Here is a 57,671-nt window from a genome sequence, read left to right as displayed (position 1 = left end):
GGTATGTTTCAAATACTTGAGATTGACTGCTGCATCTGCCACCCCTTTTTCAGTAAAGTTAATCGGTTTTCTGTAATGCTGGGTCGCAAAGAAGAAACGCAAGACCTGCCCGTCTACTGTTTCAAGGGCATCGTGAACAGTTATGAAATTCCCCAAGGACTTCGACATCTTGACATTATCAATATTGACAAAACCATTGTGCATCCAGTAGTTGGCAAAAGTTTGACCTGTTTTTGCCTCTGACTGGGCAATTTCATTGGTATGGTGAGGGAATTCTAAATCCGCACCACCTCCATGAATATCAATGGTATTACCTAAGATTTCTGTCGCCATGACAGAACACTCAATATGCCAACCCGGACGTCCCGGTCCCCAAGGACTTGGCCAGAAAATTTCACCTGCTTTAGCTGATTTCCAAAGGGCAAAATCAATAGGATTTTCCTTGCGCTCCACCTCCTCATCTGTCCGACCGCTAGCTCCTAAAACCAGGTCTTCCAAGGTCTTGTTGGCCAAGGTCGCATAGTTCTCTGATTTCTCTACTCGGAAATAGACATCCCCTGCTACTTCATAGGCATAGTCTTTTGCAAGCAATTCTTCAATAAAGGCTACAATTTCGTCCATAAAGTGCATGACCCGAGGGTGCTTGGTTGCAGGTTTGACACCTAGTTGCGCTACATCTGTCATAAAGGCTGCGATGTACTTTTCAGCAATGACTTGCGGAGAAACGCCCTCTTCCTTGGCGCGGTTGATAATCTTATCATCCACATCTGTGAAGTTTGAAATATAGGTCACCTCAAATCCACGGTACTCAAAATAGCGCCGAATGGTATCAAAAGCCACAGTTGAACGTGCATTTCCGACATGGATATAATTATAGACAGTCGGTCCACAGACATACATCTTAACCTTTCCAGCTTCCAAAGGGACAAACTCGCGAAGGCTCCGCGTCATGGTATCGTAAATCGTAATCATACTAATGGTAGAATGTGAACAAGCATACGCTTATCACACCCTTTCCTTTCTAATGGAATTCATCTCGAGAACAAGGCAAAAATCGTGATTTCAAAGAAATTGATGTTACAGCTCCACTCCCGCAAGGTTGAAGAAAGTTGTAGGAGGTTTCTATATCAACGTTTTACAAGTTCAACAATTCTCACTTTTGAATGGCTAAGCTCGTTGACAACCTACTTTTCCTCATTTTTGATTTCTCAGATTGAGCCAGCATAATCCACCCACTAGCTCATGTTACTCATAGCTACAACTTGGCAGAATAATAACTTGCTTCCCTTGCCTCTTGTAAAGGACGAATGACCTGTTCATCTTTTATTCCATGAATGCGGACGATTTTAGCAGGCATGCCAACAACCGTCACATCTGCTGGCACATCGGATAGGACAACAGCGGCTGCCCCAACCTTAGCATTTTCACCAATTTCAACCGGACCAATCACTTGGGAATGGGCAGAAATAAGCGCTCCTTTTCGAACGGTCGGATGCCGTTTGCCGCAATCTTTTCCCGTTCCACCAAGGGTCACCCCATGGTAAAGCATGACACCTGACTCAATCTCAGCTGTTTCCCCAATCACCAATCCTGCTCCATGGTCAATAAAGACACCACTTGCAATCTTAGCACCTGGATGAATTTCAATCTGGGTCCAAAAACGCCAAAATTGACTGTGCATGCGAGCTAGCAATTTAAAGCCATGTTGCCATAAAAAATGAGACAATCTGTGAGCAGCCAAGGCTTTCACCCCTGGATAGGCCAAAATAACCTCCAACGTTGAGCGTGCCGCGGGATCTTTTTCCTTTACAATCTCAATGGTCTCTTTCCACCAACCCATTTCTTCTCCTTTATTGTGGATAAGGCTGGGCAATGAGTGCTCAGCCTAACAATGTATAGTCATTTCCGTTCATCTTTTATTACTTTGTTAACGCGCTTTGCCGTACTCCAGTACAGCCTACAGCTCCTTGCCTAGTACTCTAAAAGACTATATCTGTCGCAGTAGAAATAAGGAAATGAGGATAATCGAGACCCTGTCTATCAATTTCTGCCTCACGTTCTTATTTTTCAACCTTGTGAAACTTAAATTCACCAAAGTTTTCGGTGCCTTTCTTTTCTTTCGAGTGAGCTGGTTGATGTGATTTTTCTCTTGGTTCACCTTGCTCTACTTTTTCAGGACGAGGCAAAAGAACTTTCATAGAGGCATCCACACGACCTTTTTCGTCAATTTTGATAACTTTGACATCAACCTCATCACCGATTTGTACTAAATCTTCTACTCGATTAACGCGAGTCCAAGCCATTTCAGACACATGGACAAGGGCATCTGTCTTATCAAAAAGATTGACAAAGGCACCAAATTTCTCAATGCGGACAACTTTCGCACGATAGACTTCATCAACCTTTGCTTCTCGTACTAGACCTGCAATGATTTCTTTAGCATGGTTAATCGCCTCACGATCGCTTGAGTAAATAGCCACGTTGCCTTCTTCGTCAATATCAATCTTGACACCTGTTTCTGCGATAATCTTATCGATGGTTTCACCACCCTTACCGATGACAATCTTAATCTTATCAACATCAATCTTGATAGTGTCAATCTTCGGTGCAGTCGGTGCCAAATCTGGACGAACAGCTGGAATCGCTTCTTCAATCACATCCAAGATTTCAAAGCGGGCTTTCTTAGCTTGAGCAAGCGCTTCTTGCAGGATTTCTGCCGTAATTCCCTCAATCTTGATATCCATTTGAAGGGCTGTAATGCCGTCACGCGTTCCTGCCACCTTGAAGTCCATATCACCAAAATGGTCTTCAAGCCCTTGTATATCGGTCAAAACAGTGTAATTCGTCCCGTCCGAAATCAAGCCCATAGCAATTCCTGCTACTGGTGCCTTAATTGGCACACCGCCAGCCATAAGGGCAAGGGTGCCCGCACAGATGGAAGCCTGTGAAGAAGAGCCATTTGACTCAAGCACTTCTGCAACCAAGCGAATCGCATATGGGAACTCTTCAATACTTGGCAATACTTGAAGAAGAGCGCGTTCGCCAAGGGCACCGTGACCAATTTCACGACGACCCGGAGCACCGTAGCGCCCTGTTTCTCCTACTGAATATTGAGGGAAATTATAATGGTGCAAGAAGCGTTTTTTGTATTCAGGATCCAATCCATCGACAATTTGCGTCTCACCCATTGGCGCCAAGGTCAAGACAGACAAGGCCTGAGTTTGTCCACGAGTAAAGAGACCTGAACCATGCACACGCGGTAAAAAATCTACAGCAGCTTCTAGCGCGCGAATTTCATCCACACGGCGACCGTCAGGACGAATCTTATCTTCAGTAATTAAACGGCGCACTTCTGCGTGCTCCATTTGCTCCAAAATCTCTGCCACATCGCGCATGATACGCTCAAACTCTTCATGGTCTGCATATTTTTCTTCATAGGTAGCCGTTACCCGTTCTTTGACAGCATTGGTTGCAGCTTCACGTGCTAATTTTTCTTCCACCTGAACCGCTTTTTGCAAGTCACTGTTATAAGTTGCAATGATTTCAGCCTGTAAGTCTTCATCCACATGTAGTAATTCAACTTCTGCTTTCTCCTTACCGACTTGTGCCACAATTTCTTCTTGAAAGGCAATCAATTCCTTAACAGCTTCGTGACCTTTGAGTAGAGCTTCAAGCATGATTTCTTCTGACAATTCTTTTGCCCCAGACTCTACCATGTTAATCGCATCTTTAGTTCCTGCCACTGTCAATTCAAGCAAGGATTGCTCAGCCTGTTCTTTCGTTGGATTGATAATCAATTCACCATCTACGTAGCCCACTTGAACACCAGCGATCGGACCGTTGAATGGAATATCTGAGATAGATAGAGCAAGCGAGCTACCAAACATGGCTGCCATCGGTGCGCTTGCGTTTTCATCGTAGGACAAAACAGTGTTAATGACTTGTACTTCATTGCGGAAACCCTCTGCAAACATCGGACGAATCGGACGATCAATCAAACGGGCTGTCAAGGTTGCATCGGTCGACGGACGACCCTCACGCTTGTTAAAGCCACCCGGGAATTTCCCAGCCGCATACATCTTTTCTTCATAGTTAACCTGAAGAGGGAAAAAATCTCCTGTCGCCATTTTTTTGGACATGACGGCTGCAGTCAGAACCGTACTTTCTCCATAGCGGACAACAACGCTTCCGTTTGCTTGCTTTGCAATCTGACCAACCTCGACTACCAGAGGACGATTCGCAAAAGTCATTTCAAATGTTTGTTTTACCATTTACATCTCCTAAATTTAGATAAAATATTCTCCAGAACGTCAAAAGTAGACAAACAAAGCCAGTTCTTTTCAGTTCAAAGAGGATGACGTGTTTTCTACAAAGGTCAATCTAGGAAGCATCTTAGACTCAACTTTGCACAAAACCACGTATCTTGTTTATTTTATCATATTTTAGCTGAAAAACAACCGGAGGAAAAACGAATTTGAAAAGAAAAACTGAAACCAGTCGCATAATTCCAGGAAAGCACCTAAAATTAAAAAAAGAGGAACAAAAAGTTCCTCCTTTTCCGGTTTTCGCCAGATTAACGACGAAGTCCTAATGAATGGATCAATTCGCGGTAACGGTTAACATCTGTCTTACGCAAGTAAGCCAACAAGTTACGACGACGACCGATTTTTTTCATCAACCCACGGTATGTTGCGTGGTCTTTTTTGTGTTGTTTGATGTGGTCATTCAAATGATTAATTTCCCAAGTAAGCACTGCTACTTGTACTTCAACTGAACCCGTATCACCTTCATGACGAGCATATTGTGCCATGATTTCATTTTTTTTCTCTTTTGAGATTGCCATGAGTATTTCTCCTTTGTATTTAAGCCAAATCCGAGTAACAGGTTGGCAACCTGTGACCAAGAAAGGCTAATTCTTGTCCTTAGGACTCCATTATTCTATCAATCTTTTCTCTCTTTGTCAACTATTTCTGCGCTTCACCTGGCAACACTAAATTCAGAATAATTCCCACAATCGCACTGAGGGCAGTTCCTGAAAGCGTGATTGTGCCAATATTCAAGACAGCACCGCCAAGCCCCAAAACTAACATAGAACTTGCAATGATAAGGTTACGAACTTGTCCAAAATCCACACGGCTTTCAATCAACACTTTCAAACCATTGCTTGCAATAACACCGTAAAGCAAAATGGACATTCCACCTAGGACAGCACTTGGAATAGTCGAGATAAGCGCTGTAAACTTCCCAAGAACGCTAAACGCAATCGCAATAAAAGCTGCATTTCGGATAACCGATACCGAAGCAATGCGGGTCATCCCGATAACCCCTGTATTTTCTCCGTAGGTTGTATTGGCAGGACCGCCGATGAAGGCAGATACTGCAGTTGCTACCCCGTCCCCAATCAAGGTACGATTCAAGCCTGGATTTTTTAAGAATGGACGACCGCAAATCTGACTCAAGACAGTATGATCACCGATATGCTCTGCTACCGTTACAACTGCAATCGGTAAAATTGCAAGCATTTCAGGTCCAAAATAGATGGTGTATTGTTCAAAAACACCTGACTTAAATGGCAAGTAAAAGCGTGGCAATTCAAGCCAAGGAGCCTCTATAACTGGCGCAAAGTCAACCAAGCCAAGCGCTAAAGCAACCATGTAACCTCCGATAATAGCAATCAGAAATGGCACAATTCTCACGAAGCCTTTTCCTGTTGTATTGACAAAGGCTGCAATCAAAAATGTAGCAATAGCCGCAACCACATTGCGCCAGTCACCGTCTGTAACAAATCCAGCATTGGTTACAGCTGAATGAGCTAAACCAAGCCCGATAACAATAATCATTGGACCTATGACAATCGGTGGCAACAGGGTATCAATCCACTTGGTGCCAATCACCTTAACCAAGCCCGCAATCAAAACATAGATTAAACCAACAAAGAGCACCCCAGTTTGGGCAGCAGATACATCTCCATTCATTTCTTTTATAGCCAGTGCCATGGCAGAAATGTAAGCAAATGAAGACCCTAGATAAACAGGCACCTTGAACTGAGTCGCAACTTGGTAAATTAAGGTTCCCACACCTGAAGCAAAGAGAGCAACAGATACGGGCATTCCCAGAAGTAAAGGCACCAAGATAGTAGCACCAAACATGGCAAATACGTGCTGGAAACTCAGCAAAATACCTTGCCAAAATGACGGCTTTTCATCGACATCAAGCAGCAAATGAACTGATTCTTTCATAGTCCTCCTTTTGGGCACACAAAAAGGCCCGCGTAACTTTTATTAGTCATAGGCCTTTGTTATACACTTCTAGTAATAATCTGTAGTTGTCTTTCTCACCTCACGGGATGAGTTTAAAAACCTATGCTTGTACTAGTCTATCACAAAATGTTTTATTTGGCTAGTTCTTTTATTCAACGATCAAGGACATACATACGAAAGTTTTTTAGAGTAAGTCCTACGTTTTTGAATTCCAACATTCCTTATACTCGTCAAAAATCAAAATCTGACGTCGTTAACTCATCTTGCTGAACTTCAGTTCTACCTACGATTTCATTGCCTAGTCAAATTTTGATTTTTATAGAGTATTCATTTCTAAAAAGCAGGAATAGTAAATCTGGTTTTTCCATAGAATACTTCTTCCAAACCATTTAGGTCATAAATAAGGGTTCGGAAATCTTAGATACTTGGCAATGTCGTACCATTATTACGACTCTCCAAAAATCTATAAAAATGTGTGACTGCTATTTTGAAAACATCTTCCCTACTCGTCTTTTTCTATCTGTACTAGCAATCTGTTCTGGTTGTAGTGATTAAGAAAATATAAACTGCTATAGATTATAGAAAATAACAAACTAGAAGAGATAAAAAATATCACAACAACTGCCAAAAAATGTCTATCTAGCAAGCCCTGATAGTGACTACCATAGGTCAAATAGTTATTCCAGCTACCAATCACTGTCACAAGGAGAGTACCTACAATCCCTGACAGCCAATTATTGATTCCACGACTAAGATCCAGCCCTTTCATCATATAGCGAATGATTATATACAGTAAAGCTAGTATGCCTGTGATAATCTCAAAACTATAACTCTCAAAAGTTTGGTGTAAAATCCCTGACTTCACCAAAGCTGATACTGGTAGTAAAATAAGCAGAAACATTCCAATCTCAGCCATAATCCGATTTTCAAGGTCAATCACACGTTCATCTACAACTATTTTCTTAACTTTCATCTAAAGGTGCCTCCCAAAATAATTGATCTAATGTTTTCCCCAAGCGATGACAAATTGCTAAACAAAGGCTGATACTAGGGTTGTATTTACCAGCCTCAATCAAGCCAATGGTCTGCCGTGTCACACCAATTTCGTCTGCTAACTGACCTTGGGTCAAATCATGTTCTACACGCGCCATTTTTAACCGAAGATTTTTCATATTCCCCCTTTCCCCCCTTTTCGTTGTTATACATTATATTATACACTATATTTTGAAAAAAGCAATATATATTTTGCATTTTGTCTATAAAATATTCTTCATTACATTTTCTGATGTCCTCACATCTTCGTTGAACTCAAACTAGAAGCTCGGAAAATAGGGACGAAGCCGTTGTAAATTTATTTACTTACGGATACGGCTCCCTTTAGGGGGACGAAGCCGTTGTAAATTTATTTACTTACGGATACGGCTCCCTTTAGGGGGACCAAGCCGTTGTAAATTTATTTACTTACGGATACGGCTCCCTTTAGGGGGACCAAGCCGTTGTAAATTTATTTACTTACGGATACGGCTCCCTTTAGGGGGACCAAGCCGTTGTAAATTTATTTACTTACGGATACGGCTCCCTTTAGGGGGACCAAGCCGTTGTAAATTTATTTACTTACGGATACGGCTCCCTTTAGGGGGACCAAGCCGTTGTAAATTTATTTACTTACGGATATGGCTCCCTTTAGGGGGACCAAGCCGTTGTAAAATGTGTTTACTCCAAAGGTATACTATACCCTTTGGAGGCAGGAAATAGATGTTTTTTGCTTCGCTTTTTTTACGCCCTTATATCTTGTAACTGAATGCGGGCTAAAACTCTCTGACAAAAAGAACAATCTCATCGGTTGCAAGCCAACCTGCTTCGCTTTTTTTACGCCCTTGTATCTTAGAGTTCTACACCAAATGTAGCTAATTCATTCAATTCATGTGAATGTAATCTGCGGTAAGCTCCTAAATCGAGTGTTTCATCTAGAACCAAGGGACCCATACTGATACGTTGTAAATCCGTCACCTGTTTACCACAGGCTGCCACCATGCGTTTGACTTGGTGGAATTTCCCCTCTACGATACGAATCTGTACACGTGAGGTCTGGGCTAGGTCATCTACTTCTACAATTTCCAAATCAGCCGGCTGGCAAGTAATATCTTTCAGTTCGATTCCTCTAGTAAAATAACGGACATCTTCTCCAGTCATGATCCCCGCTACCTCAGCCCGATAAACCTTATCGACATGTTTTTTAGGCGATAGCATTTCATGGGCCAAGGCTCCATTATTGGTCAAGAGCAGGAGCCCATGTGTGTCCATGTCTAACCTCCCAACAGGAAAAACTTCTTTTTGTCTCGCAGTATCATCCAACAAATCCAAAACTGTCCGATGTTTGCTATCTTCTGTCGCTGAAATCACCCCTTTGGGTTTATTTAAAAGATAGTAGACAAATTTCTCATAGGTCAGCACCTTTCCCTGATAGGCAATTTTGTCTTTCTTTTCATCAATATGAACCTTGGTGGATTTTTCCACTAATTGATTGACTGTCACTTTGCCTAATTTGAGAATTTTCTTGACTTCTGTCCGTGATCCTAAGCCACACTCGACCAAAAATTTATCCAAACGCATCTGATATCCTCCGATTGATTGTCCTAAAGATAGGTGGGAGAAAGTCTAGAAAGACTAGGCAATGATCCTGCACGACAAAGAGCGACATCCCTCCCAGGCTCCCACCATCCAGCCTCCTATCACCAACACCTAGTTTTCATTCAACAAGCGGTGGCGGGGAATTCCGCACTAAGGTTCGTAAACCAAGAAGAACTGTGTAAAATCGACACTTCTACCTGCTCCTAAACATTCTCCAACATAGACAGGACGAACGGAGACTGAAAAGTAGCGCATGCCATTTTTCTAGAGAGATGTTCACGGTCTTTTCTCCGTATCTTTCCTTACCTCAACAAATACTCACAATATGATCATTTGATTTTCATTCCTATCATCAGTATAGCAAATTCTCCCTCATCTTGCACCTCTCCTTTTCTTCTGCTTCTTTTCGTGCTATACTAGTCCTTAGAAATTAGAAGGAGAATTTTATGTCTGTAATTGAACGTTTAACAAAAGCCAGCCACTTGATTGATATGAACGATATTATTCGTGAAGGACATCCAACCCTACGCAAGGTCGCTGAAGAGGTGCAATTTCCACTATCTGATGAGGATATTATCTTGGGAGAAAAGATGCTCCAATTCCTCAGACATTCACAAGACCCTGTTATGGCGGAGAAAATGAAGCTTCGTGGGGGAGTAGGTCTTGCCGCACCACAAATTGACATTTCAAAACGCATCATCGCAGTCCTTGTGCCTAATCCAGAGGACCACGATAGCACTCTTCAAGAGGTCATGTACAACCCTAAAATCGTTTCTCACTCCATTCAAGAAGCGGCTATAGGGGGAGGAGAAGGCTGCTTGTCCGTCGACCGCGAAGTCCCTGGCTACGTCGTTCGTCATGCCCGCATAACAGTGGAGTATTTTGACAAGACAGGAGAAAAACACCGGATCAAACTCAAAAGCTTTAATGCTATTGTCGTCCAACACGAGATTGACCATATCAACGGCATCATGTTCTACGACCGCATCAACCCAGAACACCCATTTGCCATCAAAGAAGGCATGCTGATTCTTGACTAATCCCCACCGAAATCAATAATAGACCAGTTAAATATCGCTTGCAACGATGTAAGTCGCTGCAAGCGATATGTACTTACAGATTGGACTACCCTTAAGGGAGAAAACTATGTTTACTTACCATTCCTTATAAGACAAGGTAAGTGTTTCTACTTGAACCGATGATAGATATGCTCTTCTTTAGGTCGAGATTGCTGCAGCTTACAGGCTCGTGCAACAGTCTATAAGCTCAGAATGGCGAGTATGAGAACTGTTCATTTCACACCCTCAACGAAGATAAAAAAATCCCAGACTAATACCTCTAGTCTGGGATTTTTCTTAACTTCCCCGATCCCAAAAAATGGCTAGGAGAATGATTGCTCCTAAAACGGAGGGAACAATAGCTGTATCTGCAATTCGGGGTCCCCAATTACCAAAAAGAAGTTGGCCGACCCAGGCACCTGCAAGTCCCAATAATATCTTACCAATACAGCCCATTTTTTCACCACGATTGGTAATGGTTGCAGCAATAATAGCTACAAGCAAGCCGACGATTAAACTTCCAATCATATTTTCTAACCTCCTATTACTTCCTACAATCAAAATCTGACGAGGCACAAAACCGAAAGTAAACCTCTTTTTTTAGCAAGGTGAAAGGTTGATGTGTCACAAGCATTAAATCGCCCACTCACCATCACGGAAGATTGGTATAGCTGTTCCATCTTCACGAATACCGTCAATATTCATTTTATTTGATCCAATCATGAAGTCCACGTGAACATCTGAACGGTTAAGACCAGCTGCTTTCAACTCATCATTGGTCATATCAACACCACCTTCAATACTAAAGGCATAAGCTGAACCGATTGCTAAGTGGTTTGAAGCATTTTCATCAAAGAGAGTATTGAAGAACGTCACACCTGATTGAGAGATTGGACTTTGATCTGGCACGAGAGCAACCTCACCAAGACCGCGTGCTCCCGCATTGTCAAAGACCAATTTTTTCATAACCTCATCCCCTTTTTCGGCGGTAATATCGACAATTTCACCGTCTTTGAACGTTACTTTAATGCCCTCAATGATATTTCCATTATAGCTGAGTGGTTTCGTTGACGTTACATAACCGTCTGCTACACGGTAGTCAGGTGCCGTAAAGACTTCTTCTGTTGGCATATTGGCAATAAAGTGTTCTCCTTGAGCATTGATAGAACCTGCCGCTTCCCATAAGTGATCCTTAGGCATGCCAAGAACCAAGTCCGTACCTGGTGCGGTATAGTGAAGTTTGACAAATTGCTCCTTATTCAAAATAGCAGCTTTAGCAATGAGACGCTCTTCATGCTCTTTCCAAGCAGCCACGGGATCATCAGCATAGACACGGCACGTTTTAAAAATTTGATCCCAAAGTAAATCAACTGCTTCTTCATCACTTGCTGCATCTGGGAAAACCTTTTTGGCCCATTCTAGTCCTGCTGCTGCACCCAATGTCCAACTAATTTTATTGGCTTGCGTTGCTTGACGCATTGGGTTTAGAGCAATACTTGTTGCGCGTGTAGCACGAGAAAGTTTTTCTGGGTCAATGCCATCCAAGGCACCTGGATCATCAGATAGAACTACCAAACGGCTAGCTTTATGGTCCAAGATATAGTTCATTTCTGCAATCCGTTGCTCAGAAATGGTTTCCAGACGCTCAATCGGTACATTCAGGTAACGCTCGCGCAAAATCACATCATCTTGCCAGTTCACAAGCACTTCTACTGCCCCTCTTGCATAAGCTTCTTTAACGATTAAGCGAGCCAATTCAGCCTGATCAACACTGATAGTCAAGGAAACCGTATGACCAGCTTGCACATTGATTCCTGTTGAGACGAGTAACTTTGCATATTTTGCTAAGTTTTCTTTAAAGTTTGGTAATACCATGATTCACTCCTTTATTTATTCAATTCCTTTTTATTGTACCATAATTTTGTCATAGGAATACATTTTCTGCTGTAGTGTTTGAATTAGTCCATATTTTTGACTATTTGCAGAGAATGTGCTATACTAATAGTCAAATTTTTTGACTATCTAAATGGATGTATACTCTATAAACAGCAACATCTAACTGGCTTACATACTTCTCAATTTTGAAAGCTTGGAGATAAGGACAGCCAAACTAGTCTTCCGCACATAGAAGTTCGACAAGGTAAGCAAAGGACGCAAGAAGTTGATGTTTGATAAATATTAGTAAAGGCGGTCACTTCAGGATGATACAGATAAAACAGCAAGCCAAGACTTTTGCCCGTTTGAAATATGAGCAGGATTTTCTTTATGATCAATATGCAAAAAAGTTTGGCCTGCAACGATCATCATTTTTCATTCTTGTCTGGCTATACTACGCTCAGAGCCCCCTATCTCAAGCCTGCCTAAGCCATAAGCTGGGAAGTAGCAAGCAGGTCATCAATACTACTATAAAGGTATTTGAACGGGCAAAATTGGTTTCCTTTGTGCAAAATGAACGCGATAAACGTCAGAAATTTATCCACCTAACAAGTAAAGGCAAGAGCTATGCTGCCTCCATTTTAGAACCGCTAGAAGAGGCTGAAAATCGTGCCCTGTCACAGATGAGCAGGGAGGAACGAGAGAAACTTCTGCAACTCTATTCTTCTTTTAATGAAGCCCTACAACAACAATTAGAAAGTCAGGTGCCCTATGATTGAATTCAAGCAGGTTAGTAAACACTTCAACGACAAATACGTGCTAAAAGATCAAGCCTTTACCATTCAAGACGGTGAATTTCTGGTTCTGGTTGGTGCGAGCGGTAGTGGAAAAACGACTACACTCAAAATGATCAACCGCTTGATTGAACCAGATGAAGGAGATATCTATCTGGATGGCAAGTGCCTCAAAGACTATGAACTGCGAGAACTGCGCCTATCAATCGGCTATGTCCTCCAGCAAATCGCCCTTTTTCCCAATCTCAGCGTTGCAGAAAATATCGCCCTCATTCCTGAGATGAAAAAATGGTCCAAAAAAGACACTGAAACCCGCACCAAAGAACTACTCGAATTGGTCGGACTTCCTGCTGCCCAATATCTCCACCGTATGCCGAGCGAACTTTCTGGTGGAGAACAGCAGCGAATTGGGATTTTACGCGCCATTATCGCCCGTCCCAAGGTCCTGTTATTAGACGAACCCTTTAGCGCCCTAGACCCGATTTCTCGCGAGCAATTACAAGACTTAGTCAAAGAAATCCAAAAAGAATTTGAGATGACCATGATATTTGTGACCCATGATATGGCAGAAGCCATGAAGCTGGGCGACCGCATTGCCATTATGGATCAAGGGAAAATCCTACAGCTGGATACTCCTGAGCGTATCCAAGAAGCCCCTGCGACCCAATTTGTCGCTGATTTCTTTCAAGTATAGGAGCCTGCTATGAACGATTTGATTCAAACCTTTTTAGACCGTAAAGAAGACTGGCTCTTGGCCCTTGGAGAGCATTTGCAAATCTCCTTTATGGCACTGGCTTGTGCAATTTTACTTGCCATTCCCTTAGCTATTTTAGTTTCTAAACATGAACGCTTAGCGAATCTCTTGCTACAATTTACAGGTATCCTCCAGACAATTCCCTCACTAGCTATTTTAGGATTGCTCATTCCAATTTTCGGAATTGGCAAAATTCCTGCTATTTTGACCTTGATTGTCTATGCCATTTTCCCGATTCTACAAAATACGGTCACTGGATTGCAGGAAATCGATCCCTCCTTACAGGAAGCTGCAACCGCCTTTGGGATGAACCGCTGGGAAACACTGACAAAATTTGAGATTGCCCTTGCAGCACCTGTCATTCTCTCAGGTATTCGGACAGCAACCGTTCTCGTTATTGGAACGGCAACACTAGCTGCTCTGATTGGGGCAGGGGGACTGGGTTCTTTCATTCTCCTAGGAATTGACCGTAATAACAGCTCTCTCATTCTAATCGGGGCAATGAGTTCTGCTATTTTAGCTCTCCTCTTTCATTATTTGATTGGCTTGGTTGACAAACGCAGTCTTAAAACCATGTTCGTTTCCTTTGTCGCTCTCTTTTGCATCAGCTCGATTTCGCTTTTTCCTATGTCCATGATGATGCAAAATAAGATTGTTATCGCTGGAAAATTAGGATCTGAGCCTGAGATTTTAATCCATATCTATAAGGAATTGATTGAAGATCAGACGGATATTGCGGTAGAATTAAAACCAAACTTTGGTAAAACCACCTTTGTCTATGAGGCCTTAAAGGCTGGTCAAATCGATCTTTATCCCGAATTTACGGGAACAGTCCTCTCAACCCTCTTGGAACAGCCACCGAGCACCTCAACTGACCCAAACGAAGTTTATCAAGCAGCCCGCAAAGGGATCTTGGCTCAAGACAAGCTCATCTACCTTAAGCCCATGCTCTACCAAAATACCTATGCTCTTGCGGTCAAGGAGGACTATGCCAAGGAGCATAGTTTAGAAACCATTTCCGATCTAGCAAAAGTTCAAGCAAATGCTATCGCTGGATTTAGCTTGGAGTTTAACGATCGCGAGGACGGTGGGAAAGGCTTGAAAGACCGCTACAAACTCAATCTCCACGTCAAGACGCTAGAACCAGCCCTGCGCTACAAGGCGATTGCTAATGAGAACGCCCAAATCATCGATGCCTATTCGACCGATAGTGAACTACAAGAATATCACCTCAAAACACTCAAAGATGATCAACAGCTCTTCCCACCTTACCAGGGAGCACCTCTTCTACGGGAAGAAACGCTCAAAAAATACCCCCAGCTGGAGGAGGTTCTCAATCAGCTAGCGGGTAAAATCACCGAAAAAGACATGCAAGATATGAATTATCAGGTGAATGTTGAGGGGAAATCACCAGGCAAGGTCGCTAGAACCTATCTCACAGAGCATCAATTCATCTCAAACTAAGCGCTTGCTCCATGAAGATGATGCATAGGCTATAAAAAACCATTTTGGAAGACCAAAATGGTTTTTTATAGCCGTTTCGTTTATTTTTAGTACTAGGCAACGAGTCGCAGGTAGTTGAAATAGTTGATAACTATTTCAAGTGACAGATAAGAAAAGTGTAACTTTTCTCAATGGTACAGCAAGACGAATGAACGAAAGAATAAAAATATAAACTAAATGACTATATAATCTTTTAGTTTACTTTGATACTGGGCAGCGAGCTGCTGGCTGTACTAGAGTCCGGCAAAGGGAGTGAACGAGGGAATAAAAGATAAACGAAAGGACGATATACTAATGGATTGCCCCCCACTAGGTGAACACGGACGAAAGAATTGGAAAAGGGAAACACAAGCGGTCGAGCTTTAAGGAGGTACAGCTGAAACTACCCTCAGGTATAAGCACGCTCACCTGTATCTGAAATCAACTATTTTCTTTAAATAGTGACAATATCCCTTTTAAAAAATACTTTCTCTCCCCATGTCTCACCTCTAAAACAATTCGTCAAACAGGCTCAACTGGTTGTCCTCTGGCATATTTCCTAAGATGCCCATTTCATCGAGCTTGTCTACAAGGCTTAAAGAAAGCCCTCCGCGTTTGCGTAACTCGGTCTTAGAAAGGAATTCTCCCTCTTCACGCGCCTTAACCACTTGACGAGCAACGTTTTCACCCAGACCGTCCATGGCTACAAATGGTGGAATTAAGGTATCGCCCTCGATTTGAAATTCAAAGGCATCGGATCGATACAGGTCTAGTTTGCCAAATTTAAAGCCACGTTCTAGCATTTCATTGACAATTTCAAGTGTAGTAAAGAGATCCTGCTCCACATTGCTGGCTTCATTATTTTTCTTCTTCATGGTGATTTCTTCCATTTTAGCTTTCACTCGGTCTAAACCACCAGACATCGTCGCCAAATCAAACGCCTTGGCTCGGATAGAGAAGTAAGCACAGTAGTAATAAATCGGATGATGTACTTTAAAGTAGGCCACACGCAGGGCCATCATAACATAGGCTGCCGCATGGGCTTTGGGGAACATGTACTTAATTTTTCCACAGGATTCAATATACCAATCAGGTACATTATTGTCTTTCATAGCCTGAATATAACCTTTACGTTCTTCTTCAGAAATCTTGAGCCAAGCTCCCTTACGCACCCGCTCCATGATATTAAAGGCCATTTTGGGAGGAAGTCCTGCATGCATGAGGTAGACCATAATATCATCCCGACAACCGATAACAGTAGATAGGTCTGCAATTCCTGCCTTAATCAAATCTTGGGCATTGCCCAACCACACGTCGGTTCCATGCGATAGTCCTGATAATTGGAGGAGTTCAGAGAATGTCGTTGGATGCGTTTCTTCCACCATTCCACGGACAAAATTGGTTCCAAACTCGGGGATCCCCAGCATACCAGTCGGTGTCCCGATCTGCTCTGGTGTTACTCCCAGCACCTCTGTTCCTGAAAAGAGAGCCATAACTCCCTTGTCATCTGCGGGAATGGTTTGCGGATCAATCCCTGATAAATCTTGGAGTTTACGAATCATAGTCGGATCATCGTGTCCCAGTACATCAAGCTTCAAGACATTCTCATCAATATCATGGAAGTTGAAATGGGTCGTCTGCCAACTAGCTGTCAAATCATCTGCTGGATATTGAACAGGAGTAAAGTCGTAGACATCCATATAGTTTGGAATAACAACGATTCCACCTGGGTGCTGACCAGTTGTCCGCTTGACTCCCGCAGCACCTGCAGCCAAACGTTCCACCTCTACATCACGATAGAATTTGCCATAGTCCCGCTCATAACCACGCACATATCCATAAGCCGTTTTCGCAGCAACCGTACCCACTGTTCCAGCCCGAAAAGCGTATTGATCCCCAAAGATTTTCCGAACGTCTAAGTGGGCATCTGGCTGGTCATCTCCTGAGAAGTTCAAATCGATATCAGGTACCTTATCCCCATCAAATCCCAAGAAAGTTTCAAAGGGAATATCCTGTCCATCTTTGGCATATTTGTGACCACATTTTGGACAATCCTTGTCTGGCATATCAAAGCCAGATCCGTAAGATCCGTCTGTGATAAACTCGCTATGCTGACACTTCGGACAGACATAGTGCGGTGGCATCGGATTCACCTCGGTAATCCCAATCATGGTCGCCACGAAGCTAGATCCTACAGAGCCCCTGGAACCTACCAGATACCCCCGTTCATTCGAACGCGTTACCAACATTTGAGAAGCTAGGTAAATCACGGCAAAACCATTCCCCAGAATTGAAGACAATTCTTTTTCAATCCGCAAATCAATGATATCTGGCAAAGGATTACCGTAAACTTCAAAAGCTTTTTTATAGGTCAACTCCGCCACTCGCTCTTCGGCTTTTTCTAAATAAGGAGTGTAGAGATCTGTTTTGACCACCTCGACATCTTCAAAACGCTCCAACATGGCATTGGGGTTTGTAATGACAATTTCCCGCGCTAGTTCTTCTCCTAAAAAGGCAAATTCATCCAGCATTTCATTGGTCGTTCGGAAATGAGCTTTTGGAAGAGGGGCTGGTTGAGCATTCTCTCCATGCCCAATGGTTCGATTAATCATGGCTCCTTGTCCTAAGGAACGTACGATAATCTCACGGTAAATCTCTTCTTCTGGATCAATATAGTGAACATTTCCCGTCGCTAGTACAGGCAAATCAGCTCTACGCCCAACCTCAATCAAGTTCTGAATCATGGCTTTGATTTCTGCCATATCTTTAAACTGCTCCTTGGCAATCATGGGCGCATACAGGGCCGGAGGCATTACCTCAATGAAATCATAGTAGCTTGCCACCTTAGCTGCTTCCTCAATTCCTTTTGAGAGCAATTCATCAAAGACCTCGCCCTCCTGACAAGCTGTTCCTAAAATCAACCCTTCGCGGTGTTCGTCTAAAACCGTCCGCGGAATCCGTGGGACCCCTTCAAAATACTTCGTGTTAGATAGAGAAACCAGCTTGAAGATGTTTTTCAAGCCCACTTGATTGGTGACGTACAAGGTTGCGTGCTTGATACGGGCTTTCTTATAGGAATCTTCTGCTATCAATTCTGTATTTAATTGGTTTAAATAACTGAGCCCATGTTTTTCAAGAGCATCTTTCAAGAAAATAAAGAGGAGACGGCCTGTTGCTTCCGCATCGTAATTGGCCATATGGTGATGCTCAAGAGCAATACCAAAACGCTTGGTCAACGGTCCCAAACCATGCCGTTTGTATTCTGGATAGAGGTTACGAGCAAACTCCAAGGTATCAATAACTGGTTGGGTAATGGTCGGAAGCCCCTCCCGTTCATAGTTGACATCCATAAAGCCAACGTCAAAGGTCGCATTGTGGGCAACAAGGACAGCCCCCTCACAGAAAGACTGAAATTCCTGCAAGACTTGCTTGAGGGGCTTGGCATTTCTGACATGCTCATCTGTGATTCCTGTCAAGTCGGTTGTAAACTGACTCAAGGGATGTCCTGGATTGATAAATTCATCAAATTCCGCAATAATATTTCCCTTATGCATCTTAGATGCTGCTACCTGAATCAGGTTGTTGTAAACCGCAGAAAGTCCTGTCGTTTCTACGTCAAAGACCACATAGGTCGCATCGGATAACGACAGTTCTGCTTCATTGTAGACAATCGGTACACTATCTTCTACGATATTAGCTTCCATACCAAAGAGCGCCTTGATCCCCGCCTTGCGGGCAGCATGATAGCCATGTGGAAAGGATTGAACATTGCCATGATCGGTGATAGCAACTGCCTTATGTCCCCACTGAGCAGCCCGAGCAATCAAGTCCTCAACCGGGGGGAGAGCATCCATAGTGGACATGTTGGTATGGGCATGAAATTCAATGCGTTTTTGGTCATCTGGCATGAGATCCTTACGAATATCACGCTTGACTTCCTGTACTTCTTGCACATTCATCGTCAAGTCGCGCGTGAAATTATTGGTTTCGATATTCCCTCGAACACGAATCCAATTCCCTTTTTTTATCATGCCAAACTTCTGTGCTTCTTCTTCATTTTTGACCCATTTCTGCATAGAAAAAGAAGAGGTATAGTCTGTCATCTTGAAATTGATAATGACCCGTCCTGTCCGTGTCGTCCGCTGTTCGGCATCAAAGACCAAGCCTTCAAAAACGATACGATTTTCTTCTGTTTCAATCTCAATCATCGGTGTAATCTCAGATTTTTCAAGACTAACTCTACGCGGCGTCTGCTTTTTAAATTCTTGGAAACTTGGCTGCGGACTAGCTTCTGGTGGCGGTGCCATTTGGGCTAATTGTTCCATGGCTTCCAAGGTTTCCTGGCTGGCTTTTTGAAGAATTTCTTCATTTTGAGCATGAAATTCCTCTACTTGAGCCTTGGTCATTTCCTCACAAACCTCTATATCCACCACTAGATTAGCAAAACCAAAACGAGCAAACTGCTCGACTAACTTCGGCAAATGGTTCTTTCTAAAATGCGGTGTATCAACAGAAGCTGGTCCTTTTATCCACAAAACACCGTCATGAAATTCAACTGGTAGCTGCTGAAATACTGACCGAAAACCTGCACTCTGACATAATTCTTCTGTAAAAGCCTCTAGATAGTAGGCCTGTACCAAGGCTGGATCAATCGTTTCTTTGAGCGTTACCAAGCGAAAACGGGCCTGATTTCCCGTCTTTTGAAACTCATTGAGGAGTTTAGCTTTCAATAATTGATAGTGTAGCAACGGTAAGGGCTCTTCAAACCGAAAGGTAAAGTCCCAGACCTTACTCTTTTTATGTACTAAGACTTGCTCAATCTTGGCACTTGAAAATGCGCTTGATTCTTTCAATTCAAGCGGCAGACCAATTTGATTCAATAGTAATTGAAACGTATCTGTCATTCTCGTATCCCTTATCTTTCTATTCTCTTTATTTTACCACAAGTCCCCCTATTTTTCGAGCCTTGCCTCACTAGCTCCCTCTCTCCCAATCCCATCCAGACGCTTGAGTGCTAGCTTCTCAACTATCCAGATACTCATAGTAGAGACCATGCAAGCAGTACCATATCTATAGGCTATACTCTACAGAAACCAACATCTGACAAGCTGTCATAATGGAGAATAATAAAAGCTTGGAGGTAGGAAAGAACGCGATAGAAAAAAGAGCTCGGTTTTACCTCACCACTTCTTATATTCTAGATTCAAGCAGAAACGGTCTATTCCCAGACCGTTGCACTCTATCCTCGGACAGTTGATGAAGCCAGATTGGGGGCTTAAAAAAGAAGCAAATATGCATGACATTTACTCCGTCAGTTTAAATTCCAATCTTTATAGTCTTTTCGTTTGCTTTTAGTACTAGGCAAGGAGCTGCAGGCTGGACTGAAGTACGGCAAAGCGAGTGAACGAAGTAATAAAAGATAAACGAAATGACTATACAACAACACTTACTACTACTTTACCTTACCATACTTTCCTTAAAATCAAAAGGGACAGACCCCTGAATTTGTCCCTTTCTTTTTACTGAAAATTCTAGTATAATGAAAGCGTAATCATTTAAGCTGTCATGGGAAAATATAGCTGTACTTAATCTATTCGATATCCAGATGATTCCACATGACCATTTGTTTCTTAGGAGGAATATAGATGAAAAAAATTATCAATCAGCCCGAACACGTTGTTGACGAAATGCTCCAAGGGCTTGTCTTTATGCATGGTAACCTAGTTGAACGCTTGGATGGCTATGACGTGATTGTCAGAAAAGTTGAAAAACACGGTAAGGTTGGGCTTATCTCGGGCGGTGGTTCGGGTCACGAGCCATCTCACGCTGGATTTGTTGGCAGGGGCATGCTGTCTGCTGCTGTTTGTGGGGCTGTCTTTACTTCTCCAACTCCAGACCAAATTTTAGAAGCCATCAAGGCTGCCGATGAGGGTGCTGGTGTATTTATGGTCATCAAAAACTACTCCGGAGACATCATGAATTTTGAAATGGCGCAAGAGTTGGCTGAAATGGAAGGAATTGAAGTCGCAAGCGTGGTTGTTGACGACGATATTGCAGTGGAAAATAGCCTCTACACTCAAGGTCGCCGTGGTGTTGCAGGAACCATTCTCGTACACAAGATTCTCGGACATGCTGCTGAACTAGGAAAATCTCTTGCTGAAATAAAAGAATTAGCTGATAAGCTCGTTCCTCACATTAAAACAATCGGACTTGCCCTTTCAGGTGCTACCGTCCCTGAAGTTGGAAAACCAGGCTTTGTCCTTGACGAAGATGAATTTGAATATGGGGTTGGTATCCATGGTGAGCCAGGATACAAAAAAGAAAAACTCCAATCTTCTAAAGCATTGGCGGAGGAACTAGTTGCCAAATTGCTCCAAGACTTTGATGTCCAAGCAGGGGAAACTTACGGAATGCTCATCAATGGCCTTGGTGCTACCCCACTCATGGAGCAATATGTCTTTGCAAATGACGTAGCTCAACTCCTTGCTGATAAACAAATCAAGGTAGTCTACCATAAGATTGGCAACTATATGACCTCCATTGATATGGCTGGACTTTCCCTTACGTTCATCAAACTAGCAGATGCTAGCTGGCTAGAAGCCTTAGAAGCATCTGTTGAAACCCCAGCTTGGTAAAGGAGCATCTATGGAAACACAAGCAATACTCAAATGGATGAAATTATTTGCTCAAAAAATCCAAGACAATAAAGACTTATTGAGCGAACTAGATACGCCGATTGGCGATGGCGATCACGGAGGCAATATGGCCCGTGGCATGGCAGCAGTTATGGAGCAATTAGAGGGCAAAGAATTTGGTAGCCCTGACGACATTTTCAAAATCGTTTCCATGCAATTACTCAGCAAGGTGGGTGGGGCTTCTGGTCCACTTTATGGATCAGCTTTTATGGGACTGACTAAAGGTGCGCAGTCTGGAGCTTCCTTGGTGGACAGCCTCCAAGCAGGGCTTGATATGATTCAAAAACGAGGCAAGGCGGTAGTCGGTGAAAAGACCATGGTAGACGTCTGGGTTCCCATTATCGCTGATTTAACAGCAGGTCAACTCAGCCTTGAGTCAATCCGCAAAGCAGTAGATAACACTAAGAATTTACAGGCTACAAAAGGTAGAGCTTCCTACCTTGGTGAGCGTTCTGTCGGTCACATTGACCCCGGTGCTTACTCTTCTGGACTACTCTTTGAAGCCTTAATGGAGGCAGGATTAGTATGACACAGACAATCGGTATCGTCATCGTTTCTCACTCGCATCATCTAGCCCAAGGAATAATAGAGCTTCTCTCAGAAATCGCAAAGGATGTCCCAATCACCTATTGTGGTGGACTAGAAGACGGCAGTATCGGAACAGAATTTTCCCGAGTAGAAGAAGCGGTAAACAGCAATCCTGCAGATATCATCCTTGCCTTTTTTGACCTCGGTAGCGCCCGCATGAACATGGCAATGGTTGCAGAATTTACAGATAAAGACATCCGCATCCAATCTGTTTCTGTGGTAGAGGGCAGCTATACTGCCGCAGCCCTTCTCCAAGCTGGAGCTTCCCTCGAAGCTATTCTTGAGCAATTAACAGGGCTACAGATTACTAAATAAAATAGGATTCATCTAGATTTTATCATCATCAATATCTGACTAGCTTTCACAATAGAAATGGTGAAAGCTTGGAGATAAGGAGCGAAAAAGAACGCGACAGGTCATTTGGTTTTCCTCACTTCTTGCATTCTAGGTTAGGGCAATAGACCATTTCATTCCCACCCCCGCATAACTCCAACAGTCAGAGGAGTGACTGTTGGAGCTTGGAAATGAAGCCAACGAATTCGCATGAATAACTCTGAGCGGTGGAGAGGACTTTTTTGCTCTGCCTCCCTCTACACCAAGGGGAAAACTGGTGTTATAGCCGTTTCGTTTCTTTTTAGTACTAGGCAAGGAGTCGCAGGTAGTTGAAATAGTTGATAACTATTTCAAGTGACAGATAAGAAAAGTGTAACTTTTCTCAATGGTACAGCAAGACGAGTGAACGAGGTAATAAAAATATCAACGAAATGACCATACCTTGAATGTTTCCATGGACTTGATAACTGTGTGAGGAGGGAGAGGCACGACCAAAGAGATTGATAGTTGATGAGTATCCGTCAAAAAGACCGAGCAAGACAGCCATAATGGCTTGTCTTGCCCGGTCTTTTTATAGTCATTTCATTTATCTTTTATGACTTCATTCACCCGCTCTGCCCTACTCTAGTACAGCCTACGGCTTGTTGCCTAGTACTAAAAGACTAGACTGTTTTAAAACTTCATTACTATATTTATTTATTGGCTAAGATTTTCAAGGTTTCAAGTAATTGATCAACGTGAACTTCAACCGTATCACCTGTTCCTTTAATCTTAACTTCGACAATACCCTCAGCCGCTTTTTTACCAACCGTCACACGGATTGGTAAGCCGATTAAGTCACTATCTGAGAATTTCACTCCAGCTCGCTCATTGCGGTCATCGGTCAAGACCTCATAGCCAGCTGCTACCAAACTATCTTCAATTGATTGGGTCAAGCCCATGGCTACTTCATCTTTCACATTGACCGGAATCAAATGGACATCAAATGGGGCCAATTCTTTCGGGAAATTAATCCCCCAAGCAAAACGATAGTCACCTTTTGGTGTTTTATTAACAAAGAGACGAGCATGTTGTTCTAAGACAGCTGACAAGAGACGACTTACCCCGATACCATAACACCCCATAATAATTGGAACAGCCCGACCATTTTCGTCTAAAATCGTTGCATTCATGCTATCTGAATAGCGCGTACCCAATTTAAAGATATGACCAATTTCAATTCCACGGGCAAACTGCAAGGTTCCTTTACCGTCCGGTGAGGGTTCGCCCTCTTTAACTTCACGAATATCAACATATTCTGACACCTGGTAGTCACGACCAGCATTAGCACCAGTATAGTGGAAACCGTCTTGGTTGGCACCAACTACGGCATTTTTCAGGTCTTCTACCTTGCGGTCTGCAATCACTTTTACATTTTCTGGAAGTCCAACCGGTCCTAATGAACCAACAGTTGCTCCAAATACTCTTACAGCCTCTTCTGGCGTTGCAACTTCGACAAAATCAGCTCCCAAATGATTTTTTAATTTGACATCATTGACCTGATCATTTCCGACAAGAAGAACTACAATAGGTTCACCATCTGCCATAAAGAGCATCGTTTTCATCATTTGCTCTTCGGAAACATTCAGAAAGGCTGCAACTTCATCAATACTCTTACTGTCGGGCGTTGCCACCTTAACCAACTCTTTTTCTGAAATAACCAGGTGCCGTGGTTTATGTTCACTCGTTGCCATTTCAAGATTGGCTGCATAACCTGACTCGTTTGAATAGACAATCGTATCCTCACCTGACACCAACCAAGTAGCCAATTCTTCCTTGATTTCTGCCAGGACATCTTCTGGAATATCGTCAAAGGAAGCAACAGACTTATCCAAGACGACCCAGCGTTCAAGGTCTGTACGATCTGGGGTAATCGCCATAAATTCCTGGCTATCTTTTCCCCCCATAGCACCACCATCTCCAATGATAGCCTTAAATTCGAGCCCCGCACGGGTAAAGATTGCTTCATAGGCTACTTTGTAGTCATCATAGGTCTGGTCCAAGCTGTCATAGCTAGCATGAAAACTATAACCGTCTTTCATGATAAATTCACGACCACGGAGCAAACCATTACGTGGACGCTTCTCATCGCGGTATTTTGGCTGAATTTGGTAGATATTGAGTGGTAATTGTTTGTAGGATTGCAAGGCATCTCTAGCTAACAGGGTCACCGTTTCCTCATGGGTTGGTCCCAAAATAAAGTCTGAACCTTCACGGTTTTTCAATTTGTAAAGGTCATCACCATAGGTCGCATAACGACCTGACTCACGCCAAATATCTGCCGATAAGAGAGCCGGCGCTAAAAATTCCACCGCACCAATCTTGTCAAATTCCTGACGCATGATATTTTTTGCTTTTTCAATCACGCGATTAGCCAGCGGTAAATAACTGTAAATCCCTGCTGAAACCTGACGAACGTAGCCCGCACGCACCATCAAGGCGTGACTAATCACCTGCGCATCAGATGGCATTTCCCGTAGAGTTGGGATAAGCATTTTCGATTGTTTCATACTATTTTTCTCTCCTTTAGTTCAATCTTTTAAAAAAAGACACGTAAAATATCATTCCAAGTGACTGCAATCATCAGGATGATCATAAGACCTACACCTGCTAGGGTAATATAGGATTCTGTTTCTTGTTTGAGTGGTTTTTTACGAACGGCTTCGATGAGGTTGATTACAATTTTTCCACCATCAAGAGCCGGGATCGGAATAAGGTTAAAAATCCCTAGGTTAATGGACAACATAGCCAACAAACGCAAGACAGACCCCCAACCGCTATCGGCTGCTTGGGAACTAATCTGATAAATGGCTACAGGGCCACCAAGCTTATTTAAATCAAATTGGGAAATAATATTTTTCAGAGCCCGAACAATCAACATACTGGTAGAAAGGGTTTCCTTGAACCCTCCAATGAGTTTGTCAGCAAAACCTGTCTTCAAAATGGGCGAAACACCTAGATAATAATGTCCCTCCTGCTCTTTTGTCACCACATCCAGAACCTTTTTTTGCCCCTCATGACTAACTTCAACCGTTAGGACTGGAGCTGATGTGGCATCTTGACCAGCTTTAGCAATGGCGCTAGCAATCGCATCATAATCACTGACCTTTTCACCATTGATTGCAAGAATTTGATCTCCTGTGACAAGACCTGCTTGCTGAGCAGCACCGCCCTCTGCTACTGTCACGTGATTGGTCATATAATTTGGCACTCCTCCTTGTAAAAAGAAAAAGAGCACAAAAGCGACAAAACCTAGGATGAAATTGTTCATCGGACCTGCAAAATTCGTCATCAAACGCCCCCAGATAGAAGCATTTTGATACTGGACATCAAGCGGTGCAATACGGACTTCTGTCCCGTCTTCTTCCACAATTGTCGCGTCGTGGTCTACAGTGAAAGTCTTGCATTCATCAAAGACCAGGCCTGTAATTTCTAACCTTTCTTCAAAATCATAAGCCGTCACATTCATCGGCAGACTAGCGGCATCTAGGATTTTTTCAGAGATATTTATCCGAGTAACCGTACCCTCTTCATTGACACTGAGTGAAACCGGCGTTCCTGTCTTAATCTCTGTCTTATCTTCACACCAGCCAGCCATGCGGACGTAGCCACCTAAGGGGAGAATGCGAATGGTATAGGCAGTTCCGTCCTTACCAATATGCGCAAAGATTTTCGGTCCCATCCCAATCGCAAATTCACGAACAAGAATTCCTGATCTCTTAGCAAAGTAGAAATGTCCAAATTCATGGACAACGACAATCACACCAAAAATAAAAATAAATGCTAAAATTCCTTTCATCATTCCTCCTTAGAATAAACCAAAAAAGTGCATGATTGGAAAGACAAAAATCAAACTATCAAAACGGTCTAAGATGCCACCATGTCCTGGAATCACCCTACCAGAATCCTTAACTCCAAAACGGCGTTTGATAGCACTTTCGACCAAATCTCCAAATTGGGCAAAAATGGAGAAAAGAACGACCAAAAGCAGCATCGTTACAAGTGAATAACCTGCTGCCACCCCCTTATCTGTCAAGATAAAGATGATAGCTACGACAAGAGCTGATACAATCCCACCGAGACTTCCTTCCAACGTCTTATTCGGCGATACCTTAGGCATGAGCTTACGCCGTCCAATCTGACTACCAATCATATAGGCGCCAATATCTGTCGCCCAGACGATAAATAGGGCAAAAAGAATCTTATTCAAACCGTCTATACGCGCTAAAATCAGATGATGAAAACCAATGCCGACATAAAAGCTTGAGGCAATGGGAAAGACAACTTCTGAATAGGAATACCGCTGAAGATTAAAGACTGTCGAACCTAACAAGCAAAATACCACAATAGCGTAGGCTGTGTAATTTCCATCTGCAGGCAGAAAGGGAAGATAATGCTCTAGTGGCAGAGTCAAGACCAAACTTCCCAGCATAGCCAACATTCCCTCAATCGAATTAGGAAATAAGCCGTGCATTTTAATCAGTTCAGCAGTCGCTATCATAGCTAGAAGAGCGATAAAAAGTTGAAAGGACACTCCACCTTTTAGCAGGAAAGGAATAAAAATAGCTAGGGCTAGTCCACCAAAAATCACTCGTTTCTGTAAATCCTTTGACATAATTTCTCCTTCTTAGATACCACCGAAACGTCTGTGGCGTCTATTGTATTCTTGTATCGCTTCATGAAGCGCTTTTTCATCAAAATCTGGCCAAGAGACATCCGTAAAATACAGCTCACTATAGGCTGTTTGCCATGGTAAAAAATTACTCAAGCGCAATTCACCGCTCGTTCTAATGACTAAATCTGGATCCCGTAAACTAGCTGGTAATGTATTAGTATAGAGGTAATCGGCAATCAGTTGTTCGTCAATATCGCCAGGATGAAGCTCAGAATTTAAGACAGCTTGCGCAATTTCTTTGACTGCATGAGTCATTTCATCGCGCCCTCCGTAGTTCAAAGCAAAATTCAAAATCAAACCTGTATTATGCTTGGTCTTTTGCATGGCATTTTCCATCGCTTTTTTGGTCGCTTCTGGCAGCCGGGAATGCTCACCAATCATCTGAATTTTCACGTTATTAGCATGCAAGTCAGGCACATACTTATCATAAAACTCAACAGGCAAGTTCATAATAAAGGTAACTTCTTTTTCTGGGCGGGTCCAATTTTCCGTCGAAAAGGCATAGACTGTCAATACCTTAACGCCCATCTTTGAGGCTGATTTGGTAATGTTTTGTAATGCATCCATACCAGCCTTATGTCCCATAATACGTGGTTGCATACGCTTTTTCGCCCAACGACCATTCCCATCCATGATGATGGCAAGGTGTTTAGGGACCTGAATCATTGGTTCAATCGTTTCTTTTTTCTTAAATGGAAAGCGGAACATGTTTTATCCTCACATTATAATCAGTTTATTATACCATATTTTGATAAAAATACGAAAGTACAAGGGGTATCCCCTGCCGTAGGCATAAAAAAATGCATGTAAGTATCTTCTAGCTGCAGGCACTTTTTAAAATCATTTCATCAAATCGACATTTCAAGAAGCGAATCCCTCGTTTTCAATGCTAGGATACTCCTCTTTCTTAAACACTGCTTCACCTATGAAAAAGCACTGTCCAACAACAAACCTTTTTTCATGTATGTATCGTGAGATGATCTGCTATAGTCGCTTCGTTTATCTTTTATTCCTTCGTTAACTCTCTTTGCCGTACTTATTCAATCTTACCTCTAGGTTAGAGGTGGATAGCTTTCCTATCCTTAGCTCTAAGCTTTCACCATTCTCATACTCGTCAACATCAAACTCTGATGTCGTTAACTCACCTTGCTAAACGTCAGTTCTAGCTTTGGTTTCATTGCCTGTACAGAGTTTGATTTTATAGAGTATCACTTGTGAAAACTTGTCAGATAATGCTGGTTATAAAGTATAGACAGCATCCGTTTACACAAAAAGAAAAAGCATCAAAAAGATGCTTCCTGCCTAATTATTCTTCTGTTACAGCAGTTTCTTCGACAACGGTTTCTTCAATAGCTGTTTCAACCTCAGCTACTTGATTCACACGACCACGAATCGCTGAACGTTCAAATGTCAAATAGATACCGTCTACATCCAAAACGACTTTTTGGTCATTTATTTCATCAACAATTCCATACAAACCACCGATAGTAATAATCTCGTCCCCTTTTTTGATTTGGTTGAGGGCTTCCATTCGTTTCTTTTGTTGCTTACGCTGAGAAAACATCATAAAGCCCAGCATAGCTACCATTATGAGTGGAAATAAATATTGCATCGTAGTATCACTCCTTTTAGTCAATATACCTCATTATACCAAAAAATTCTCCAAAAAGAAAGAAGTTGGAAACAAGGGAGCCATTCTTGTTACAGTTTCTAGTCTTTTCGTTTGCTTTTAGTGCGAGGCAAGGACCTGCAGGCTGTACGAGAATACGGCCAAGCGAATGAACGAAGGAATGTAGTCATTTCGTTTCTATTTTTATTACTTCGTTCACTCGTCTTGCTGTACCATTGAGAAAAGTTACACTTTTCTTATCTGTCACTTGAAATAGTTATCAACTATTTCAACTACCTGCGACTCCTTGCCTAGTACTAAACGGCTATAGAAAGATAATGGACGATGGAGGGTAAAAACTAACATGGCACGACTGTCTAGCGATTTTTATCTCACCAAGAAAAGCCGCCAACTAGGCGACTCTTCAATAGGAAATGTAGAAAGTTATCAAATAAGGAGGAGATCTTTATTTGATGCTCCTAGTATAGACCAAAAAACTTAAATAGAGCTTAACTGCCGTCTATGACTTCAAAATTGTTAACAGAAGCAGCTTAGGTTAGAACAAACCTCAATGAACAGTCATCCATTGGAGGCGCCTGTGCCTCGTAAAGCTACCTTACGAGTGGGGACTTGGTAATAAATCAAATCCCTATCCCTAATGTTAAGTAGGTTGACTATCCTTGTCATCATGAAAATGTGCTAACGCTAATCCCGTGTTCCCGATTGAAATAGTCCACCGGACTTGGGGGAGTGAAAATGTGCTGGCGCAAATTCCTGTTTCCCGATTGAAATAGTCCACCGGACTATTTCAACCCCATACACTTTCTAAGATGTTGGTCTGTTCGCGACCTGGACCTACAGAGAACGTTGAAATACGGACACCGACGAGTTCACTAATACGGCGGACGTAGTTTCTAGCATTTTCTGGGAGGTCTTCAAGGCTACGAACACCTGTGATATCTTCAGACCAGCCAGGTAATTCTTCATAAATTGGCTTACAACGTCTAAGTTCTTCTAGACTCGCAGGATAATGGTCAATCCGCTTGCCGTCTAAATCATAAGCCACACAGATTTTCACAGTTTCAAGCCCTGAAAGAACATCAATAGAGTTCAAAGATAGATTGGTAATTCCTGATACGCGACGGCTATGACGCATCACCACTGAGTCAAACCAACCAACACGGCGCGGACGACCTGTCGTTGTACCATACTCATGACCGACTTCACGAATGCGATCTCCAATCTCATCAAAAAGTTCTGTTGGGAATGGGCCATCTCCTACACGGCTCGTATAGGCCTTACATACTCCAACTACCTTGTTAATCTTGCTCGGTCCAACACCTGAACCAATCGTCACTCCACCAGCAACCGGGTTTGATGAGGTTACAAATGGGTAGGTCCCTTGATCAATGTCAAGCATGACCCCTTGTGCTCCCTCAAAGAGAACGCGTTTTCCCTGATCAAGCGCATCATTCAAAATAACAGATGTGTCTGTCACATATTGCTTAATTTGCTGACCATATTCATAGTATTCTTCAAAAATTTCGTCAAACGCAATCGCCGTGCTCTCATACAATTTCTCAAACAAACGATTTTTCTCTGCCAAATTACGCTCCAAGCGTTCTTTGAAAATCTCACGATCAAGGAGGTCTGCGATGCGAATTCCCACACGTGCAGCCTTATCCATATAGGCTGGACCGATCCCTTTTATAGTCGTTCCAATTTTATTGGCACCTTTCGCTTCTTCCTGTAATTGGTCCAGTTTGATGTGGTAGGGTAAAATCACATGTGCTCGATCTGAAATCCGAAGATTATCCGTCGTTACACCTTCTTTATGCAAATAGTCCAATTCCTGAACCAGGGATTTGGGGTTGACCACCATACCGTTTCCAATAACAGAGATTTTTTCTGGGAAGAAAATTCCTGACGGTATCAAGTGTAACTTGTATTTTTTTCCATCAATCACAATCGTATGACCTGCATTGTCACCACCTTGGTAACGTGCAATCACTTCTGCATTGGCAGACAAGAAGTCTGTGATTTTTCCTTTACCTTCATCTCCCCACTGGGTACCTACAACAACAACTGATGTCATATCTTTTACTTACTTTATAGCAGAGCAAGGTCTGCTTCCTTTCTTCACGCACGGCAGGACTCTCACCTGCTGGTTTCTCTTACAATTCATTATAGCCGATTTTAGCGATTTTTTCAAGATGTGACCTTAGCATTGTCCGTGAACTCTCCCAACAAGCCCTAAACTTTAGCCCTATTTTTTGTAAAAACTGAACAATCAAGATAGGAAAACCTCCCAGCCAAACGACTGGGAGGTTCAGAAGACACCGTCCGTTTTAAACGAGTACACCAATTTTTGAGCGAAGATAGTTAGGCCAGTCCCAAATAAAGGTTTAGGGAATTGCCAGCTAGCTACCGCCTTGCGGCCGAACAGGGAGCGTGAAAGAACGCGACAGGTAGAAAAAGAGTTCAGTCTTTCCCACTCCCTATCTCCATCCTCTCACCATTCTCAGTGGTGAAAACCAGGTTGGTTTTTTATAGAGGAGTAAGTTATACTTGCTGGCGATAAGCCTTGGGTGACTTGCCACAGAGCTTACGAAAAACTTTGTAGAAATAGCCTACATTGCTATAGCCAACAGAATAGCAAATGTCTTCTATGCTGTTATTGGTTGCAAGTAAGAGCTGTTGAGCCGCTTTAATCCGCTGCTTATTCAGAAGCTCGGCAAAGGTTGAGTTCGTTTCTTTTTTAATCAACTGCCCAAGATAGACAGGATTAATAAAGAGTTGCGCACCGATGTCTTTGAGAGAAATTTCTTGACGATAATGAGAACTGATTAACTCAAGAACATTGGCTACGTTTTCATTCAGACGATGCTGGCTAAAAAGTTGGGTAATCTCCTTGCGCATACACTGGGATAAGCCCTCAAATGTCTTACTACTTTCCAATTTTTTAATGATTTGCGTCATGTCATCCGGCTTTAAATGTTCAAAGAGATGAAAAACGTCCATTACAAACTGGATAAACAGTTGCTTGGTCGTAGATACTCGAGGGGTTGTTTTCAAGACAATTTCTTCTAACAAACCGAGTTCTTCCAAAATCTGCTGCAAGTTCCCTTGGATAATGACCCGATAGATTGGTTCATAATAGCGAAAAGCACTCGTATTGGGCTGCAAAGCAACATTCCCGTAAAAAAAATAGGTTTCCAATTCTTTGGTAAATTCTTGAAAGGAGGCCACATAGGGAGCGTGAAAAGGTCTGGAAAGAAGAAAGTCCCCCTCATCTTCTGTCAAAAATAGAAAAACTGACTGTCCTAGTACCGTAAAGGGCACAGCATGCTCTCCTTGCTCAGTCTTTGCCGCTGCGAGAAAGACCGAGGACTTGGTTCTTAACATCTGTTCAAATTCTTCTTCTGTCGTATCCGCCCGCAATAATGGATAAGCAACTTTTTTGGAAGCAAAAGTGCGAGCAATCTGACTTAAGGACTGTCCTAATTCCACCTTGTCAACCGGCTTGACCAGATAATCAGCCACCTGCAAATTAAGAGCCGTCTTTACATATTCGAATTCCTTATAGCCTGATAAGATGATATAAGCAGCATGAGGCAACTGTTTCCTCATCTGACGCACCATTTCAAGACCATTGATCCCTGGCATGTTGACATCTGTAATGATGACATCTACTGGATGATGAGCGATATAGCTGAGAGCTTCTGTAGCACTACTAGCACCGTAGACTACTTCCATGTCATACTGGTGAAAAGGAATCAGTTTTTTTAATCCAGCAATCACCATATACTCATCATCAACTAATAAAACCTTATACATATTTTCCTCTTTCTAGACCTCTGAAATCACCAACAAGATAATGTTAGGCGGATTCCTCCTGACGAATGAAGATACTGTAGGTCACACCTTGACCTTGTTCAGAATGCAGTTGAATCTCGTAGCAGTCCCCGAAAAAGAGGACAAAGCGTTCGTGGACATTGACAATCCCAATGGAACGCTGCTCTTGATCACCATGATCAAATCTGCGTTGCTGTAAGATTGTTTGAAGACGCTTCAAGACTTCTTCTGACATTCCTTTGCCATTGTCACGAATCAAAATTTCAATGCCGCCATCCCGCTGAAAAACTTTGACACTAATCGCATTATTAAAGCGATGATGATCGATACCATGGGCAAAATAATTTTCAACCAAAGGCTGGATGCTGAACTTGGGAATGCGAAAGTTCCTTAATTCTGGAGCTATCTTGTAATCATAAGCAACTGATTTTGGATAACGCATCATACATAGATAACTGTATTTCCTGCAAAATTCTAACTCCTGCTCCAAGGTCGTTGTTTTTTCATCGGAAATATTATTGCGTAAAAGACTGCTAAATTCATAGATAATATCTGCTAGCTCATCTTGATCATGGACAACGGCATACATACGGATAAATTCCAACGTGTTGTACATAAAATGTGGGTTGATTTGAGCCTGTAAGGCACGTAAATTGGCATCTTTCTGACTCAGCTGCAACTGGTAAATATCATGTAGATTCTGGTTGAGATTATCCAACATTTGGTTGGTATTGTCCGCAATCAGTAGCAACTCCCGTTCCTTGGTCTCCACATTGATACGCTTGGCCGTATCTCCGTGCGCAATCACCTGCATCGTTTCTACAATATCGCTAACTTGTACTTGGTAATTTTTAAAGACCCGTTTCAAGAGGAGATAGAGAACCCCTGAGAGCACAAGACTGGTGCCCACAATCCCAAGCGTTTGCACAAAATTTAAGAAAAATAGATAACCTTTTGGTAGGGCAATATCTACCTTGTAATCGTGTGCTGTTTCCCTGCTCAGCCATTCACCAACTTCCAGAGTTTGATTTTCCCTTAGAACCATCATGACTTGCTCATAAGGCGACGTGATGCGAATAATCAGTGGAATATCCGTATTTTCTACTAATTTCCTAAAAACTTCTTCATTCATTGTCACATAGGCCGTCCCAATTACCTGCTCGGACAGTTTATCATACATCAAGACTGGGAAAGCTTGTGGGTCTGGGGTAAAGGACTCTGCTTCAATCTGACGACCACCTTTTAGCTGACGACTAGAAACAAAAACCGTCTTATAGTCATTTAAGGCAATAGCAATCCCCTCAATCGCTTCATTTTGCATATAAGTCCTGAAAATATTACGGTGAATAGACGGTTCAATCCCTTGTGGTACATCTGTACTCAATAACCAAGAAGCGTATTCTGATGGACTAAGAGAAAAATACTTATATAGCCCCTCTAGCTGAATGGCATTCTGTGTCAAGGATTCAACGACCTGCGTTGAACGCCGATAGTGGTACTCTACCTCATCAGACATACGACCAGATGCATAGCGAACCACTCGCTGGGCTTCTTGATTTTTTATGCGCCAATTAGAATAAGCCAGCAAGCAAGCGATAAAGACCATGATAACAATCATCGCAAAAGCATATATGCGCAAAAGAGAATTTAACCAAAATCGTTTCATTCTACTATCCTGTACCCTATCTGACTTTGTCCTGCAAACCCTCATAGACTGGCTCCAATGTATCACTCGCATAAAAATGCCAGATGCCTATCAACAAGAAAAATCCTACTGCTGGAAAATGATAGCCTAACAAAAGCAGTATTCCCGTTCCAATTAGCAGTTTTAGTAAGGCTAGAACACTGACAAAAAGTCCAATAAAAGATAGCTTAAGACTAACCAGATAGGGCATCTCAAAGTAAACCTGTAATTTTAGGTAAATGGGATACGCTAAAAAAACAAAGAGTGCCAAAAGTACTTGAACAACGGTGACCATCATCGTTAAAATAGACGGCGGAAGCTGAACGACAAGATAGAGACCATAGAGCAATCCAGCTTCTAACAAAAAGAAAGAATAAAAGACTAGATTACTACGCTTGATATTGGCTCGAAACAAAATCCAACCCTCCGACCATGTGTAGCTACGATAATCGTACCCATATGCTGCAACTAAAGACATGACGGTTGCACCAGCAGGCGCAAGACCACCTACGACTCCACCGCACACCGTCAATAGAAAAAAGATTCCTGAAATCAGTAGCGCCAGGTACACTTTTTGAAAAACAAACTCAATCACTTTCCCCATCTCAAATCTCCCATATAAAACGTTTTCATCTCTAACTGTATCATAAGTATACCATATTTTCAGTAGGGAAGAAACAATCGCAACACATCTCACTACAACAAACGTAAGAAAGTAACATTTTCAAGCCTTGATTTATTTTTAATAGGAGGTATTTCTATTAAAAAGCAAGATATAATGTACCCAATTTTTAGAAAATGATGCTCTCCAAACACCAGTATAGCCGTTTCGTTTCTTTTTAGTACTAGGCAAGGAGTCGCAGGTAGTTGAAATAGTTGATAACTATTTCAAGTGACAGATAAGAAAAGTGTAACTTTTCTCAATGGTACAGCAAGACGAGTGAACGAAAGAATAAAAATAGAAACGAAATGACTATATCTGACGACAAAATGGATTTGCTCCAAAGGTATAGCCTCCCTTTGAAGGAGGGAAATAGACGTTTGCTGAGCAAACGCTCACTGTTAAGGATACCTACGACTGAATGGTCACCATCACCTGTGAACAAGCTCCTAGCTGTGCTCCCTTTTCTCCCACTAGATTTAACGTGAAGTAACGCGACCCCTTTTCTTGCAGTTGAGAGGTTGTCTTCACCAATATCTGGCGCTCAGACTCCCCTACTTCAAAGACATACCTACCAGCTACCGATGTATCATAATCCCCTTGAACGGCAGAACCTGGGTTATTCTCCACCCATACTTCTGAGTACTGGTTACTTGCCCCAACCCGTCTCACAACTAGCGAGACCGTTTCTCCTGCTGCCAGACTATAGTGGCTCTGATCAAATTCGATGTAGCTACCAGCAGCATAGACCAACAAATAGACATAGGGCAGATCTTTTTCCTCTAAGCCCACAGCAAGCGTATGCTGCTTCGTATCTGTTAAAGACCAATCAAATAAGGTACGACATCCCTCTGAGATTGCATCATAGTCAAGAGTTTCCAGCGCCTGATTATCCATTACCAGATCCAGCGTCCCCTTAGACAAACCGCTCTCCCCCATAATCCTCACATGGCTACCTTGCACCTTTAGCTGACGCATCTGTCCACTACAAATCTCTCCCAACATCAGAGGGAGTTTCGTAATACGCGATGAGGAAGTGGTGTTCACTTGAAAATCAGGCGCAGCTCGGTATACCCCTATACGGTTAAGCAAGGGAGCTTCTCCTGCTGCTTTGACCCAAATCTTCACAAATCGAGCTTGTGTCCCATGCTGAGCAATCAGGCGCTTCGCACCAATCGTTGTTCCTTTCTCCATCAAGTACCAGTCTTTCTGGTTCAAACTAATATCCACTTGATACTGACAAATTTTCTGTCCCTCTTGAATGGCTTCTTCTATTGACACAATATCAAACGAGGTCTGCTTTCCAAAATCCAATGTAAGGACAGCCTCTGTCTCACTCTCACCAGGAGACCAGTGGGTCCACGGATGTTCATCCAGTAGATTTTCCAATCCCTGCTTGTAAGACGAGTCCGTATCCAGTTTCGCCCCGTGTGCCAGATTTGTCGTAAAAGTCGTCTGTAAGACACAGCCAAACTCTCTGATGCGATCGAGAATGTCCTGATCGACCTTTCCTTGATCATTCAAGGGAATATTGAGCAATAAGGTCGCACCATGACCGACGGAGCGTAGATAGATTTCAGTCAGTTCAGACAGGGGTTTCGGTCGTTTTTTATTGGGACCCCAAAACCAGCCTGAGGTAATCCTTGCATCCGCCTCAGGCACTGTCCAAACGTCACCGGTTGGATAACCTTGACTATAATGGTCATGCATATTGGTGTCTATATCCATTGCAATTCCACTGTCATCATAAACCAGCCGTGCAGGTGCCCACGTTGTTTCATGGGCAAAACCAGACTCGTTTCCAATCCAGCGAACTGTGGTATATGGACCTGCGCCAAACAAAAGGGCATCCGTATCATAACCAGCTTGTCTGCCTTGATAGCGCTGAATGGTCGCAATCCATTGGTCCAGCTTATAGCGCTGGGCAGCAGCTCCTGTTCCTTTGGCACCATCCAACCAGATTTCTGTAAAGCGTCCATTGCAGCCGTAGCAAGGATTGCTCAAAATTTCCTCTAATTGATGTAGGTAAAAGGTATTGTAGTCAGCAGCATCTAATTGCTCCACTTCTTCCCATGTCCGACCCAAAAGCGGAATCCCGTCCTCTCCTACCAGAGGATTTCCGTCTTGGTCATAATAGCCGTAACTTTTCTCGTGAATATCCCACGGAGAAAGATAGAGCCCCATCGCAAGACCATACTTGGTCGCAGCAGCTGAAATATCTGCAAGAACATCTCCTTGACCATTTTGGTAATCTGTATGACCAATCTCATAGTCTGTAAAACGACTGCGCCAAATGGCGAAGCCATCATGGTGCTTAGCCGTTACAATCACCTTTTTAAAACCCGCCTCTTGCAATGTCGCCATTAAAGGCTCTACATCAACTTTTGATTTTAATGGAAAGACGTCCTTGACTGACATATTTCCATAGTGTTCACCCCACTCTACATTGTGAAAGGTATTGGGGCCAAAGTGGATAAAAGCCGCCAGTTCTTCCTTATGGTATTGAAATTGTGCAATATTTGGTACCAAGTGACTCATCAACGCCTCGCTTTTCTATCTCCTTTTTGAACAAAAAAGTGAGGAGAAACCGTTAATACAAGCACTTCGATTTCTTCTCACTCTTCACTTATAATAGGTCATCTGCCCTATTTTATCATCTTACTTTTGTTTACTCAAAAATTCATCATATTGCGTTTGCAATTCTTTCAACACTTTCTCATAGGCACCTTCTGATTTGAGTTTTTCCATGAGTTTTGGAATTTCAACATCAGGATCTACTGTACCTGTGTTAATAGCTGGTGCGTATTGTTTGAGGGTATTGGATACAGCACTCAATTCCGCTTTTACAGGCTCTGGATTGAAGTTGAAGCCAAGAGCTGGAGATTCTTTTGCTTCTGCCAAAATTTTCTTCGCTTCAGCTACTTGTTCATCTGTTACGTTTTCATTGATGTAAATGTTCCAGTTGTTACCTGTATTCCAACCTGACATATGAGAGTTTCCTTCATTATATGGAGGCAATACCTTCACGCGATCTTCAGACCCTGCTACTTTTTCCCAGTTTACACCCTCTGGTCCATATACCAAACCGTTGAGTAATTCTTTATCTGTATTGAGCAAGGTCAAGACTTTCATAGCTTTTTCCTTGTTCTTAGAAGTGCTTGAGATGACAAAGTTGGCAACTTGAGTTGTTGGATTCTTCTTGTAGAAGTCTGTGTATTGACGGATTTTTATGTCACGTCCAGCAACACGAGTAAGAAGACTATCACCGTAATCAGCAGGTCCTACTGTTTCTTCACGAACGAACCAAGTATCATCTGAGAAGTTATAGGTTGTATCACTCGTTGCGACATCTTGTGGAATATAGCCAGCTTGATAATATTTGTGCATGGTACGGAGTTTTGCTCGATAGCTTTCGACATCATAAGAGAGCATGATTTTTTTAGTATCTCCGTCTAGGTCAATGACAAATGGATATTCTGTTGAAATTGGGAAATCAAAATTGCTCGATACACTGTAGTTTTTCCCGATAGCAAACGGTACCGTTTCTGGTGCTTTTTCTTTAATAACTTTCAGTGCTGGCTCTAAATCTTCCAATGTCTTCACATTTGAAATATCAACACCGTATTTTTCTACCAAAGGGCCATTGAAAGCAAAATGTTGGGCAGAAGTAACATTGGCACTTACTGGCACAGCATAGATTTTACCGTCAACAGTATTTCCTTTAATGTAAGCAGGGTCAAGAGAGTCGTATAATTCTTTTCCTTCTTTTTGGTAAATCTCTGTCAAATCTGCATAGGCACCCTTTTGAGCATTTAGCACATAGTTAGAGGCAAAGGCAATATCATAGTTTTCACCTGAGTTAACGATAACATTCATCTTATCGCTATATTCACCCCAACCAAGATACTGAATTTCCAATTTAGCATCTGCTTTTTCGCCAATAATTTTATTGGCTTGTTCAAGTAAGACATCTAAATTATCAGGTGCATCACCAATCTGGTACATCTTGATGACTGTCTTTCCGTCATCAGTCATCGCGGATTTGCTATTGTCTCCTTTGAGACTTCCGCAGGCTGCAAGACCTGCCAATGCAGCTGCACTAGCGGATAGGGCTACAACTTTTTGCCATTTTTTCATGGGCTTTCTCCTTTATTATTTTTTAACACATTGAACAAGGAAACGCCGAGCGTTTCTGAATACCTAAAACTTTCTTACTCTTTCACACCTCCTATAGTCAAGCCTTTCACAAAGTAACGTTGGAAGAATGGATACACACAGGCAATCGGTAGGGTAGCCACCACCACCATGGCCATACGAGCAGATTCTCGCGGTAGACCTTTTGCTGCGCTAAAGACCTGTGCTCCTGCCCCTGCACTAGTTGAAAGAAAATCAAGATTGGCTTGGATTTTCGTTAAGAGATACTGAAGCGGGAAGAGGTTTTCACTCTTGATGTAAAGCAAAGCATTAAACCAATCGTTCCAAAATGCTAAAGCGGTAAATAGACTAATGGTTGCAACTCCCGGTAGAACCAGTGGCAGGCAAATTTGGAAGAATATCCTTGCCTCACTAGCCCCGTCAATCCGGGCAGAGTCGATAATAGACTCTGAAATAGTTCGTTTAATAAAGGTGCGCATCACAATGATATTAAAGGGACTGAGGAGCATCGGCACAATCAAGGCAAAGATGGTATCTCCCAACCCTAAAAATCCTGTCATGATAATATAACGCGGAACCATCCCTGCATCAAACAGGAGACTTCCCAGGGCAAAGACAGTGAAAAAGCGTCTAAATCGAAATGTCTTCCGTGAAATCGCATAAGCATAGGTCGTTGTGAAAAAGACATTTAGCGCTGTTCCAACTACTGTCACAAAGACCGTCACAAAAAGCGACTGTAAAATTTTACCTTTTAGTTGGTCTAAAAATTCATAACCAGCAAAACTGAAAGCTGACGGCCAAAATTGGAAGCCATCAACCACTAGACGCGTTTCGTCTGTTATTGAAATCATGATGACAAAAATGAATGGCAAGATACAGGACAAGGCAAACAAAGCAATCACGATGTTAAAGAACAGGTCTGTCTTTTTGCTAAAGGAATGGATACTGACATGGTCAATTTTTTTCTTTTTGATTGATTTCATAGACCCTCCTTCTAGAATAAAGCTGCATCTTTGTCAATTCGACGGACGATGAGATTCGTTGTTAGAACTAAAATAAAGCCAACGATTGATTGATACAGACCGGCAGCTGCTGCCATACTAATGTCCCCTGTTCGAGCTAAAGCTGTATAGACATAAGTATCTAACACATTTGTGACATTAAAAATTTGACCAGAGTTTTTGGGGATTAGGTAAAAGAGTCCAAAGTCTGCTCGGAAGATATTTCCAACAGCCAAAATAGTCAAGATAATCATCAACGGAGCTAATTGTGGAATCGTCACATGACGGATACGTTGCCATTTAGAAGCTCCATCCATTGTTGCCGCCTCATAGTAACTGGGGTCAATTCCCATGATCGTTGCATAGTAGATGATACTGCTATTTCCCAAGCCTTTCCAAATACCTAGAAAGAGCAGAAAGGCCGGCCAGAAAGAGGCGATCACATACCAGTTCTTCCCCTCGCCTCCAAATCCTGCTAGAATATGATTTAAAATTCCCTTATCAGGACTTAAAAAGGCATAGACAAAAAATGAAATAATAATCCATGATAGAAAGTGAGGAAAGAGCATGGTGGTTTGATAGATCCTTACCAATTTCTTAGAACGCAATTCACTCAGAATAATCGCCATCGCGACTGCAGCGATTAAGCCTAACACGATGAATCCAACATTGTATAATACGGTATTTCTCGTGATGATATACGCATCCCGCGAGCTAAATAGGAATCTAAAATTATCCAAACCAACCCAAGGACTATGGAATAGACTATGGATAAAGCCATTCCCTGTCAAATGGTAATTCTTAAAAGCTACCACATTTCCAAAAACTGGGATGTAAAAGAAGAGTACCAACCAGATCATACCTGGAAAAACCATCAATAGGAACATCCAATTTTCTTTCAGCGTTCTTCCTATTTTTTTCATCCAAACCCCTCCTTTGTTAACGTTTACATTAATAGTATATCTCCTTTTCTACTAACGTATTAACTACTATTTATAGAAAAAGTTCTACAAATTTTTTAAATCCTATAGAAACGAAATAGAACTTTCTTCAATATTTAAAACAATGAGAGTTTTTTCTATAATTTGTAACTAGCTTTTTTAGTAAAAACTATTAAAATGAACGCAAAATGGAGGTATCTGATGTTTGAGATTCTTAAGCAACGAAAATCAAAACTTATCGGCGTTAGTTTACTGATGATTATTGGACAAATCTGCCATGTCTACGCAGCAACCATCAATGCCGAAGCCTTGAATCAGCTGATTGCCCTACGCTGGGAAGCATTCCTCTTGCAGGAAGTCTACTTAATGTTGGTCTGGTGCAGCCTCATCTTTTTTAACTGGTTGACCAAACTCTATCAAATGAAGCTTATTCAGGAGCTTAACACCATTATTCGGAAAAACATTAGTCAACAACTAGCAGCAACAGATTACCAAAGCTATCATCAACGATCTGTCAATACTTATCTTTCTTGGCTCAACAATGATATTCACAGCATCAATAAACAGGGCTTTGAACCCCTATTTCAGATTATTAAAGGAATATCTGGAACCATTCTTGCGGTCATCATGCTCTTTCGTTACCACTGGTCTCTGGTAGTCGTCACCTTTATCTCTGTGGCCTGTATGCTGACAATTCCCAAATTATTTGGTAGGAAAATGCAGGAAGTAAGCTTGAAAACCAGCCAACAGAACGAACAATTTCTCAAGGACAGCGAGACCATTTTAAATGGCTTTGACGTCTTTTACTCCCTTTCTTTGCTGAGAGAAATTCCCAGACGCATCGTTCAATCTTCCCTCCTTTTGAAGCAAGTAATTCTCAAACAGACCCACCTTGAAGCAGCCGTTGGCGCAATCGGATTTACAGGAAATATCTTTTTTCAAATCGCCCTGACTATCTTTACAGGCTATCTCGCCATTAAGGGCTTTGTTTCGATTGGTACTATTGAAGCAACGGGCGCTCTGACAGGCATCATCTTTACAACCTTGGGGGAACTGAGTAGTCAACTAGCATTTGTCCATGGCTGTCAGCCGATTTTCCAAAAATTTCGAGAGACCATTCCCAAATCTGCGACCATTTCGACTACACCTACTCTGGCACATACAGCTAAAAATGGCCCTGCCTTAGCCGCCAATCACTTGAGCTATGCCTACGGTCAGCATCCTATCTTCCAAGATATACAGCTATGTTTTGAAAAAAATGGTAAGTATCTCATTACTGGTGAGAGTGGAAGTGGTAAATCTACCTTACTGAAAATCCTCATGGGCTTCTTGCGAAACTACACTGGGAGCATCACTTTCTACGGACAAGAAATCCGTGATTTGCCTACGCATTACCTTGCTCAACACATCCTCTTCCTCCCTCAGGAAGCCTACCTACTTTCAACAACAATACAAGAAAATCTCTGCCTAGGCCAGGACTTCTCAGAAAAAGAACTCAAAGCCGCCTGCCTTCAAGCTGGACTGACCATACATGAACCATTTGAAGATTTCCTACATCGTGAAGTTGGCGATCGTGGACAATCCTTGTCAGGGGGACAACGCCAACGAATTGCACTTGCACGGGGGCTACTACGTGGACAAAAAATAATCTTAATCGACGAAGGTACATCAGCCGTTGACAAAGAAACAGCTATTGCCATCGAGCGTGAGCTACTTCAACAACCTGGGCTAACCATTATTATGATTTCCCATACCTCACATCCCGAACTAGCCCATTACTTTACCAAGGAGCTCGTTTTTCCAGACGGATTTAGATAGAGCCAAATACGAGGACATAAAGAAGCTGGGCAAACAGTCCCAGCTTTCTCACTTTATGAACCGAATGATGTTGACGCAGTGGTTGCTTGCTTTATAGTTATTTCGTTTATCTTTTGTTCCTTCGTTCACTCGCTTTGCCGTACTCTAGTACAGCCTGCAGCTCCTTGCCTAGTACTAAAAGTAAACGAAATGACTATAATAGCTATCCTGCCGTTAACGGTTGGAAAGGAAATCCTGCTCTTTTTTCAGGGAGCAGGCTAAAAAGCTCCACTGGAGCTTTTTACTCATATTTGTTCCTGTTTCACACTGAACTAATTTCAAAAATAGCGAATTTTTAAACTAGTTTTCAAGTGAAAGCAAACGCAGTGAGCTAAAAGACTACTTCAGCCGTAGTGGTATCCCCGGCAATAAGTACCTTGTGACTGAGGACGGGATTTTCAAAACCTTTAGCTCGAAAATTAGGAATGAAACTCCGTATCCGTCCGCACAACTTAAGGAAGTAGTAAGAAATGCTAATTTTGATTTTAAATGAGTATCACACTCCAAATCTGACCTCTACGACTGATGCGAACTCGTTAGCTTCAGTTCCAACCTCCAACAGTCACTACTTTGACTGTTGGAGCTATGCGGGGGTGGGAGTGAAATGGTCTGGGAATAGACCCGCTAGAATGCAGGAAACAAGGTAAAAACCGAACTCTTTCTTATGGGGTTTGAGTTCTTTCCCACTCCCTCTTACGTCCTCACATCTTGTAAACTCTTTTTATTCCAAGAACACTTTCTCGTATTTAGGAAGTGTCATCTCCACTGTCTTTTTGAGGGCTTCACCAGCTTCTCCCTTAATAGCACTATCTATCTGCCCATAAATACTCCTTATGGCAACTTGCGTAGTCAAGGTCAGATGCTTTCCGTCCAGCTCAAACTGCTGCTGGAGGGTCTTATAATTTCCTCGAATGAGGCTTGCCTGCACATGGGCATAGCGCTTCTGCACAGAGCGAATGATCTCGGCAAGCTCTACACCATTATCTTCTTGCGAATAATAACGAACAATCTCTGTCATTGTAGGTTCTCCTTAAGTCCCTTAATTCTCTCTTTATCCGATTACAATCATGATAAAAGAAGCGATTCCATTCTTCTATCTCAGCTTCTAGCTGTTGGCTCTTCTCCTTATAAATCCACTCTGACTCATCTTGTAGCTCTTGGACTTTCCTGTAGAAACCCTCTGCCTCTTCTCGACTAGCCTTATAGCGGATAAGCAAGCGCTCCATTTTCTCCTGCTCCTGTTCTAAGAGAAGCGATAGACGACGGCGACGATCAGCCAAGTCTAACCCTCTCTCTTCCAGCCGTCTTTTATGGCGGTAGTAATCCTCTTCTTTTTCGAGAAGGTCACGCTCTTTTTGACGAATGGTGTCCCGTAATATCTCTACAACTCCCTGTACCATGTCCTAAATTCTCCTGCCAGTTGACTATCTAAAGCTACCTTTTCTTTAACCACATTATCCAGTTTTGTCTTCAATATCTCAAAAGTGGTCGACAACTCCTCCAACTCCTTGACTTTTTCCTGCGTATCGTCATAAAAGTCACTGACTATCTGCTCATAAGTCACACCATAAGAGGCAAAAATATCCTGCACTTCCCAGTAAGAGAGGTGGGAATAGACGGAAAAGTCAACCTTAGACCAAATTGCCTCCACCTCACTATCTACTCTTTGCTTCAAGCTGGTTATTTCCTCTAGACCTACCTTAGCTGCTCTTGCCATAGAAGAGCCTAAAATAGCACTTTGACCTGCATCAAGGAAAATTGTTTCCTCTGAACTCAAACCGCCACCTGTTTGTTTCCAGTTAGCTTTTAAGGAGTTGAACTGAAACATCTGGCGGGTACTCTGGACAAATGCCTGTGTGGAACCACTAATCATGGGATTTCCTGTCTTGGAATCTAAGACACGTCCCGTCTCTTCATCAAACTCCCAATCTGCTATACTGTGGCTAGACCCAGCTGTCCAATAAATAGTACCTAGGCTCTCATCATATCCAGTCATTGTAGGATTGTTCGCATCTGATAGCCAGACAACAGAATCTTTCTTCTTTCGATAGTCAATAAACAGACCAGGATTTTTTCTGATACACTCTTTTTCTTCCTCACTCAATGATCCATAATGAAACCATGCGTTAAAAGTAGTAGTTGGAATCCCGAACTTCGCTCCCACTTTCATCATATAGGCAGACTGTGAATAACCTGATAGTTGTATGACATTTTGAACTCTGGGATCATCCATTACTGCTTGGACAAACTCTTCTGCAGAAGTGTACTGGTCGGATAAATAATACCCACGATTCTTTTTGAAATCCCTATCTCCCCAGAGAGCCGTTTTCATATCGACTGTTTCATTATCAGTTGCGGCTGCAACAACTGCGACACTACCATAGTCAGGCTCCCCGTCCACAATAGGAGCCACTGCCATTCCGTCAAAACCGGTCTCGGGGTCGGAGTAAGTTTTGATGACTTTGAATTGTTGATTATCAATTTCTATCGTATTGCTTTCCCCAGCATAAGGTATCTCTGAATCAGTAAGAATAACGAAATCTTTTCTTTTGGCATAATTTGCATTAATACTATAAACATTTTCACCTTGGTTTAGAATATTTAATTGTTTGTCTGTATATTGAAAACTCATTGAAAACCCTCCTCACCGTTCGAATAAATAATTTTTACTGCTGATATTGTTTTTCCTTTGCGAGATTGTAAATATTCCCAATCACCATTCTGCTTTCGTTTTATTCCACCTGTTGAAAACTTGTTCGTAGATATCGTGTAACTTGTACCAAACTGTATCTGCTTACCAGCAGGAAATGAAATGATTAACTGACAATGCCAATTAGTAGGCTTGTCTTCAAATTCGACATCTCTAATCACTATCTCACTTATGCCATTATAACTATCTTTCAAGGCCTTAACCAAACGAACTTCATATTCTCGATTCCGTTCTTCTTTTTGTTCTTGGATTGTACCATTCAAACGAAATGCCATAAACAAGCCTCCTAAAATCATTAGTAACATGATTGCTTTCTTTTTCATGTCCTAGCCTCCATAACTTAAGTATGTGTATACTATAGTCCTTTAGTTTGCTTTTAGTACTAGGCAACGAGCTGCAGGCTGTACTAAAGTACGGCAAAGTAAGTTAACGAAGTAATAAAAGATAAACGAAACGACTATACTATTATACAATATTTTATGTGTAAATGCTATAAAATACTTACAAAATATTATCGTGTTAAAATAAAAAGAAACAAATATGAAAAAAACCACTTATAATGGACAGTATCAAAAAGTTAGATACTATTCTTATAAGGAGGTTCTTTTCTCATGGCTACAAAAGGAAGCACATTGACAACGTATCCCCCGGGTTCAAATTGCAGGTCGTCAAAGACTAGCTCAGTGGGAACGGTGGCAGGCCCTCTATCGTCAAAAATATGGGGTAAAAGCAGATAATCAGGTAGTGACTTGGATACGGAAATACCGTGAAATCCAGATTTACGAGGTACTAAGTCCACTAGTCGTCCCCAAAATTCGGCTGAAACATCGTTACTCTTGCCTTGTTTATGTGCTTATTGCGGCTTCCCAAAACCCTCTTACTACCTTTGGTTGAGTAAGGGACAAGCAAACGATAAGCAGTTTGGTACGAAACTAGGCCAATATGGTGTGATCATTTCTCATTCTGGTCAGGGGAATGGCTATGATAATGCAGCCTGCGAGAATTTCTTTTCTCACGTGAAGAGCGACGCATTAAAACTATTTCCACCTAAAGATAGAAGCAGTTTCATCCGGCAAATGAGGCAATATAGTCATTTCGTTTATATTTTTATGACTTCGTTCACTCGTCTTGCTGTACCATTGAGAAAAGTTACACTTTTCTTATCTGTCACTTGAAATAGTTATCAACTATTTCAACTACCTGCGACTCCTTGCCTAGTACTAAAAATAAACGAAACGGCTATACATTGATTGGTATAACGATAACAAACCTCAAGAGAGAGTAAAAGGTATGCCTCCCGTAGAATATAGGGAAGCATACCTTGGAAATGACTACTTTTTTTACGGTCCATTTTACATGGGGACTTGACAGGAAGTCTCTTTTTAAATTGTATAGATAGTTGAAGCGGTGGCAATGAATTGCCATTGATTGGCGGCAGTAGCTGTTGGGCTCTCACCTGCGTAGACATCAGTAAATGGCAATAGTACCTCTTCCAATTCGGCTAGACTTTCCAACTCGCCCTTGGCATAGCGCGTTAGACGTTCCTTAGCACGACGCACACGCTGTAGCAAACCACCCATGCGAATGTCTACCGTATCTAGACCAAAGACCTTGTTTTCCCGTAACCATTGACGGCTGAAACAGTCTATAAATTGTACCAAGGCTACTTCGAGCTGTGCCAAGTCTGTTTCAGCATAGGCTAATAAACTGGCTTTATCCCCTTGGTCATAGGCCTTACGGATGTCCTTTGGCAGACGGGCTTTCACAGCGAGTATGCGGTTAAGCTGGGCTTGGGTCTCAAACAGATAGGCAAACTCTCCTGCTGTTTGTGCAATCGTTGCTAGCTTGGTTGCCGATTGGAGAAAATGTTTTGCATCTTCTGCAAGAATATGCTGATCCAACAACGGACAGAGAATATCTTGATAGAAAATATAGCGGTTTGGATTAATCCCACTGAGATGTTCAGGGATATGTGGCAATAAATTTGCCAAATCGATCTGCATGAACTCCTCAAAGGTCACACCTGTGTTGGCCACAAAATGGGCTGAAATTCGATCCAAATTATTACGATAGGTCAATTCTGCCCAGACTTGCAAAGTGGGAAGGATTGAAAATTGGGCTGTTTCCCCACCATTGTCTCCCCAACCAGTCACAATTACTTCCTTGACCTGATACTTCTGACAAGCCTGATGAGCTTCTCTTGCAATCATGCGACTGAAATGATTTTGCGGTGTAAAGCCAATCCACTTCCAGGCTCCACCTGCAAAGGCAATATCAGAGCTAATGTTCAAATGGCGCTCAAAACTGCGCTCGTATTTCTCACTTGCATCCTGGTAATAATCCCAATACACCAAGGTCACACGATCCTTTAATTGCTCGAGGTAAGTCTGCGTTTCTGGTTGAATCTGCAAGTCACTATCGTAGTTAGCGGTCGTAGACATCAAGCGGAAGAACATATCACTCCACATTTGGCAATGAAATCCATAGTGTTCTGCCAAGGTCAAGACCTGATCCAAATGTTCACACATGATAAGACTGCGGTCACGAGCACCATGTTTCACATAATAGTTTCCTAAACCAACCAGATGAGCTTCATCCATACCAATGTTAATCCGACGTGTCTTGAGCTGAGATAGGCTGGCAAACATTTGATCAATCAACTGGTAGACCTTTTCTTCACCCACGAGCAAAATATCTTCTACATCCCGTAATTCTTGCACTTCTTTTACCTGCCATTTTACAAAGGCACTCAAATGGGCAAGGGTTTGGATACAAGGAACGAATTCCATGTCAAAGAGATTGGCGTAAGCCTCAATCTCCCTTAATTCCTCAACTGTATATCTCCCTCTAAAGTAGCCAAAGTAGGGTTGCTCTGCAATTTCATAAGTATCTTCCATATACAGTTCAAAAGTGGAGTAACCCATTAGAGCCAGCAGTTCAATCATCTCCTTACAGGCATCAACTGTTAATACCGCATTGCGCGAGCAATCTGCCATGTAAGCCAACCGATCATACCTTGCATCTTCTCTAACAGAAACCTCATCTCCCTCTCTCAAGGCTGCCTTTAATAGGCTGAGCCCTCGATAGAGACGAAAAGGCTGGTCATATTTGAGACAATACTGTCCCTGTTTCCCTTCAAGGACAATGGAATGCCCCGTACGTTGCGAGATGTCAATCTGACAATCCCCTAAATTCAAGCGTTTTTGTAGTTGCTCAACAGCACGCTGCTGTTGCTCCGACAGACCCTTAATAACTACCATTGTTGTTCCTCCTGAAGCCAATTCACCAAGGCTCCATATACATTTGCATCTTCCTGATAATGACAAGCGACAATCTTTGGCACTATGCTATATTCAGGATATCGATTGACTAATTCTTTAACTTTTTTCTGCAATCCAGCGATAAATTCCTCATTTTGACTGATACTACCACCTATGCTGATTACATCTGGATCTAGGCTATACTGAATATTTAAAATCCCCAAAGCCAGATAGTAGTACATCTCCTCGATGCTTTCCAGACAAATCGCATTACCTTGATGTGCTTCTTGGTAAATCCTGCGTCCGTCATAATGGCTATCTTTTATCTTTTCTCGCACGGTACGGACTAATTTACCAGTTGAAGCAAGTGTTGACCAATTATTGAGATGTCGGCCTGGCTCACGCAGGGTCATATAGCCAAATTCTCCTCCTAAATTGTGTCGTCCTCGGTGCAGCTTCCCATTTAAAATAATAGCACCGCCAATCCCTGTCCCGATAACAACACAGGCTAGATTTTGCAGATGAGGACGTGACAACAGCTCACTCAAACCAACACAATTAGCATCATTTTCCAGGGTTACAGGTAGCCCATAGGTCGCTAGTTTGTCATACCAAGAAAAGCCGTGGATATAAGGGATCGCACTAATTCCTTCGATAACTCCTGTTTCTCGATTGACCGCACCCGGTACACTAAAAGCGATTCCCTCATAGTCCGCCTTTACTAGGCAAGCATCTAGAAAGCTGAGCAGGTCTTCTAGGGTCTCCGGTGTAGGGCAGGTTTCTTTTTCAAGCACCGCCCCCTCTTTGGTTATTTTAGCAAATTTGACGCTGGTACCACCAATATCAATACACGCTATTACCATACTATTCTCCTTATTAGCATTCTCTAAAAACTGCAATCTGATGAGCTTTCACCATCACTCATCAACATTTTTAGGACAATTTTTATGAGTCTACAGTATTTCCGTGCGAATTTCTTGTGCGTTTATAAAGTCAGACTCTACTTGGCATGGTTCTTCTAATAAATTCACATATTGGGCATCTCCACCTAAGGATACTGCCTCTTGGCTCATATTATAGTATCGAAGAAGAGAATGATTACCAGCTATTCCATACTTCAAGGCTGTCGGGCAAAGTCTAGCTTCCTCTAAAGCTGGATGCTCAAAAGCACGACCAGTTGGCTCAACTGTCCCAGATTGAACAGGTACTTGAATTGCAGTCAATGGGGTCTGGAAAGCCTTAGCCCGTCTAAAGGCTGCAAAACGCTCTTCTGGTCGGTGGCATTCCAGTGCATACTCCACTTCAAATGTCCGTAAACATTGGGCATCTGGTGTTGGGAAGTAGCCCCAATCGCCCAACTCACCGACCGCACGCAGGATGGTTAAGGCCAGGGTCTCTCCGTTTAATACCTCATATTCATAGAGACCTTTATTAGCTACCGTTACTCCTTTTTCCTTATCTGTCAAGCTGACAAAGGCCTGTTGTCGTTGAGTGTTTTCTGGATTTTCCCAAGCAGCCGATGGCTGATTTGGCCGTTCAACCACTTCAAAAACGCTCTCTGCCTCATGGGCTTCTCCTTTATGATTTGTGTGGAAGAGTACGCGAATTCGGTGATCTTTGGCCGTGTTGGTAAAGCGGGTTTTAAAGCGAATTTGCGGGTCTGAAGCAAGAACTGTCAACTCTGTTGTGAGCTCTATTCTTGTCATTTCCTGCGAACGACCCGACGTCCGTGTCATATACTCAACCACGCTTTCTTGTTCCCATTCTAACTGTTCATCCGCACTAACTGGAACAGTCAATTCATGCGTTAAACATAGGCGAGCTGTCTGGCTCGTATTCTCAAGCACTTCTATCTTGATTAAATCCGCATAGATTGGATGAGTATTCAGTGGTTGGAAGTAGAGATATTCATTTCCAATATCTCCTCGGTCTTCAAAGCGCATAAAATCGGAATAAACCTGCCCTGTCCGCTTATCATGAAGAGTCAAACCAGTTGATGCCACGCAAAGTTTGAAATAATCTGTCTCAATCTGTCCATCTTGATAGAGCTTGATTTCTTCTACTGGTTCAGCTGGCACAAGCTGAAAGGTCTTCCAAGAAGCTGCTTCCAAGTCAACTGGTATGGTTACCCTAAGTTGACGCGCAATATAGGCCTTACGAAAAGCATCTTTTGGCAACTGATAGTTGAAATGCGCTCCTAAATCTTCAATAACTGCAGAAACCCGATTCCCCTCTAAATCCTCGACACTAAAGGTGGGAAGTTCAATATCTACCATCCGTTGAAAAGCAGCAGTAGGCGTTGCTTCCTTAAAGTCGCAGGTAGCCACTTCAAGGATGACACTGGCTTGATCGCACTTGCGGTGCAGACCTGTATTGATCACTGTAAAAAGATGTTCACCACTTGCCTGTTGAGTATTGAGAGCCAATTTCCAGCTATTAAGAAGATTGGTCTTGACAAATTCTGCCACAGACTTCGCCTTTTCAAAACGCACTTCCATTTCACGGTGGACCTCATCTACACTACAGCCACAAATACTATCATGTGGAGCATTTTGGAGCAAGGTTTTCCATGCATAGGTTAGCTGATCTTGGTATTGCTCACCGTTGGTCAAGACAGCAAGCGGTTCAACTACCTGCTCTAAGAGATTGCTGGTTTCGACATAGGCCTGCTTCAAATAAATCCGCGCAGAAGCCGTATTAGACAAAGTGTACCAACCATCTGTTTCCTGACTGGTCAATTCACCTGTCACCTGCGACAAATTAGCTGGAAGATGTTCCTCAACCGCCGCTATATAATCATCAAAACTACTATGGACGAATGTAATTTCTGGATACAGTTCGTTGGCTACCCGAATAGCTTGACTCAGATTTTTTTGAACAGGCTGGTGATCGCAACCGTTCATCATGAGCCATTGATTGGTCGCTGCATAGCGCTTAACATCTGCTAATTTTTGTTCCCAAAAGACTGCAGCCTCCCCTTTATCAACTGGAATCTCATTTCCATTACTGTACCAGTTGGCAAAGAGGATTCCTAAAACTTCACTTCCATCTGCTCCCTGCCAGATCATTTCAGAGAATTGTGAGGTAAACTGTTGATCAGCCAAAACCTGATTGTCAAAGCCAATCGGCTTGACGCCACGACCAAAAGCTGCCACATTAAGACCTGTCTGTTTGAGCAATTGCGGTGCTTGTCCCATATTACCAAACGTATCTGGGAAATAGCCGACCGGAGTGGATTTGCCCCACTTTTGACATTCTTGTTGACCGATTAAGCTATTGCGAACATTGGACTCACTACTGATAAGATAGTCGTCTTGCAAGATATAAAAGGGACCTATTTTTAATTTTCCTTGATCAATGTAGGACTGTAATTTTTCCCGATTTTCAGGACGAATGGCTAAGTAATCATCCAAAACAATGGTCTGACCGTCCAGATGAAAGCTCTTAAATTCAGGGTCATTTTCAAATAATTCAAATAAATCATCAAACAGCTCTACTAGCTGCATCCGATGCCCCTCAAAGGACTGGTACCATTCGCGGTCCCAATGGCTATGAGAAATAATATGAACAACAATATTCTCCATTTTACACCTCCACTCGCATACCATAATAATCAAGCACTAATTCACAAAACATCATATTGGCCCACGAGAACCATTCGCGAGAAAACTTGGTCGGATCATCGACATGGAAGCTCTCATGCATGACCCCTGTTCCACCATCACAAGCCACCAATAAATCTAAAATTCGCTCTTTTTCTGCCTGATCTTTCGTTGTCAACCCCTCGATACAGAGCGCGATCGGCCAAATATAACGATAAAAAGTATGAGAACTTCCCAAGCCCTTAGCATACTCACCCTCATAATAATAAGGATTTTCCTTGCTTAAAATCGTACGCCGTGTCGCTTGGTAAACTTCATCGTCCAACTTACAGTAACCTAAATAAGGTGCAGCAAGTAGACTTGGTACGTTTGGATCATCCATGATACTAGCATTTCCCAAACCATCTACTTCAAAGGCATAGATCGTTTCCCCGGCCTGATTTTGAGTCTTGCCGTACGTTTCAATCCCCTCTTTTATCTCTATCTGCAGTCCCCTGGCTTGAGGCACAATGTCATGACTATCTGGTAAGCCGAGTTCTTCAAAGATTTCCACAACATACCCCAAAACAACTACTGCAAACATATTGGACGGAACAAGGTAGCTATACTCACAAGCATCATCACTCGGACGAAAAGCAGACCAGGTCATCCCTGTAAGACCAAATGCTGGTCCAGCTCCGTCATTGACCAAGGTATCTTCCTGACGATCTCCTGCACGGACAAATGAATACGGGGAACGCTTGTGGTCTTGTTCCACCTGCCAAAGGTTGACAATAGCTTTTGCAGCGGCGATAAATTCCTCATCAAATTGACTCGTTTCACCAGTTACTTTCCACAACAGATAGGCCAGTTGTAGGGGATAACAGAGCGAGTCAACCTCATACTTTCGCTCCCAAATCCAGCCGGTCAACTCCGTCTGGTCCGTTTCATGGTGCCCTTTCCAATTATCTTCCATATTAAAAGCATTAGCATAAGGGTCATGTAAAATAAAGCGAATCTGGCGTCTCAACACTCCTAAAATGGTCTTGCGCAGACGGTCATCTTCTTTTGCTAGGAACAAATAAGGCTTAATCTGAGCAGTGGAATCACGCAACCACATGGCAGGAATATCCCCTGTCAAAACAAAGGCCGTTCCGTCATCAAGGATTTTGACAGTATTGTCTAGCGTATCTGTATAGCAACGCTCAAATACTTGCACCCATTCAGGGTGATCTTTTGCTCGCTCTGCAATAGCTTGCAACCATTGATTTACTAATTCTTTTGAATACATATTGTCTCCTTTGTTTACTATTTCTCAGTTTCTAGTATAAAGCATAGCACCTTAAAAACCCTACACAAATTATAGACCTTTCGATAATATCTTTTCCACTTGTTCTTATGGAAAAAAATCATGATATAATGAGTTTAGAAAACACTTTCATGGAGATATATTATTATGAAAACGATACTCGAACGCATTGATACTCGCTACGGTTCTAACAACTGTCATGCCTACTCAAATGGTAATACTCTCCCCTATACAGGAACTCCGTTTGGCATGAATTATTTTGTTCCCCAGACGACCGATAATCAGGGAACATGGTTTTTTAATCCGACAATTCCTATTTTCCAAGGCATACGATTGACCCACCAAGCAAGCCCTTGGATTGGAGACTATGCCTGGCTTTTACTGACCCCTGTTACAGGGAACATCACGCAATCCAGTCTCTATCATCGGCAAAGTAGTTATCGCCCAAACGAGGCCACCTTTAACCCACATCATCTAGCCATTCACTCCGAACGCTACCAGATTACAACAGAGCTAACACCTACGACCTATGGAGCCTGTCTGAAAGTGAATAGTGTCAGGCAGCAAGAACTAAGCCTCTTTCTCCATAGTGAAAAAGGAAGCTCATTTGAGCAAATTGACCCTTATTCTCTACGGGGATATGTACAGGACGTAACTGAAACAACCCGCAAACCTATCACTCTCTACGTCCATTTACGGTTTGATAAACCGATTGCAGCTGTTAGCCAGCTAGAGACCGATACGGTCATTGAATTTGCCTCTCCAGATATAGAAGTGCAACTTGGAACCTCTTATATTTCCTACGATCAAGCCTCATTCAATACACCAAATCTTCCTTTTGAAGACTGTAAAAACCAAGCCAAGGAAGACTGGAACCACTACCTGCATCGTTTTGACCTCGTGGATGACGGTGGTTACGATACCCGCATGTTTCACCATGCCCTCTATCGAACTTTCCTCTTTCCACAAACTTTCTATGAGCTAGATCCCAAAGGACAAGAAATTCATCTCGACCTTGCTTCCAATCAAGTCCGTCTTGGAAAATTTTTTACCAATAATGGATTTTGGGACACTTTCCGCACTTCTTTTCCCCTTTTTGCCTTTGTCGCACCAGAGCAGTATACTGCTTTCTTAGAGGGATTTCTTCACTTTTACCAAGAAACCGGTTACTTACCAAAATGGCTCGCACCTGACGAGCGTGGCATGATGCCAGGCACCCTGATTGACGGCGTGATTGCAGATGCCTGCACCAAACATATTGCCCCTCAACTGCATGAACAGCTCTTTTCAGCCATGCTTGACACAGCTGAGAAGACGGATCCAAACAACATCTTTGGACGACACGGAGCTGATACCTACAAACAACTAGGCTATCTTCCTTATACGCAATTCCATGAAAGTGTCAGTCATACCATTGACTATACTTACAGCGACTTTTGCATTGCGACCGTTGCAGAGGCACTCGGACACCATGGCACTGCTGAAGAATACAAAAAACAAGCCCAGAACTATCGACACCTCTTTGACCCTAAAACAGGCTACCTTAGAGCAAAAGATGAGAATGGGAATTGGCGACCGAACTTCTCACCCTATAGCTGGGGACAAGACTATGCGGAATGTTCCAGTATCCAAGCTAGTCTGGGCATTCTTCACGATATAGACGGACTAAAGCACATCATGGGAGGAGACACAGCTTTCACTGACTACCTCATTCAACTCTGCAACAGTAAGCCTCTCTTTGAGGTGACAGGTTATGGCTACGAAATTCATGAGATGAGTGAGATGGCACGCCAGAACTTCGGCCAACTTGCTATTTCTAACCAACCAAGCTTCCATATTCCTTACTTATTCCAAAAGAGCCTCCACCCTGAATACACGAGCCTGCTAATCAAGAGCATTCGCCAGGAAAGCTTCCAACCAGATTTCGATGCCTATCCTGGTGATGAAGATAACGGCAGTATGTCTGCATGGTACATTTTTAGTTGCCTAGGATTTTATCCGCTCTGTCCCGGCAAGAGTGAGTACGTCTGTGGCGTCCCACACTTCCCACAACTCAAGGTATACCTCCCTACAACTGACAAATGGCTCACTATTACAAGCCATGATAACTACCCTCATTTCAACTTTGTCAAGGAAATCACTCTTGATGGCAAGCCCGTTAGCAGCTTTTCGCACACAGAACTCCTTGCCACTCGTCATCTTGACGTTACCCTCTCCTGGTTACCAGCCTAGTCTTTCAGTTCTAAATTTAATACGTCACAACCTCGTCTTGCCTAGCTCCAGTTATGCCTGCACCTCCTTGCCTAGTACTAAATCAAAACTGAAAGACCCTATCCTAACAGAACAAAGAAGCTGGGTAAAAAGACCCAGCTTTCTAACTTTATGAACCGAATGATGTTGACGCAGTGGTTACTTGCTTTATAGTCATTTCGTTTATCTTTTGTTACTTCATTCACTCACTTTGCCGTACTCTAGTACAGCCTGCAGCTCCTTGCCTAGTACTAAAAGTAAACGAAATGACTATATTAGCTATCATGCCGTTGAAGGTGGGAAATGAACTGCTGCTCCTTTTTGTTTTAAAGGAACAGGCTAAAAAGCTCCACTGGAGCTTTTTACTCATATTTGTTCCTGTTTCTCACTCCCTTTTTATAGTACGGTATGCCCGACATACTATAAAAAACAGCCCTCAAAAAGAGAACTGGTTAGCTGTTTGAAATTGAGAGTCGTAGCATATATGGATGAAAGAAGTTAATCGTTTCGAGTATCAGATCACACACCCCTAAAGACCAACCCTCTTTTTATTTCCCCTTGATTTAGTTAAAAAACAAGACACTCAAGAATGTTAAAATGGCAGGTCCACCCTGTTTCAAGAGAATCGCTTTATTTGAGGTAAGTGCTCCATAAACTGCTACTCCAATGACATACAAGACGAAAATCGTCACAACTTCCAAACTGTGGGAGATAAAAATGCCATAGAGGAGAAACACTGCTAACAAACCATTATAAATCCCCTGATTTTTAAAGAGAGTCTGAACAGAAGAGCGAGATAACTCTTCCTTATTCATGTTAAAGGTTTGACTAGTCTTATCCGATACTGTCGCAATCGTTTCAAGGTAGAAAATATAGAGATGTTCAAGAGCAACAATAGTAGCTAACATCGTCGTGATAAGTGACATCATGATTTCCTCTTTCTAATCGTTATCAATGACAATCGTTTCTAAACCTGTTACCAACTTATCGAGTAGGCCTTTCAGCGTTTCACTTTCTGCAGCTGATAAGATGCTTTCCATTTGTTCTTTCACAGCTACATGATGACGCGGAGGGGACGTGACAAGCTGTTCTCTGGTAAAATCAGTCAAGTCAACCACAATCTCCCGCTGATTATCTGGATTACGGCTCCTCGTGACATAGCCATTTTCTTCTAAAATCTTAAAATGACGAGTCAGAGCAGCTTGGTCAATCTGTAAAACCTCCTGTACCCGAATCTGATTACAAGGAGCAACCTCCAGCAAGAACTGTAAAAGCTCATATCGTGTCAGACTAATGCCCAAACGCTTTTCAAACAACTGGGTCACAGTTTGATCGGTTACATGAAGTTGGTAAAGTAGGTGATTGATTGCATTCATGTCATTTCTTCTTTATAATTGATGTGTCAATAATTGATACATCAATTATACTAAAACGAAAAGAAAAATCAAGCCTTTGCTTGAAATTTTCAAAAAAATGAGTTATCACTTTGAACGGCTCCCTGTCAAGTAGACAGTCAAATAATAAAAGATATTAAGCAACCTGATTCCTGAATTCTATAGGAGTCAGGTTATTTAATTTGGTCTGATAGCGTCGTGTATTGTAAAACTCAATATA

Annotated in this window: 43 protein-coding genes (1 of these 43 running past the window's edge); 9 read left to right on the top strand and 34 right to left on the bottom strand. The window is 42.4% G+C overall.

All coding sequences use genetic code 11. From position 1 onward, the window contains the following. The 8 genes from cysS to E4T79_RS04870 form a co-directional block, all read right to left on the bottom strand. Positions 1-972, bottom strand: the 5' portion of a protein-coding gene (gene cysS / locus E4T79_RS04905) for a cysteine--tRNA ligase (protein WP_135028283.1). 372 nt of this gene lie to the left of the window's left edge; only the first 972 of its 1,344 coding nucleotides appear in the window; its start codon is at positions 970-972; its stop codon lies beyond the left edge, outside the window. Between the two features lie 283 nt (positions 973-1,255). Next, the gene (cysE, locus tag E4T79_RS04900) at positions 1,256-1,840 is read right to left on the bottom strand and encodes a serine O-acetyltransferase (protein WP_135028281.1); all 585 of its coding nucleotides are present in this window, start codon (positions 1,838-1,840) and stop codon (positions 1,256-1,258) included. 220 nt (positions 1,841-2,060) lie between these two features. Further along, positions 2,061-4,271: a polyribonucleotide nucleotidyltransferase gene (gene pnp / locus E4T79_RS04895; RefSeq protein WP_135028279.1), complete on the bottom strand. Its 2,211-nt coding sequence runs from the start codon at positions 4,269-4,271 to the stop codon at positions 2,061-2,063. A gap of 302 nt (positions 4,272-4,573) precedes the next feature. Then, the gene (gene rpsO / locus E4T79_RS04890) at positions 4,574-4,843 is read right to left on the bottom strand and encodes a 30S ribosomal protein S15 (RefSeq protein ID WP_067086848.1); all 270 of its coding nucleotides are present in this window, start codon (positions 4,841-4,843) and stop codon (positions 4,574-4,576) included. A gap of 121 nt (positions 4,844-4,964) precedes the next feature. Further along, the gene (locus E4T79_RS04885; RefSeq protein WP_135028277.1) at positions 4,965-6,239 is read right to left on the bottom strand and encodes a solute carrier family 23 protein; all 1,275 of its coding nucleotides are present in this window, start codon (positions 6,237-6,239) and stop codon (positions 4,965-4,967) included. A gap of 523 nt (positions 6,240-6,762) precedes the next feature. Further along, positions 6,763-7,233, bottom strand: coding sequence for a DUF6773 family protein (locus E4T79_RS04880; RefSeq protein ID WP_135028275.1), 471 nt, complete (start codon positions 7,231-7,233; stop codon positions 6,763-6,765). Then, the gene (locus E4T79_RS04875; protein ID WP_135028273.1) at positions 7,223-7,432 is read right to left on the bottom strand and encodes a helix-turn-helix transcriptional regulator; all 210 of its coding nucleotides are present in this window, start codon (positions 7,430-7,432) and stop codon (positions 7,223-7,225) included. The genes E4T79_RS04880 and E4T79_RS04875 overlap by 11 nt, the downstream gene beginning before the upstream one ends. Positions 7,433-8,144: 712 nt before the next feature. Beyond that, positions 8,145-8,873 (bottom strand): pseudouridine synthase, encoded by a 729-nt coding sequence (locus E4T79_RS04870; RefSeq protein WP_135028271.1) that lies wholly within the window; start codon positions 8,871-8,873, stop codon positions 8,145-8,147. Between the two features lie 464 nt (positions 8,874-9,337). Between E4T79_RS04870 and def the strand changes: the two genes are divergently transcribed. Then, positions 9,338-9,931 (top strand): peptide deformylase, encoded by a 594-nt coding sequence (def, locus tag E4T79_RS04865; RefSeq protein ID WP_135028269.1) that lies wholly within the window; start codon positions 9,338-9,340, stop codon positions 9,929-9,931. A gap of 315 nt (positions 9,932-10,246) precedes the next feature. On the opposite strand, the gene E4T79_RS04860 is transcribed toward def, so the two are convergent. Both E4T79_RS04860 and E4T79_RS04855 read right to left on the bottom strand, forming a co-directional pair. Continuing rightward, positions 10,247-10,477: a GlsB/YeaQ/YmgE family stress response membrane protein gene (locus E4T79_RS04860; protein WP_135028267.1), complete on the bottom strand. Its 231-nt coding sequence runs from the start codon at positions 10,475-10,477 to the stop codon at positions 10,247-10,249. A gap of 105 nt (positions 10,478-10,582) precedes the next feature. Beyond that, on the bottom strand, positions 10,583-11,824 hold the full coding sequence (locus E4T79_RS04855; RefSeq protein WP_135028265.1) for an aminopeptidase: 1,242 nt from the start codon (positions 11,822-11,824) through the stop codon (positions 10,583-10,585). 326 nt (positions 11,825-12,150) lie between these two features. On the opposite strand from E4T79_RS04855, the gene E4T79_RS04850 reads away from it, so the two are divergent. The 3 genes from E4T79_RS04850 to E4T79_RS04840 are packed head-to-tail and all read left to right on the top strand — an operon-like array spanning position 12,151 to position 14,836. Beyond that, the gene (locus E4T79_RS04850; protein ID WP_135028263.1) at positions 12,151-12,603 is read left to right on the top strand and encodes a MarR family transcriptional regulator; all 453 of its coding nucleotides are present in this window, start codon (positions 12,151-12,153) and stop codon (positions 12,601-12,603) included. Further along, complete coding sequence (locus E4T79_RS04845; protein WP_135028261.1) at positions 12,596-13,312, top strand: ABC transporter ATP-binding protein; 717 nt, start codon at positions 12,596-12,598, stop codon at positions 13,310-13,312. Before E4T79_RS04850 ends, E4T79_RS04845 begins: the two co-directional genes overlap by 8 nt. 9 nt (positions 13,313-13,321) lie before the next feature. Beyond that, complete coding sequence (locus E4T79_RS04840; protein WP_135028259.1) at positions 13,322-14,836, top strand: ABC transporter permease/substrate-binding protein; 1,515 nt, start codon at positions 13,322-13,324, stop codon at positions 14,834-14,836. A gap of 527 nt (positions 14,837-15,363) precedes the next feature. On the opposite strand, the gene E4T79_RS04835 is transcribed toward E4T79_RS04840, so the two are convergent. Continuing rightward, positions 15,364-19,758: a PolC-type DNA polymerase III gene (locus tag E4T79_RS04835; protein WP_135028257.1), complete on the bottom strand. Its 4,395-nt coding sequence runs from the start codon at positions 19,756-19,758 to the stop codon at positions 15,364-15,366. 741 nt (positions 19,759-20,499) lie between these two features. On the opposite strand from E4T79_RS04835, the gene dhaK reads away from it, so the two are divergent. From dhaK to dhaM, 3 genes are read left to right on the top strand one after another with little or no spacing between them, the layout of a single operon-like run. Further along, positions 20,500-21,489 (top strand): dihydroxyacetone kinase subunit DhaK, encoded by a 990-nt coding sequence (gene dhaK / locus E4T79_RS04830; protein ID WP_135028255.1) that lies wholly within the window; start codon positions 20,500-20,502, stop codon positions 21,487-21,489. Positions 21,490-21,499: 10 nt separating this feature from the next. Continuing rightward, on the top strand, positions 21,500-22,078 hold the full coding sequence (gene dhaL / locus E4T79_RS04825; protein WP_135028253.1) for a dihydroxyacetone kinase subunit DhaL: 579 nt from the start codon (positions 21,500-21,502) through the stop codon (positions 22,076-22,078). Further along, positions 22,075-22,452, top strand: coding sequence for a dihydroxyacetone kinase phosphoryl donor subunit DhaM (dhaM, locus tag E4T79_RS04820; RefSeq protein WP_135028251.1), 378 nt, complete (start codon positions 22,075-22,077; stop codon positions 22,450-22,452). Before dhaL ends, dhaM begins: the two co-directional genes overlap by 4 nt. A gap of 710 nt (positions 22,453-23,162) precedes the next feature. Here the strand turns inward: dhaM and E4T79_RS04815 are convergent. From E4T79_RS04815 to E4T79_RS04755, 13 genes are all read right to left on the bottom strand, one after another. Continuing rightward, positions 23,163-25,019, bottom strand: a complete 1,857-nt coding sequence (locus tag E4T79_RS04815; RefSeq protein ID WP_135028249.1) for a proline--tRNA ligase — start codon at positions 25,017-25,019, stop codon at positions 23,163-23,165. Positions 25,020-25,048: 29 nt separating this feature from the next. Continuing rightward, positions 25,049-26,308, bottom strand: coding sequence for an RIP metalloprotease RseP (gene rseP, locus E4T79_RS04810; RefSeq protein WP_135028317.1), 1,260 nt, complete (start codon positions 26,306-26,308; stop codon positions 25,049-25,051). 9 nt (positions 26,309-26,317) lie between these two features. Further along, positions 26,318-27,124 (bottom strand): phosphatidate cytidylyltransferase, encoded by an 807-nt coding sequence (locus tag E4T79_RS04805; protein WP_135028247.1) that lies wholly within the window; start codon positions 27,122-27,124, stop codon positions 26,318-26,320. Positions 27,125-27,136: 12 nt separating this feature from the next. Then, positions 27,137-27,892, bottom strand: a complete 756-nt coding sequence (locus E4T79_RS04800; protein WP_135028245.1) for an isoprenyl transferase — start codon at positions 27,890-27,892, stop codon at positions 27,137-27,139. 598 nt (positions 27,893-28,490) lie between these two features. Then, positions 28,491-28,796 carry a preprotein translocase subunit YajC gene (gene yajC, locus E4T79_RS04795; protein WP_135028242.1) on the bottom strand — a complete coding sequence of 102 codons (306 nt, stop codon included), beginning with the start codon at positions 28,794-28,796 and terminating at the stop codon, positions 28,491-28,493. An 805-nt stretch (positions 28,797-29,601) separates the two neighbouring features. Continuing rightward, positions 29,602-30,888, bottom strand: a complete 1,287-nt coding sequence (locus E4T79_RS04790) for an adenylosuccinate synthase (protein ID WP_135028240.1) — start codon at positions 30,886-30,888, stop codon at positions 29,602-29,604. 467 nt (positions 30,889-31,355) lie between these two features. Next, entirely contained in the window at positions 31,356-32,630 is a 1,275-nt protein-coding gene (locus E4T79_RS04785; RefSeq protein WP_135028238.1) for a response regulator transcription factor, read from the bottom strand. Positions 32,631-32,673: 43 nt separating this feature from the next. Then, complete coding sequence (locus E4T79_RS04780; RefSeq protein ID WP_135028236.1) at positions 32,674-34,314, bottom strand: sensor histidine kinase; 1,641 nt, start codon at positions 34,312-34,314, stop codon at positions 32,674-32,676. Between the two features lie 16 nt (positions 34,315-34,330). Further along, positions 34,331-34,936, bottom strand: coding sequence for a DUF624 domain-containing protein (locus E4T79_RS04775; protein WP_135028234.1), 606 nt, complete (start codon positions 34,934-34,936; stop codon positions 34,331-34,333). A 468-nt stretch (positions 34,937-35,404) separates the two neighbouring features. After that, positions 35,405-37,531: an alpha-L-fucosidase gene (locus E4T79_RS04770; protein ID WP_135028232.1), complete on the bottom strand. Its 2,127-nt coding sequence runs from the start codon at positions 37,529-37,531 to the stop codon at positions 35,405-35,407. A gap of 120 nt (positions 37,532-37,651) precedes the next feature. After that, positions 37,652-39,130: an ABC transporter substrate-binding protein gene (locus E4T79_RS04765; RefSeq protein ID WP_135028230.1), complete on the bottom strand. Its 1,479-nt coding sequence runs from the start codon at positions 39,128-39,130 to the stop codon at positions 37,652-37,654. Positions 39,131-39,204: 74 nt separating this feature from the next. Continuing rightward, positions 39,205-40,131: a carbohydrate ABC transporter permease gene (locus tag E4T79_RS04760; protein WP_135028228.1), complete on the bottom strand. Its 927-nt coding sequence runs from the start codon at positions 40,129-40,131 to the stop codon at positions 39,205-39,207. Positions 40,132-40,142: 11 nt separating this feature from the next. Beyond that, on the bottom strand, positions 40,143-41,072 hold the full coding sequence (locus E4T79_RS04755; RefSeq protein WP_135028226.1) for a sugar ABC transporter permease: 930 nt from the start codon (positions 41,070-41,072) through the stop codon (positions 40,143-40,145). 219 nt (positions 41,073-41,291) lie between these two features. Here E4T79_RS04755 and E4T79_RS04750 point away from each other — a divergent pair, with 219 nt between their 5' ends. Then, on the top strand, positions 41,292-42,908 hold the full coding sequence (locus tag E4T79_RS04750; protein WP_135028224.1) for an ABC transporter ATP-binding protein: 1,617 nt from the start codon (positions 41,292-41,294) through the stop codon (positions 42,906-42,908). 760 nt (positions 42,909-43,668) lie between these two features. On the opposite strand, the gene E4T79_RS04745 is transcribed toward E4T79_RS04750, so the two are convergent. From E4T79_RS04745 to E4T79_RS04700, 8 genes are all read right to left on the bottom strand, one after another. Then, a complete protein-coding gene (locus E4T79_RS04745; protein WP_135028222.1) occupies positions 43,669-43,965 on the bottom strand; it encodes a hypothetical protein in 297 nt (98 codons plus the stop codon). After that, positions 43,928-44,347: a hypothetical protein gene (locus E4T79_RS04740; RefSeq protein ID WP_135028220.1), complete on the bottom strand. Its 420-nt coding sequence runs from the start codon at positions 44,345-44,347 to the stop codon at positions 43,928-43,930. The genes E4T79_RS04745 and E4T79_RS04740 overlap by 38 nt, the downstream gene beginning before the upstream one ends. Beyond that, a complete protein-coding gene (locus tag E4T79_RS04735; protein ID WP_135028218.1) occupies positions 44,329-45,579 on the bottom strand; it encodes a hypothetical protein in 1,251 nt (416 codons plus the stop codon). The genes E4T79_RS04740 and E4T79_RS04735 overlap by 19 nt, the downstream gene beginning before the upstream one ends. Then, a complete protein-coding gene (locus E4T79_RS04730) occupies positions 45,576-45,980 on the bottom strand; it encodes a hypothetical protein (protein WP_135028215.1) in 405 nt (134 codons plus the stop codon). Before E4T79_RS04730 ends, E4T79_RS04735 begins: the two co-directional genes overlap by 4 nt. 1,059 nt (positions 45,981-47,039) lie before the next feature. Beyond that, on the bottom strand, positions 47,040-48,917 hold the full coding sequence (locus E4T79_RS04715; protein WP_135028212.1) for a beta-N-acetylhexosaminidase: 1,878 nt from the start codon (positions 48,915-48,917) through the stop codon (positions 47,040-47,042). Then, on the bottom strand, positions 48,911-49,780 hold the full coding sequence (locus tag E4T79_RS04710) for an ROK family protein (protein WP_135028210.1): 870 nt from the start codon (positions 49,778-49,780) through the stop codon (positions 48,911-48,913). Before E4T79_RS04710 ends, E4T79_RS04715 begins: the two co-directional genes overlap by 7 nt. A 90-nt stretch (positions 49,781-49,870) precedes the next feature. Then, on the bottom strand, positions 49,871-52,501 hold the full coding sequence (locus E4T79_RS04705) for an alpha-mannosidase (RefSeq protein ID WP_135028208.1): 2,631 nt from the start codon (positions 52,499-52,501) through the stop codon (positions 49,871-49,873). Position 52,502: 1 nt separating this feature from the next. Then, positions 52,503-53,789 (bottom strand): glycoside hydrolase family 125 protein, encoded by a 1,287-nt coding sequence (locus E4T79_RS04700; RefSeq protein ID WP_135028206.1) that lies wholly within the window; start codon positions 53,787-53,789, stop codon positions 52,503-52,505. Positions 53,790-53,954: 165 nt separating this feature from the next. Between E4T79_RS04700 and E4T79_RS04695 the strand changes: the two genes are divergently transcribed. Next, on the top strand, positions 53,955-56,039 hold the full coding sequence (locus tag E4T79_RS04695) for a GH92 family glycosyl hydrolase (RefSeq protein WP_135028204.1): 2,085 nt from the start codon (positions 53,955-53,957) through the stop codon (positions 56,037-56,039). 581 nt (positions 56,040-56,620) lie between these two features. Here E4T79_RS04695 and E4T79_RS04690 read toward each other — a convergent pair. Both E4T79_RS04690 and E4T79_RS04685 read right to left on the bottom strand, forming a co-directional pair. Next, positions 56,621-56,983 carry a DUF1304 domain-containing protein gene (locus E4T79_RS04690; RefSeq protein WP_135028313.1) on the bottom strand — a complete coding sequence of 121 codons (363 nt, stop codon included), beginning with the start codon at positions 56,981-56,983 and terminating at the stop codon, positions 56,621-56,623. A 15-nt stretch (positions 56,984-56,998) separates the two neighbouring features. Beyond that, positions 56,999-57,433, bottom strand: a complete 435-nt coding sequence (locus E4T79_RS04685; RefSeq protein ID WP_135028202.1) for a MarR family winged helix-turn-helix transcriptional regulator — start codon at positions 57,431-57,433, stop codon at positions 56,999-57,001. Positions 57,434-57,671 lie beyond the last annotated feature (238 nt).

Origin of the sequence: Streptococcus sp. LYSM12, assembly GCF_004569635.1 — a bacterium.
In the GTDB taxonomy this organism is placed as follows: Bacteria; Bacillota; Bacilli; order Lactobacillales; family Streptococcaceae; genus Streptococcus.
This window is presented reverse-complemented; position numbering and strand designations above follow the sequence as displayed.

Bases quoted from the DNA above. Each gene is read 5' to 3' on its own strand.
- cysE (WP_135028281.1), bottom strand. From the start codon at position 1,840: ATGGGTTGGTGGAAAGAGACCATTGAGATTGTAAAGGAAAAAGATCCC.
- pnp (WP_135028279.1), bottom strand. From the start codon at position 4,271: ATGGTAAAACAAACATTTGAAATGACTTTTGCGAATCGTCCTCTGGTA.
- rpsO (WP_067086848.1), bottom strand. From the start codon at position 4,843: ATGGCAATCTCAAAAGAGAAAAAAAATGAAATCATGGCACAATATGCT.
- E4T79_RS04885 (WP_135028277.1), bottom strand. From the start codon at position 6,239: ATGAAAGAATCAGTTCATTTGCTGCTTGATGTCGATGAAAAGCCGTCA.
- E4T79_RS04880 (WP_135028275.1), bottom strand. From the start codon at position 7,233: ATGAAAGTTAAGAAAATAGTTGTAGATGAACGTGTGATTGACCTTGAA.
- E4T79_RS04875 (WP_135028273.1), bottom strand. From the start codon at position 7,432: ATGAAAAATCTTCGGTTAAAAATGGCGCGTGTAGAACATGATTTGACC.
- E4T79_RS04870 (WP_135028271.1), bottom strand. From the start codon at position 8,873: ATGCGTTTGGATAAATTTTTGGTCGAGTGTGGCTTAGGATCACGGACA.
- def (WP_135028269.1), top strand. From the start codon at position 9,338: ATGTCTGTAATTGAACGTTTAACAAAAGCCAGCCACTTGATTGATATG.
- E4T79_RS04860 (WP_135028267.1), bottom strand. From the start codon at position 10,477: ATGATTGGAAGTTTAATCGTCGGCTTGCTTGTAGCTATTATTGCTGCA.
- E4T79_RS04855 (WP_135028265.1), bottom strand. From the start codon at position 11,824: ATGGTATTACCAAACTTTAAAGAAAACTTAGCAAAATATGCAAAGTTA.
- E4T79_RS04850 (WP_135028263.1), top strand. From the start codon at position 12,151: ATGATACAGATAAAACAGCAAGCCAAGACTTTTGCCCGTTTGAAATAT.
- E4T79_RS04845 (WP_135028261.1), top strand. From the start codon at position 12,596: ATGATTGAATTCAAGCAGGTTAGTAAACACTTCAACGACAAATACGTG.
- E4T79_RS04840 (WP_135028259.1), top strand. From the start codon at position 13,322: ATGAACGATTTGATTCAAACCTTTTTAGACCGTAAAGAAGACTGGCTC.
- E4T79_RS04835 (WP_135028257.1), bottom strand. From the start codon at position 19,758: ATGACAGATACGTTTCAATTACTATTGAATCAAATTGGTCTGCCGCTT.
- dhaK (WP_135028255.1), top strand. From the start codon at position 20,500: ATGAAAAAAATTATCAATCAGCCCGAACACGTTGTTGACGAAATGCTC.
- dhaL (WP_135028253.1), top strand. From the start codon at position 21,500: ATGGAAACACAAGCAATACTCAAATGGATGAAATTATTTGCTCAAAAA.
- dhaM (WP_135028251.1), top strand. From the start codon at position 22,075: ATGACACAGACAATCGGTATCGTCATCGTTTCTCACTCGCATCATCTA.
- E4T79_RS04815 (WP_135028249.1), bottom strand. From the start codon at position 25,019: ATGAAACAATCGAAAATGCTTATCCCAACTCTACGGGAAATGCCATCT.
- rseP (WP_135028317.1), bottom strand. From the start codon at position 26,308: ATGAAAGGAATTTTAGCATTTATTTTTATTTTTGGTGTGATTGTCGTT.
- E4T79_RS04805 (WP_135028247.1), bottom strand. From the start codon at position 27,124: ATGTCAAAGGATTTACAGAAACGAGTGATTTTTGGTGGACTAGCCCTA.
- E4T79_RS04800 (WP_135028245.1), bottom strand. From the start codon at position 27,892: ATGTTCCGCTTTCCATTTAAGAAAAAAGAAACGATTGAACCAATGATT.
- yajC (WP_135028242.1), bottom strand. From the start codon at position 28,796: ATGCAATATTTATTTCCACTCATAATGGTAGCTATGCTGGGCTTTATG.
- E4T79_RS04790 (WP_135028240.1), bottom strand. From the start codon at position 30,888: ATGACATCAGTTGTTGTTGTAGGTACCCAGTGGGGAGATGAAGGTAAA.
- E4T79_RS04785 (WP_135028238.1), bottom strand. From the start codon at position 32,630: ATGTATAAGGTTTTATTAGTTGATGATGAGTATATGGTGATTGCTGGA.
- E4T79_RS04780 (WP_135028236.1), bottom strand. From the start codon at position 34,314: ATGAAACGATTTTGGTTAAATTCTCTTTTGCGCATATATGCTTTTGCG.
- E4T79_RS04775 (WP_135028234.1), bottom strand. From the start codon at position 34,936: ATGGGGAAAGTGATTGAGTTTGTTTTTCAAAAAGTGTACCTGGCGCTA.
- E4T79_RS04770 (WP_135028232.1), bottom strand. From the start codon at position 37,531: ATGAGTCACTTGGTACCAAATATTGCACAATTTCAATACCATAAGGAA.
- E4T79_RS04765 (WP_135028230.1), bottom strand. From the start codon at position 39,130: ATGAAAAAATGGCAAAAAGTTGTAGCCCTATCCGCTAGTGCAGCTGCA.
- E4T79_RS04760 (WP_135028228.1), bottom strand. From the start codon at position 40,131: ATGAAATCAATCAAAAAGAAAAAAATTGACCATGTCAGTATCCATTCC.
- E4T79_RS04755 (WP_135028226.1), bottom strand. From the start codon at position 41,072: ATGAAAAAAATAGGAAGAACGCTGAAAGAAAATTGGATGTTCCTATTG.
- E4T79_RS04750 (WP_135028224.1), top strand. From the start codon at position 41,292: ATGTTTGAGATTCTTAAGCAACGAAAATCAAAACTTATCGGCGTTAGT.
- E4T79_RS04745 (WP_135028222.1), bottom strand. From the start codon at position 43,965: ATGACAGAGATTGTTCGTTATTATTCGCAAGAAGATAATGGTGTAGAG.
- E4T79_RS04740 (WP_135028220.1), bottom strand. From the start codon at position 44,347: ATGGTACAGGGAGTTGTAGAGATATTACGGGACACCATTCGTCAAAAA.
- E4T79_RS04735 (WP_135028218.1), bottom strand. From the start codon at position 45,579: ATGAGTTTTCAATATACAGACAAACAATTAAATATTCTAAACCAAGGT.
- E4T79_RS04730 (WP_135028215.1), bottom strand. From the start codon at position 45,980: ATGAAAAAGAAAGCAATCATGTTACTAATGATTTTAGGAGGCTTGTTT.
- E4T79_RS04715 (WP_135028212.1), bottom strand. From the start codon at position 48,917: ATGGTAGTTATTAAGGGTCTGTCGGAGCAACAGCAGCGTGCTGTTGAG.
- E4T79_RS04710 (WP_135028210.1), bottom strand. From the start codon at position 49,780: ATGGTAATAGCGTGTATTGATATTGGTGGTACCAGCGTCAAATTTGCT.
- E4T79_RS04705 (WP_135028208.1), bottom strand. From the start codon at position 52,501: ATGGAGAATATTGTTGTTCATATTATTTCTCATAGCCATTGGGACCGC.
- E4T79_RS04700 (WP_135028206.1), bottom strand. From the start codon at position 53,789: ATGTATTCAAAAGAATTAGTAAATCAATGGTTGCAAGCTATTGCAGAG.
- E4T79_RS04695 (WP_135028204.1), top strand. From the start codon at position 53,955: ATGAAAACGATACTCGAACGCATTGATACTCGCTACGGTTCTAACAAC.
- E4T79_RS04690 (WP_135028313.1), bottom strand. From the start codon at position 56,983: ATGTCACTTATCACGACGATGTTAGCTACTATTGTTGCTCTTGAACAT.
- E4T79_RS04685 (WP_135028202.1), bottom strand. From the start codon at position 57,433: ATGAATGCAATCAATCACCTACTTTACCAACTTCATGTAACCGATCAA.